Source organism: Microcoleus sp. N9_A1 (assembly GCF_036701795.1).
Classification (GTDB): Bacteria; Cyanobacteriota; Cyanobacteriia; order Cyanobacteriales; family Microcoleaceae; genus Microcoleus.
The window spans coordinates 1-47,364 of sequence record NZ_JAUBRI010000055.1; the positions used below are offsets into that span (position 1 = coordinate 1).

A 47,364-nucleotide genomic window follows, 5' to 3' on the forward strand; every position below is an offset into this window, starting at 1 on the left:
CGAGAGTAAAACTTTGGGTGTTACCTAAAGCTGCTTTGTCCGCAGAATCTCAGTGGCTTCAGCCCTGAGAGTGTCAACATAGAGCATCTTGAGCCATTCCTAAAATAGGGTTTTGGAGGATTAGGCAATAAATTGCGAGGTCTGTGTATTCAAAATTCTTGCTTTTACTCATACGATGAACACATCTGAATGAAACACTAAAAGGATAAGGCAATGACCAAAGATCAGACAAAAATCGCATTAGTAACAGGGGCGAGCCGAGGACTTGGCAAAAATACCGCTTTGACTCTTGCCAGAAAAGGAGTCGATGTCATCGTGACATATCACAACAGCGATGAGGATGCCAAAGATGTCGTATCTGCGATCGCCGATATCGGAGCTCAAGCGGTTGCACTGCAACTGGATACTTCAAACACGAAAACCTTTGACGGTTTTGTGGAACAAGTCAAGCAGTCACTTGAAGATAAATGGCAGACAGAGCATTTTGATTTCCTCGTAAATAATGCTGGTATTGGGGTTCATGCGTCTTTTGCTGATACCACCGAAGATGATTTCGATCGCTTGATGAATATTCATGTAAAAGGCGTTTTCTTCCTCACGCAGAAACTTCTGCCTTTGATCAATGATGGAGGACGGATAGTCAATATTTCGTCTGGGCTTGCCCGTTTTGCTCTACCTGGCTATGCAGCTTATGCAAGCATGAAAGGAGCGATCGAAGTTTTGACCCGATATATGGCTAAGGAATTAGGACACAGACAGATTGCTGTGAATGTGGTAGCCCCAGGCGCAATTGAAACGGATTTTAATGGCGGTGCGGTGCGTGACAATCCTGAGATTAACAGCTTTATCGCTTCGCAAACTGCCTTGGGTCGCGTCGGTCTGCCTAATGATATCGGCGGTGCGATCGCCTCTTTGCTATCCGAAGAAAACAGATGGGTGAATGCACAGAGAATCGAAGTCTCTGGCGGTCAGTTTGTTTAATTCCAACTAACCTCAACAGAAGGGACAGAAATAGGAGATTTCGAGTGAGAGCCATCCAATTTTAAGGTGAAATAGAAGAGGAAGATATGACTACACAGCTTTTGACTGACCATCTCGCATTGATTGGCAAGGATACCGAAGCTTGGATAAATTTATTTGCTGAAGATGCAGTTGTTGAATTTCCGTATGCTGCTGCTCTGAATGCGCCTGAACGAATTGAAGGCAAATCTGCCATCTACAACCACATGAAAAAGATGGTGGCACAGATGCAAGATTTAGTATTCACGAATGTTTGCGAATATCAAACGTCAAACCCTAATGTTCTATTTGCCGAGGTTCATGGGGAAGCCGAGATCGTGGCCACAGGCCGCCACTATCAACAAGATTATGTGATGCGATTAGAAACCAAGGATGGAAAGATCGTTCACTACCGTGAATACTGGAACCCTGTCCCCGTTATTGATGCAATGGGCGACACCCAAAATTTGCGCCAATTTTTCAGCCGGGGCTAATACATTTAAAAGAGGAGAGCTATGAAAATTGTCATTGCAGCCGCATCAGGCAATATTGGACGGCGCACCGCTGAGAAAGTGATACAAGCTGGAGCCGAAACCGTTCTGTTGGCAAGACATCCAGAGAAGTTAGCGGATCTAGTTGAGCGAGGTGCGACAGTGAAGCAAATTAGCAGTGACGATCCTCAAGGATCGATCGAAGCAACGCAAAATGCAGATGCTTTGTTTTGGCTGACTCCACCGAAACTCGACACGCCAAGCTTATCCAACTGGTACATCCAGACGGCAATGGCGGGAGCCACAGCAGTGCGCGAAAACGGCATCAAGCGAGTGGTCAATATTTCTAGCGTTGGTGCAGGTGCAAAACCAAATTTAGGTACTGTCTCATTCGTTGGTGAGGTTGAATCGATTTTCAACCAAACCACAGCAAATTTGCTGCATCTGCGTCCCGGCTATTTTATGGAGAATTTCCTGGATCAAGTCAAGTTGATTCAGCAAGACCATAGCGTAAGCTTCCCCTATGCTAGTGACCACGATATTCCTTGGATTAGTACGGATGATATCGGCGATGAGGCCGCGAAATATCTACTCGATGATTGTTGGGCAGGTAAGTGGACTCGTAATTTGATGGGGCCAGAAAATTTAACGCTCTTGGAAACAACTGTTATTCTTTCACAAGTGTTAGATCGCCCGATCGAATATGTTCAGGTGACTATTGAATCGATCCAACAGCAACTAGCTTCGTTTGGCGCAACACCTGATGTACAAACAGAGTTAGGGAATTTGTTTATTGCCCTGGGCGATCCTGACGGAGTTTATGCGACAGCCAGAACCCCTGAAGCAGTTACACCAACAACGTTTGAACAGTTTGTTAAGAACAAACTATGGGATGCCCTCGCGCCTTGATTGCGACGGGAACTCTCGAAGAGCTGTTTCAACAAAATAATCTCAAATTTTCAGTAACATCACAAGAATAGAAGATTTCAATGTCTAACTTAAATGGGAAAGTGATCATTATCACTGGAGCCAGTAGTGGAATCGGTGAAGCCAGTGCTAAGTTGCTTGCTAAAAAGGGCGCAAAAGTTGTTTTAGGCGCACGTCGCACCGATCGCCTAGAAGCGATCGCCAAGGACATTCGCGCGGAGGGTGGAATCGCCGAATACCAGGCTCTAGATGTGACGCAACGCAGTCAAATGGAGGATATCGTTCAATTTGCCCAAAGTAAGTTCGATCGCGTAGATGTCCTGATTAACAATGCTGGCATCATGCCCCTATCCGCACTCGAACAACTGAAAGTTGAGGAATGGGATCGCATGATTGATGTCAATATCAAAGGTGTTTTATACGGTATTGCCGCCGTACTTCCCGTCATGAAGGCACAAAAATCAGGTCAGATTATTAATCTTTCTTCCATTGGCGGACACGCGGTTTCTCCAACTGCTGCTGTTTACTGTGCGACTAAATTTGCCGTTAGAGCCATCTCAGAAGGCTTGAGACAAGAAGTTGGGGGCGACATTCGGGTGACGGTGATTTCTCCGGGAGTAACCGAGTCTGAGTTAGCCGAGAGCATCACTGATGAAACTGCAAGATCGGGAATGCAAGAATTCCGCAGAATAGCTATTCCTGCTGCTGCCATCGCGCGATCGATTGTATTTGCGATCGAACAACCTGACGATGTTGATGTTAGCGAAATTATCGTCAGACCAACAGCCAGCCCTTACTAAAGAAACAGCAAATTTCTCTATTGAAAATACGGTGTGATGAAGCTGGTAATCTGGTGACTACTGCCAAGGCCCAATTCGCTAGTTAGATTTCACCATCTCTCTCACCCAGTTGCGAAAATTCACCTCGGCTTCTACTTCATCTAGCTGCGCTGCTGCCAAAAATTCGTAAAGTTTGGACTTGGGAAGTATCGCAAAAGTGGGGCTGACCGATACTTCCAAATACTCATCGTTCTCCAGCTTATAAATTCGCCATTCTCTACCATTGTAACGCCAAAATTCCGGTACTCCCATACTGGCATAGAGAGCAGCCTTGTTAATATCGGTATGGGTAATATCTATTTCTACTACTAAATCGGGTGGCGGATCTGTGGCTAAATCTACTGTACGACCGGCTACGAGGGGTTGATTTTGGATGTAATAGGCATTATCTGGCTCTGCACCGCGCTCTAAGTCCGATCGATCGAGGGTTGTTGAACCCATTGTTTTAATCTTCAAACCTAGCTCTACAGCCAAAATAATAATCAGTCGTTCGATTAAGCGTGCTGAAAATTCGTGTTCTTCTAAAGGCATGGTAATTTCTAAAATCCCCCGGTCGAATATCAATGTAGCCGCTCGGTTATCGCCTAAAATCTGTAGCAGTTGTTGATAACCCTGCCAAGTAATATTTCTCAACACTACTCGCTTTTCGCCTATGAGTAACGGTGGTGCGATCGGCGCAACAGAAATCATATGTTTACTTCCAGCTATGATATTTCTAAGATAACATAAGGAACAGGCAAGATGCCTGTTCCACAATTAACAAATTATTGATTGTGGAACGGGCATCTTGCCCGTGCAAAGGAACAGGCAAGATGCCTGTTCCACAATTAACAAATTATTGATTGTGGAACGGGCATCTTGCCCGTTCTTAAAAATAGTCAACAAATTCTATTTGCTCTTATCTGTTCTCTGCCGCAAAATAAATTCAGCGAGGGCCAAATCAACCGGTGTTGTGACTTTCAAATTCGTCTCTTCTCCCTCCACAATTTGCACTGGTAAACCGCATTTTTCAAACAAAGCCGCATCGTCTGTCACTTCCCAACCTTTTTGTCGCCCTTGTTCGTGACACTGCTTTAACAATTTCACTTCAAATCCTTGGGGAGTCTGGGCTGCCCATAAATTGCTTCTGTCTGGTGTGTCTCGCACGATTCTAGACTCGTCTACGACCTTAATCGTATCCTTGACCGGGACGGCGACAATCAAGCCGGGACAGCTTAAGAGAGCTTGGGAAGATCGATCGAACAATTCAGCAGTTGCCAAACACCTCGCGCCGTCGTGAATCAAGACTCGATCGGCTGACGGAGGCAAAGCCTGCAAACCGTTGTAAACTGACTCTTGCCTGGTGGCGCCTCCTTTAATCAGTTCCACGGGCATAACCAAAGATAAATCGCTCAGAATTACTTTAAAAGCAGGAAAATCCTCTGGCTGACCCATGATGCCAATCCAGCTAATGTGCTGCGAAGCTTCAGCAGCAGCCAAAGTCCAACTCAGCAAAGGTTTTCCCAGCAAAGTCAGCAGCAGTTTGTTCCGCTGACTCCCCATCCGTCGCCCCGAACCCGCCGCAGCAATTAATAAGTGCATTAAGTAACCCTTCTTCACCCAACTAGGTATATATTAAGAGCGTCCTGTACTTTTGGGTCAGTTGTTTAGCTGTCAGCCAGTAGCTTTTAAAGTCTAGAAATACTATAAGCTGATAGCTGAAGACCGATCGCTGAGAGCTACCTCGATAGATAATAGCCGATCGTTTATGATGCGAATACTAGCACTTGTCCCAGGCGGGATTGGCGACCAAATTTTATTTTTCCCCACCCTCGATGACCTCAAGCAGTCTTATCCAGAGGCGCAAATTGATGTCATCGTGGAACCGAGGGCAAAGGGCGCTTACCGAGTCTGCAAATCCGTCAAAGAAGTCTTGACGTACAATTTCAAAGACCGCAACGCTATGGCAGATTTGGGCAATTTACTGGGCGTAATTCGCGATCGCGAATACGAAGCAGTTATTTCCCTCGGCCAGCGGTGGACTGTAGGGCTGCTGCTGTGGCTGACCGGCATTCCGCAGAGAGTTGGCTATTCGGGAATCAACGGCGCTCGATTTCTCACCGCTGCTGTACCGCTCAAAACTGAACAGTACGCCGCTTCAATGTACCACGATTTGCTGCAAGGATTTAACATTACAAATCCAACTCCTGCGATCGCAATTAATGTACCAAAACAGGACATTCAGTGGGCGGAAGCCGAACAACAGCGGTTGGGCGTAAAAGAAAGCGGTTACATTTTGATTCACGGCGGTTCGAGTCAATTAGCTGTGTCTAAAGGTATCGACAAAATTTACCCTACAGACAACTGGAAGCAAATAATTGAAGATTGTCAGCAGCGGCAGCCTAATTTGCCTGTTGTTGTTGTGAAAGGGCCCGAAGATGCAGACTTCGTGGCAAAGTTAGTCGAGTTATGTCCAAATGTAAAAGTTATCTCGCCGGATGATGTCGGCAAGTTGGCGGCCACTATTGCTGCTGCTAATTTGATGATATGTACTGACAGTGCGCCGATGCACTTAGCTGTGGCGGTTCAAACTTATACAATAGCTTTGTTCGGCCCGACTGAACCGGCGAAGTTGTTGCCAAAGAGCGATCGATTTTTGGGCATTAAATCTCCTACTGGCAAAATGGCAGACATCTCTCCTCAAGAGGTTTTGAAGAAGGTTTGGGGCGGCTAAGAACTAAGATATCTTAGCTGGTTCCCAGGCTGTGCCTGGGAACCCATATCTAGAGGCTAGGTTTTTCACAAAATCAAGTGGTTAATGCCGATGAGCTTAGGAAATTGCCATTGCAGTGCGCGAGGGGGGCTCGAACCTGTAACCGTAACCCCGAATTGTTTTAATAAACTGCGACGCATTAGCATCAACTTGAATCATTTTCTTGCGAATCTGACCGATATGTACGCTAACAACGTTCTCTTCTCCTGTGTCGTTGCAGTTCCACCCCCAGATTTTTTCGATTAGCTGTTGGCGACTCCAAGATTGACCGGAATGACTTGCCAAAAAATACAATATCTTAAATTCCAAGGCTGTTAACTTGATAATGCGATCGTTGAGTGTTGCTTCCCGGCGCCCTGAATCGATCGCAAATTGATCGAATACAATACGTGATGGAGTGACAGGCCTCATCCGTCTCAACACAACTTCTATACGAATTGCCAACTCTGCCAAACCAAAGGGTTTACAGATATAGTCATCAGCACCTGCAGACAGGACCTTAAGTTTATCAGCTTCGTCTGTGCGACTGCTTAGCATGATCACAAAAACATTAGTACGGCGCTGCATTTCCTGGCAGAGGTGATAACCTGTAGTATCTGGTAAATTCCAATCGAGAACGACTAGCAGTGGCTTTAATTTCTCAAACAATTCTAAAGCAGTCTCGCCATCTCCTGCCGAATCTACTTGATATTTCTGATTCAAAAAGCGATGAACTAGAGTGCGGATGGAAGCGTCATCATCCACAACGAGAATCTTGGGAGTAGTATCAGTAATCATCACAAAAAAGTTCCTTTCTGTGGTCAATGGAAGGGTGGCAATTTCCGAACAGCTTTAGTGAAGAGTAAAGCCCAAGTCGTTCCAACTAAACACACTTTTTTCGGGCAATTCTTCTTTCAGCTTAGTCTTGAGGTCAAAAGGCTTTCCCCAATCCCATATTTCGATCTCTAGGCGTTCGTTAAATACTGCGATCGCCAGCTCGATTTTCGGAGTTTCCACTGACAGATTTGTGGGGGCGTGGCGCACAGCATGGGCAAAACCCTCGATCGCAGCAAGCTTACAAAGCTGCAAAACTTCTTCGGGAATGTGTAGAGGCTCTAACTGCTCAACCCACCATAAAACTTGAGTAACAGCCTTGAGATCGCTACTTACTTGAAGTTTTATTTTGTGAATTGGCTGGTTATAACTTCGATCGGATTGGGGAGTTCGTTGCTCTTGAAGCCAGTTAAAGCTATGTAAAACGTCGATTGCACGCTTAAAAAAATCCGCTTGAGTGCTAGGTTCGGGTGGTACTATACCGGGCTGAAAATATTTGACAATTAACAGACAGTTTCGACCTGCAGACGTGCGGGTATAACTTAGCTCATCGGCAATTTTGCCAATAAGTTTTATACCTATTTTGCCTATTTCATCGATTTCGCTAAAATCTTCGTCACCGTGGGAGTTTCCGAATAATTTAAAATTCATTTGACTGACCTCTCTTGTTTATCAATAACTGCTTGTCTGTGTTCTGATCAAATCATGGCATCACTTTAATTAAGTGAAGTTGACCAGAGGTATAAAGTTAGGTCTATTAGAGGTCGGTATAATGAAAGTATACTCAAGGTATAATTAAACTACTGTCATGCAGAGTCCCTATCCTTCGCAAGGCTCAGGACTGCGAAGCATCCCAGCCGTCTAAGAGATCCTTGGCAAGGCTCAGGATGATTTAAGTGCATGACGCGTAAGTTGTAATAAAGTTATATTGGGGGTTAACCTAGATGGATTGGCAAGAATTCCTTACAGGCGAATCTGGGAGACATGAATTATCTATGGAACAAACAGAAACATTATTAGCACTCTTCTCTCGTGAAAGAGTACCCCTAAATCAGACAGAGCTTTCATTAACATTAAGCATATCAGAACCTACTGTAAAACAGCGGATGGGAGAGATTTATAGGAAGTTTTCAGCCAGTTTTCCAGAACTTGATAACCACCAAGGTGCAGGTAAGTCGAGGATTCTGCATACTAAATTAAAACAGAAGTATTATCAACCATCACAACCAGTAGTTGCCCCCTACCCTGAAGAATTTATATCGTTAATAGAAGAAAAAATTCGCAGGTTTTGCGGCCGCCAATTTGTTTTTGATACTTTTCAGCAATTTATCACCGACAATCCTCACGGTTATTTTACGATCGTCGGGGATGCGGGAATGGGGAAAAGTTCGATCGTTGCCAAATACGTCTGGGAACATAAATCTCCCTGCTATTTCAATATTCTCGTCGAACGGCGCAACAGACCAGAATTGTTTTTGAAAAGCATTCGCCGCCAATTAATTGACCGCTATCAATTGCCAAAATCAGAAGAGGCCGATTTACCAACTTTACTGGCACAGGTGGCGGGAAAACTCACGGCGGGCGATCGTTTGGTAATTGCAATTGATGCACTGGATGAAGTTGAACAAGAACCGGGAGAAAATCTTTTACATTTGCCCACAACTCTGCCAAATAACGTGTATTTTCTGCTGACGCGGCGACCATTTAACCTCGGTCAAAGGCGGTTGGTCGTATCTCCGGGAGTTCCGGTAAAAGAGTTAGATTTAAGAGATAGTGACTATGTTCATTTCAATCAGAATGATATCAAACACTATATTCAGTATGTTGTGACAAATCCCGATTCTGAGTATAAAGATAACTTGACACAATGGATTCAAACCCGCAGCATTACCGATACAAATTTTGTCGAGCAAGTGGCAAAAAAGAGCGAAAACAATTTTATGTATTTGCGCTATGTTTTGCCAGCAATTGCTAAGGGCAATTACAATGACTTGAGTTTAAAGCAATTGCCAGATGGGCTGCAAGAATATTATCAAAGCCATTGGGTGCGGATGGGGATGGAAGCTAAGCCAGGGCAATTGATGGAGATTGTCTTGTATATTTTGCTAGAGATTGGCACGCCGATTCCCTGCGAGATGATTGCTGGAATTGCCGAGAAGGGTGAATGCCATGTGGCACAGATTTTAGAAAATAAGTGGGTTGAGTATTTAAAAAAACAGGATGTAGAAGGAGAAATCTGCTACACCATCTATCATGCTAGTTTCCTTGACTTTCTGAAAACAAAACGGGAGATGGATTCAAAGCGGAGAATTTTTCTGGAAGTAAATAAACGGATTTCTGAGTATTTAGAAAATGGGATGGCGTGAGATGGGAGAATTTGCTGAAAAGTTAGCGGCCAAACCACTTTTCTATCAACGTGCTTATCTGGGGAGCTTACTGCCAAATTATGTCAAGTCAGGGAATTTAGAAAAGTATTATCAAAAACTGACTGATTTTAACTTTCTGATGGCAAAGATTCAGCATCCTGAGTTTGGGTTGCAGGCACTTATTGATGATTTCAATTTGGTTGACGATTCAGAAGCAGTCACTCACCAAGAATACAACCCAGGAACAGCGAAATCCCTGAACTTGATTCAAGCGGTACTGTGGATGTCAGCCGATATTTTGGATGGAGATAAGACGCAACTGGCAGGGCAATTGTTAGGGCGCTTACTGTACTTTGAAATGCCTCTGATTCAGACAATGCTGGAGGTAGCAAAGCAGTGGAAAGCAGCACCTTGGTTGCGTCCTTTGACACCCTGTTTAACTCCCCCTCGCAGGGGACTACTACGCACTATCGAAGGTCACAGCAACTCGGTCAATGCAGTTGTCGTAACTGCTGATGGCAAGCGGGCGATTTCTGGTTCTTTCGACAACACCATCAAAGTCTGGGATTTAACAACTGTAAATGAACTGTCTACCCTCGAAGGTCATAGCTACTTGGTAAACGCAGTAGCCGTCACGGAGGATGGGAAGCGGGTGATTTCTGGTTCATCGGATCACACTCTCAAAGTCTGGGATTTAACAACTCGAAAGGAACTGTTTACTCTCACTGGTCACAGCGACTCGGTAAAAGCAGTTGTCGTCACTGCTGATGGAAAGCGGGCGGTTTCCGGTTCGTGGGACAAGACCATAAAAGTCTGGGATTTAACCACTGGAAAGGAACTGTTTACTCTCAAAGGTCATAGCAATTTGGTAAATGCAGTAGCCCTCACCCCTGATGGCAAGCTGGCAATTTCTGGTTCATCAGACAACACTCTCAAAGTCTGGAATTTAACCACTGGAAAGGAACTGTTTACTCTCAAAGGTCATAGCAATTTGGTAAATGCAGTAGCCCTCACCGCTGATGGCAAGCTGGCAATTTCTGGTTCATCAGACAAAACCCTCAAAGTCTGGGATTTAACAACTCGAAAGGAAAAGTTTACTCTCAAAGGTCATAGCAATTTTGTAAATGCAGTAACCCTCAACGCTGAGGGCAAGCTGGCGATTTCTGGTTCATCAGACAACACTCTCAAAGTCTGGAATTTAACAACTCGAAAGGAAAAGTTTACTCTCAAAGGTCATAGCAATTTGGTAAATGCAGTAGCCCTCACCGCTGAGGGCAAGCTGGCGATTTCTGGTTCATCAGATAACACCCTCAAAGTCTGGGATTTAACAACTCAAAAGCAAGAGTTTACTTCTGAAGGTCACAACTACTCGGTAAATGCAGTTGCCGTCACTGCTGATGGCAAGCGGGCGATTTCTTGTTCTTTCGACAACACCCTCAAAGTCTGGGATTTAAAAACTGGAAAGGAACTGTTTACTCTCAAAGGTCACAGCCAGTGGGTAAATGCGGTAGCTATCACTGCAGATGGCAAGCGGGCGATTTCGGGTTCAGATGACAATACCCTCAAAGTCTGGGATTTAACAAATGAAAAGGAAGAGTTTACTCTCCAAGAGCACAGCCAGTGGGTAAATGCGGTAGCTATCACTGCAGATGGCAAGCGGGCGATTTCTTGTTTGTGGGACAACACCCTTAAAGTCTGGGATTTAACAACTAGAAAGGAAGAGTTTACTCTCAAAGGTCACAGCAACTCAGTAAATGCAGTTGCCGTCACCTCCGATGGCAAGCGGGCGATTTCTGGTTCAACAGATAACAGCCTCAAAGTCTGGGATTTAACAACTCGAAAAGAACTGTTTTCTCTCAAGGGTCACAGCTACTCGGTAAATGCAGTTGCTGTCACGGAGGATGGCAAATGGGCGATTTCTGGTTCAGATGACAACACCCTTAAAGTCTGGGATTTAACAACTAGAAAGGAACTGTTTTTTCTCTATGGTCACAGAAACTCGGTAAAAGCAGTCGCCGTCACCTCCGATGGCAAGCGGGCGATTTCTGGTTCAAGAGACAACACCCTCAAAGTCTGGGATTTGTGGAGTGGAAATGTCATTGCCAGTTTCACGGGTGAAAGTTCGATCGCCTGTTGCGCTATTGCACCCGATGGAGTCACAATTGTGGCAGGCGACAAATCCGGTCGCGTGTATTTCCTGCGGCTAGAAGGGATGGAGGCACTAACATGAATTCCTCACCTCTGGCAACTCCCATCTCTACCGCTGCTTACCCAAAAGAATTTCAGCAACTCCTGCGATCAAAAACCGAGAATTTTGCAGGCCGCAAGTTTGTTTTTTCGACCATTTCCGACTTTCTGAACTCCCACAGCCGCGGTTATTTCACAATAGTCGGCACTCCCGGCTGCGGCAAAAGTTCCATCCTCGCCCAATATGTCACCGCCCATCCTCGCAGTATCTATTACAACGCTGCAGTTGAGGGCAAAAATCGACCTGAAGATTTTCTCGCTTCTGTCTGCACTCAACTGATTGACAAATACCTTGCCGCCAATGGGGAAACATCGGAAATTGTCAAGCTAAGATCTCAACTTCAAAATCTCGAATCCCTTGATGGGAGTTGGTTTCTGTCTTTGTTGCTTCAGCAAATTAGCGATAAATTAAACGATCGCCAAAAGTTGATAATAGTCATTGATTCTGTAGACGCGATCGCCCGCACGAGTCAGCCTCCCAGCACAAATCTGTTTTATCTGCCGAGATATTTGGGCGATCGTACTTATTTTATCCTCGCCCGCCGCCCGTTTTTGAGAGAAAAATCGGGTTTATTAATTGAAGCGCCCTCTCAAACCCTCGATTTAAGAGATTATCCCGCCCAAAATCGGGAAGATGCCCTTAACTACATTCAGCAATACCTATCAACCGCACCGGCTTTAACTGCACCCGAATTCGGCCGACAACTCGCAACTCTGGGCGAAAACAATTTCATGTATCTGAGTCAGATGTTACCTGCCATTACCGAGAATTTACACCCCGATGCTAATCTGGGAGAGTCCTCACTTTTTTCGGAACTTCCTCCCGGTTTAGCAGCGTATTATCAAAACCACTGGCTGCGGATGAGAGGTGATACTTTATCGGCAGTTGACTTGTCTGTGCTCAATGTTTTGGTAAAATCCACAACAGGTTTGTCTGTAAGTGCGATATCCCATATAATTGATCGGGATGAATACGATGTTGAAAAAGTGTTAGACAATTGGATTGAGTTCTTAAACAAACAAGAAGTTGGAGGAAAAATTTGCTATAGTTTGTATCATGATAGTTTCCGCGAATGGTTAGGCAAACAATCTATTTTAGAATGACGCTCGTACCTGGATTTTCGCTGTGCCAGCCTATAGTCTTCCTTGTCCAGTCTTACCGATCCCCCCTAACCCCCCTTAATAAGGGGGGGACAAGAGTAGTCAAAGTCCCAAGCGGAAAAAGAGGAGGACTGGAACACTCAAAGTCCCCCTTCTTAAGGGGGATTTAGGGGGATCTAGACTCGACTATAAACGATAGATACAAAGGTTTTTAGGCTTAAGTTAACCCCAACAAACACTGCCACATCCTCACCCTAAACCCTATTTTCAAGCAACAATACAACCATGAAACGAGCAGTATTTCTGGACAGAGATGGCGTTCTCAACATCGAAGCGGGCTACATTCACCAAGTAGAAGATTTGCATTTAATCCCAGGAATAGCTAAAGCTGTACGCCTTTTAAATGACCACAAAATATTTTGCTGTCTGGTTTCCAATCAATCCGGCCCCGCCAGAGGTTATTATCCAGTCAGCCACGTTGAAGCTTTGCACAAACGCCTTTGTCAACTATTAAAAAATGAAGCTGGAGCGAGGTTAGATGCTCTTTATTACTGTCCTTATTTAAGCGAAGCGGAAGGGGGAACTAACCCCGAATTTACGCGCTATACAACTTGGCGAAAACCGAATACAGGGATGTTGGTAGCCGCCGCTTGGGAACACAATTTGGATTTACCGAACAGTTTTATGGTGGGAGACAAAGCGACTGATGTGGATATGGCTCACAATGCCGGTTGTACTGGTATTTTAGTGCAGACTGGTTACGGCGAAAGCGTGTTGAGCGGCGAGTATCAGCACCATACTAAACCGGATTTTATTGCAGCCAATTTAGCAGTGGCGGTTGAGTGGATTTTGCAACATTTTGATGATTAGATAAGTCTTATCTATGATTTTTTGAGGAAAGAGCTACATAGGGAAGCACGACTGTAAAGTTAGTACCAACGCCGATTTTGCTTTCACAGCCGATCGCACCTCCTTGCAAATCCACAGCTTTTTTAACAATCGTCAATCCCAAACCGTTACCTTTAATCTTCTCAGTATTCTTGCATCGGTAGAACATTTCAAATATTTTCCCGACTTCGGTTTCTGGGATGCCAATACCTTCGTCTTGGATGCGGATAATTAGTAAGGGATAGTTAATATTTGTACATTGAGTATTGGGAAATAAACACTCGCGAGAAAAACAAAAGATAGGTTCTTTGTCTCCATCTCCTGCTTGACTGTATTGCAATTCCAAGCTGACTTGACCGCCGCTTGGGGAATATTTGATGGCGTTGACAATTAAGTTAGAAATAATACAGTGCAGCAATTGTTGATCTAAAATCGCGCTGGTAACGTCAGACGGGATGAATTTTAGTTTGTGCTTGGCTTCATTTCCTAACTGCAGTTGATCCAGCAAATCTTGACAAAATTCGACTAAATTTATCGGTAATGGATGGGATTTGAGTTTACCTGATTCTGCTCGGCCCATGAACAGCATATCGTCGATTAGCTGGTTCATTTTTTTTGTAGCTGAATTCACCAGCCGCAGGGTTCTGACTTGGGCTTCATCATTGCTACGATCGCGATCGAGCTGTAGGAGTTCTGCAGAGATTAAAATTGCGTTGAGCGGATTCCGCAATTCGTGAGCAGCCATTGAAATATACTGGTTTTGGCGGTACGACTTTTCTTCCACCCACTCTCTCGTTGCTTCCGAAGCTTTAAGAGATTCTCGCATCTTAGCTTCGATTTCGTGTCTGTGCAGGGCAATCTCGATCGCCACCCGCAAATCATGTTGTTGAAATGGTTTGATAATATAACCAAATGGGTTTGTAAGTTTCGCTCTTTGCAGCGTTTTCTCGTCGGCATAAGCTGTTAAAAATACTGTTGGTACATCTACCTTGGTTCTGATTTGTTCGGCTGTTGTTATACCATCCATGTTACCTTTAAGCACGATATCCATCAGCACTAAGTCTGGCCGTTCTTCTGCAACTTTTTCCAGTGCTTCTTCCCCTGAAACAACCGTGGCTGTTACTATATAACCCAGTTTTTTCAACCTGCCTGCTATGTCTTCGGCGACAATCACTTCGTCTTCGACCACCAAAATCTTTATAGCGTTCATATTATTTTTTAAATGCGCCGTCGATAAGACAACTCAGTGAAACTAATATCGTAACAAGTTCCGCACTTACTGTCAATCACAAGAGTTCCATCTAATTGGTTGGTCAACATCCGCACTAATCGCAATCCTAAAGTTTCGGTATGTTCTATGTTAAAACCTGCAGGGAATCCCCTGCCGTTGTCTTGAATACTTAAGTGAAATTGCTGAGAAGTTGTGTCACGATGAAAATTAATATTAATTTCACCTGCCAAACTTTCGGTAAAGGCGTATTTCAACGAGTTAGAAACCAGTTCGTTAATAATCAAACCGCAAGGAATTGCTGTTTCTATATTTAAAGAAATTGGGTCAACGTTGACATTGAATTGGATGGAAGTATTGCCGTAACCAAAAGATTGATACAAATTAGCAACCAAATTTTCAACGTAGGGCGGGAGATCGATCCGATCGAGATTGTCGGATTGATAAAGTTGCTCGTGAATCAAAGCCATTGAATGGATGCGGGTCTGACTTTCTTCAAATAAAGCTAGCGTCGGTTCGTCTTCAATATATTGAGCTTGTAGTTGCAGCAGGCTGGAAACTACCTGCATATTATTTTTGACTCGGTGGTGAATTTCTTTCAGCAATACTTCTTTTTCGTGGAGTGCTGCTTGGATGCGGGCAGAAGTCAATTTGCGATCGCTAATATCTTCACAAATACCAGCGATGCGGTAAATATTGCCCGATTCGTCGTAAATAGGAAAAGCTCGATCGCACACCCAGCGCATTGTGCCGTCTGGCCGAAAAATCCGATATTCGATATTGGTGGACTCACCCTGCAACACTCGCCCCATTGAGTCTTCCAACAAATGTTTATCTTCTGGATGCACCCACTCCATCATTTTTAAGGGCTCGGCATATAATTCTTCGTTGCTGCGCCCCCAGATTTGTTCGTAAGCTGGACTCAGATACAATAAATCGGTGAATTCAGCAGACATTAGCCAGAAGGAATTTTGGATATTTTCTGCTAGCTGGCGAAAGCGTTCTTCACTTTCACGGAATGCTTTTTCTACCTGTTTGCTTTCGCTAATATCTTCGGCAATGCCAACAACGCGGTAAACTTGACCAGCTTGATTGGTAATCGGAAAAGCCCGATCGCGAATCCAGCGAATTTCGCCATCCGGTCTAACAATTCGATATTCCGTCTCATCTTCAGCTACAATTTTTTTAGCGAATTTAGCAACAACGCGAGAGCGATCTTCTGGATGGAGAGAATCCGCTAAAAAGTGTCCGCCAGCATACAATTCAGCACAGCTTCTGCCCCAAATTTTTTCGTAACCCGGACTAATATAAATAATTTCCTGCGGTTGAATGCCTACCATCCAAAACACGCTTTCAATGTTTTCGGCTAGCTGTCGGAATCTTTCTTCACTTTCTTTCAGTGCTGCTTCAGCTTGTTTGCGTTGTCTAGCTGCAACCACCGCATCGCTAATATCACGCTGTACGCCAAAATACCCCACGATTCTTTCGAGAGAATCGTAAATGCAAATATAGTCGCCTTCTACCCAAATTCTCTCCCCGTCAAACTTGCGATTGTCATTTTCGATGTGAACTCTGCCAGCATCAAAAAATTGCCTGAATATCTCTCTGCTCTTTGGCAAGTTGTGGGACAAAAAAAAGTTAATTGTTTTGCCAATCAACTCTTCCCGAGTAGTTTCGTATTGAGCTATCAAAGCATGATTTGCCTTCGTTACCCGCCCGTGAGTAAATACGTAATCCAAAACTTTTTCTTTGTCAACTGTATCGTCCCAGTGTACGGGTTCGTCCAGCATCATAAAGAAAAAGCCATCTAAAGATTGAGAGAAAAACAATTCTAGCTGTTCCTGGCTTTGCCGCAGAGCTTCTTCGACGCGCCAGCGAGAGAGAATTTCTTCCTGCAATAGATTGTTGGCTGTTTTCAAGTCTTCAGTGCGCTTTTTATATTTAATTTCTAGCTGATTTTTGATTTTTTCCAGCGCTATTTCTGCCTGTTTCTTTTCGGTAATATCTTGAGTAACGACCATGCCTGCGAAAATTTCTTCCCGGTCGTTTTTGACGGGAGCAATTGTTGTTGAATAAACGTGATCGCCGTATTTATATTCAAAATTATTCTCTTTTCCTGCCAAAGCCGCGCGATATGTAGTCTCAAAAAGTGGCAAATCTTCAGGTGGCGATACTTCCCACAATGTTTTGCCTTCCAACAGTTCTTTGGACAAACCAACTACTGCCAAACCTTGACCGTCAACCAGAGTATAGCGCAAATCGCGATCGAACAAAAACACCGAGCCATTCGGATAATGTTTGATCAGAGTTCGGTACATTTCCTGGCTTTTTTCCAGAGATGCTATTAACTCAGTGCGCTCGTCGGCGAGATTCAATTCAGTTACACAGTCAGCAGAGTTGGAATTTTCCAATGCTTTAAGTTGTGCTGCTAATTTCTGGCACAATTTTCTCTGCTGTTGCAAATCTGCTTCGAGTTGCTGAATTTTTCCGCTTTGCTGTGTTACTAATGCTTCGCAGGTTTCGAGAGGTCGATTCCCTACGGGATAGTTACGCTGTGCGTTGTCTGTGGGATCAATACACATAAAGGCTTTTTGTTTGGCTGTTGGTTGTTGGTTGTTGACTGTTGGCTGTTGACTGTTGGTTGTTGGTAATTCGGAATTAGAACCAACAAATAAGAAATAAGAAATAAGAAATAAGCTGTCGCGCCTTTAAATTGTATATTCAGGGCGAGCGGGAAACCCCACTCATTGTTTGATTTTTTTTAATATACAATTTAAAGGCGGCAACTGCCAACAGTCAACAGTCAACAGTCAACAGTCAACAGTCAGTAGGGGCGGTGCCCCCGTGCCCGCCCTCTTAACAATCAACAGTCAACAGTCAACAGTCAACAGTCAACAATTATTTAGGAACTCCCGCCGTCAAGACTTCATGGCTTTCCAACGTCACCAAGACATCATCTTCAATTCTCACACCAATACCGCGCCATTTTTCAGGAATCTCCGGCTGTCCTTCTACGGGTTTAATATAAGGAGAAATATAAATCCCCGGTTCTACCGTCAGCACTTGTCCCGCCTGCAAAACTTGCGAATTTTCGCCGTACTGATAAACGCCGACATCGTGTACGTCCAATCCCAGCCAATGTCCGGTGCGGTGCATATAAAACGGCTTGTATTTCTCCTCTTTAATTATCTCTTCAATGTCGCCGACCAAAAGTTTTAAATCCATTAAACCTTCCACCAAAACGCGCACTGCTGTTTCGTGAATTTTACTGTAAGGATTTCCCGGATATACTTGACTGATTGCCTGCAATTGTGCTTGCAAAACTAAGTCGTAAATAGTCTGTTGTTCGGCGGTGAATTTGCCGCTAATAGGAAAGGTGCGAGTAATGTCGGCGTTGTAGTAGTCGCAAGCACAACCGGCATCTATTAGCAGCAAATCGTTTTCCTGCATTTGGCGGTTGTTTTCGATGTAGTGGAGGACGCAGGCATTGTTACCGGAGGCGACAATGGAAGGATAAGCGGAAGTGGCACCATTCATGCCAAAAATATGTTCGATTTCTGCTTGAATTTCGTATTCGTACCTGCCGGGTTTGGCGAATTCTTGGGCGCGGTTGTGGGCGATAACTGAGATATTAGCGGCTTTGCGCATTAAGGCTAATTCTGTTTCGCTTTTTACCAGCCGCATCGGGTGTAAAATGATGTTGGAATCTTCGATTGCTGTTGGGCCTGTACCGCGTTTCGGGTAGGTTGCCATCAATCTTTGCCAGTGATTGAGGATTGTTTGGTCGAAATTCCGATCGCGCCCGAAGTGATAATATATGCGATCGGCCTTTTCTAAAAATTTTGGCAATTTTTCGGCCAGTTCGGCGATGGGAAACGCTTCATCAGCGCCGTACAGCTCCTTAGCGCCTTCTACTCCGGCGCGATAACCGTGCCAAGTTTCTTTTTCCAAGTCTTTTGGCTGCACGAAGAGGACAAATTTGTGTTCTTCGTGATGCGGTGCGAGCACTGCTACCGCCCCCGCTTCCTTGAAACCTGTTAAGTAGAAAAAATCGCTATCTTGTCGGTAGGCGTATTCAACATCGTTGTGCATGACGGCTGCGGGGGCGCTGCGAAATATCGCGGTTCCGCTGCCAATTTTTGCCATTAAATGTTCGCGTCTTTGTCGGTATTCGCTGGGGTTAGTCATCCGATTTTAGATTTTAGATTTTAGATTTTAGATTGAGTTTAATATTAACATTCGGCGGTTTCAACCGCTTTTACACTGAAAAAACCAGCAAGTCAAGGGTTGAGGATGCGGATATCGGCGATCTGTTTTTTTGTTGGTCTACTGATTGTTGTATTTATGCTATTGTTCGGCGATCGCCAATTGACAACTATAGTCTACCAGCCGAGACAAATATGAGTTTGTGCGATCGACCAAAGTCCATCTCGGATCGAAATTCGACCAATTTTCGCCATCTTCGCTAATTCTGACTGTTCTAAACTCTCGCGAATTGCAGTTAACTTCCATTTGCACCAGCATTTTCTCGTTACTAAACTGCTGAGTGCCTAAAATAATTCTGACGGGATAAGAAGGAGCACCGGGAATATCCGATTTGCTTAATTCTACGCTGCTGGGGTCGATGCAAATATCTACAAAACATCTTAATTTTTCGGCGCGGGCGCTCAAAGTATTGACGAAAATTCATGTTGAAATTACTATCAAACAAATCGATGAATTCTTAATCATATAGTTGCTTTTGAGTCGGCGGTTGAAACCGCTGCTACACAGACAAAACCCGCCTGCGCGGGTTGAATTTCTTCAGTCCGTGGAGGCGGAATTTGTTTGTGTAGTCGCGAATTCTATTCGCCCTGAATATTCGCCTTTAACTTTTTAAAGCTGAGGAACGTACTGTTCTTTTTCAGGAACAAAAGTATATTCAGAGACGATCAGGCGCAACTCTTCGCCGTCGATGGTTTCTTTTTCGATCAGCAAATCGACTAAACGATCGACCACAGTGCGATTTTCGCGAATAATTCGGCGGGCGTCGTCGTAGCAACGATCGACAATTTCCCGGACTTGTCCGTCAATCCGAGAAGCAATTTCTTCGGAATATTCCGATCGCGCCGTGTAGTCGCGGCCGAGGAAAATTTCGCTTTGCTGAGCTTCTAGGGCGATCGGGCCCAAGGTAGACATCCCGTAGCGAGTAACCATTTGGCGGGCCATACCGCTGACTTGCTGCAAGTCGTTGCCGGCACCGGTGGTAACTTCAGCATCACCGAAAACTACTTCTTCGGCTGCGCGGCCGCCCAAAGCACCGCTAATCCGGGCTAAGATTTGTGATCGAGAAATCAAACCTTGGTCTTCGCTAGGCATGAACCAAGTCAAGCCGCGAGCTTGTCCGCGAGGGACTAAGGTAACTTTTTGCACGGGATCGTGGGCTTGAATCAAAGTACCGACAACCGCGTGGCCGATTTCGTGGTAAGCAATCAAGCGCTTGCTCTTGCTGTCCACCAGCGGCGTGCCTTCCATACCTGCTACCACGCGATCGACTGCATCGTCAACTTCGAGCATCGTAATCGCTTCTTTGCGGCGTCTCGCTGTTAAAATAGCAGCTTCGTTGAGCAAGTTAGCCAAATCCGCGCCGGTAAAACCCGGAGTGCGGCGGGCGATCGCATCCAAAGAAATCTCCGCAGACAGCTTCTTGTTACGCGCGTGAACTTCTAGAATTTCCAAGCGACCTTTGATATCCGGTACATCGACGCTAACTTGGCGGTCAAAACGTCCCGGACGCAGCAGCGCTGAGTCGAGCACGTCGGGGCGGTTGGTGGCAGCAATGATGATGATCCCAGTATTGCCCTCAAAACCGTCCATTTCGGTCAGCAATTGGTTCAGGGTTTGTTCCCGTTCGTCGTTACCGCCACCGATACCAGCGCCGCGCTGGCGACCGACTGCATCGATTTCATCGATGAAGATGATACAAGGAGCATTTTCTTTCGCTTTTTTGAACAAGTCGCGGACGCGGGATGCGCCGACACCGACGAACATTTCCACAAATTCTGAACCGGAGATGCTGAAGAAAGGCACGCCGGCTTCCCCTGCGATCGCTTTTGCCAGCATGGTTTTACCTGTTCCTGGAGGGCCAACCAGCAGCACGCCTTTGGGAATCTTTGCCCCGACTGCGGTGAAGCGTTCGGGTTTTTTGAGGAAAGTCACGACTTCGGCGAGTTCTTCTTTGGCTTCTTCAACGCCTGCTACGTCGTCGAACAGTACGCCTGTTTTAGCTTCCATTTGAAAGCGTGCTTTGGATTTACCAAAGTTCATGGCTTGGCCCGGGCCTCCCGGTACGTTGCCACCGCCGCGGCGGAAGAGGAAAAACAGCCCTCCTACTAACAAGAGGGGAAATACTAGATTGCCTAAAAGTCCCCAGACTGCGCCGTCGTTCCGCAGGGGATGAGTGTCGAAGCTGATTTTGGAGTCTCTGAGCCTAGAAACCAGTTCCGGGGAATTTGAGGGCAAGTCTACCCGCCACCGCTGCTCGTGATTGTCCAGTTCGGGATCGACGGCTAGGACGATCGCTGTGCGGCCTCCATCATACAAATCAACGCTGGTGACTCGACCTGCGTTTAAGTAATCTAAGAATCGACCGTAGCTTAAGCGGGTGCTGGCGGTGTTCTTGCTCATTTCTGCTGGGGATGGTGCCAAGGCTCCCTGCCACAAGAAAAAGCCGATGACTAAGGCAGGTAAAGTCCAAAGTAGTATAGTTCGCCAAGAAATTTTCATAAATGCGGATGCCTTGAATTGGGGACAGATCGGGTAAGATCGCGGTGTCGGAGAAGTGCGACAAAAGTTTACACTCAGAATCTTAACTAAATTTAACTTAACAATGCACTCTCAGGCAACAGAGCTTTGAGCACGATGGCTCCAGAAAAAGTTAGGTTAGTTACGGTAAGGGCGATCGTCCCGAATATAATGTTTGGTGCTGATTTCGATACCGATCTAGGTAAAGTTAGAAGAATCGCCGCAAAACCCACTGTCTTTAAGCGCGGCAGTGTTAAGGGATAAGGCGTCAGGAACCTTAGCCCTGACGGCATGAGGCTTGAAAGAGAAATCTAGCAAGCGGTTCTGACCAGCCAAGCGTCTTAACTGACTACGTTTTTTGAGTCACGACACCGGGCGGATGCTTAGCTAGTCCCCTGCCCTGTCATTTGCAGTTAAACAGTTTCAAGGTCACTGAAACAGTGCTGCAAGTCTAAAAAGCTCAGAAAACATTGACCGACAAGCTAACTTTACCCCGCAAGGGAGGCTGCGCCCCGGCGCGAGCAAAATGCTATGCGTACAGGATTGGGAGACTTGAAACGGTAACTGTCCCGTTGAAAGTGCAACACAAAAGCACACCGAACCAACCAATCCCAAGGCAGTAGTAAATCCAAAACAATAATAAAGCCGTCCTAGAAGGACGGGGTTTCTACCCATTTTTCAGATGACAACTAGACAGCTTGTTCCTAATTCGGCTATGCTGACCCAGCAGACTAAAGTCGCTTCTCACAAATCGATTATTAGTGCTGATTTGGGTCGGACGGCAACTAAAGCCTGCGTGAGTCGCAACCCGAGTAGCGTTGTTTTCATCCCTGCCAACGTGGCTACTATGCCCGTGGAAAAGGTGCGGGGTGGCAGCTTTGAGTCGAAAGCAACAGACCCTCTGTTGGATATGTGGCTGGAGTACCAAGGCAAAGGATACGCGATCGGTCAATTGGCTGCCGATTTTGGCGCTAACCTCGGTGGCGCCGACCAGTCGAAAGTAGTAGATGCTTTGGTTAAGGTATTTTCCTGTGCTGGATATTTCCAGATGAAGGGCGAAATAGCAGTTGTGCTGGGTTTGCCTTTTTATTCGCAGGATCAGTTTGAGAAGGAAAAGGAAGAGATTATCAGCCAACTGCGCTCTCCCCACGTTGTGGTGTACCGGGGCGAGCGTGTGGATATTAATATCAGTCACGTTTGGGTGATGCCCGAAGGGTTCGGCAGCCTGATTTGGTGCGAGGCTCAAGACAACAAGGAGTTTTCGCCGGAGTTGCCGGAACTGTCGGTGGCTGTTGTCGATATCGGACACCAAACTACCGATTTGTTAATGGTCGATCGTTTCCGGTTCGCCCGCGCGGCTTCTAAGAGCGATTCCTTCGCAATGAACAAGTTCTACGAACAAGTTGCCTCAAAAATTCCGGGAGCAGACCCTCAATCTCTGTCTTTACTGGAAGCGGTGAATAAACCAGAAGGCCAGCGTTTTTACCGTCCGAGAGGAGCGACTAAGCCGACTAATTTAGATCCGATTATTAAGGATTTGCGAGAGGCTTTCGCTAACGAACTGTCCGAACGTTTGGTGCAGTGGCTGCCGGAACGTGTGACGGATGTGGTTCTGACTGGCGGGGGCGGCGAGTTTTTCTGGGAGGTGTTGCAACCTTTGCTTAAAGACGCCAATCTTAAGGCTCACTTGGCTCAGCCTTCCCGGAAAGCTAATGCTTTGGGACAGTTTATTTATGCTGAGGCTCAGCTAGCCACGATTAAGTAACGCATTAAGGCTTGAACCCTATGGCACTGTGGGCAAAAAATAAGGCGAATTTCTCGGTGGCGTTTACGGAAGATGCTGCGGATCAAACTTTGCTGGCCGCTATTGAAAAAGAGTTGGCTTTCACGAAGTATCAGACTTTCAGCAATCTCTGCAAACAAGCTTTGTGGCAGTTTTTGTCGGTATCTGAGTCTGCTAGCTCTACACAGAGCTTTCAACGGTTGGAACAGCGTATTGCTGAACTTGTGGTAAAATTTTCTGAGTTTGAGCACAATGTTTCGGCAGAGGAATTAAGCCGTTTGGAGGGACTGGAACATCACCTGAGTCAACTCAGCGCGCAGTTGGATCAATTGCAGGGGAGTGTTAACAGTAAGTTTGCTCAAGTTTCTTTTGCCCAAGTTTCAAAAGTAGTAGAGCCTGGCCCCATTGAGTCTGAATCTGTGGCGGATGATAATGTAGTGTCTGATGCTGAAGTTGCTCCTCCTCGGAATTCCGATCCTTTGTTGGAGCGTTTAAGTTCTTTGTTACCCCAAGATTTCTAAAATGAGGTAGACCCAGGCTAAAAAGCCTTGAGATGTAATGTTAGTGGCCCGCTGTTGGCAGCCGGTACTGAATACAGAAACAAAGCGATCGCTCTTTTGAAAAAAAGGGCGATCGCTTTTTTATATCCATTCCGGTTGCATCGGAATAGTCAAATCCAGTCAACAGCGATGCCATGAGCGAAGCCGAAGGGTCAACAATTCCCGATGGATTGTGCAACCGGAATTGATATCATTCATCTGCGTTAATCTCTGTTGCATCTGCCCTCATCTGCGGTTAAAAAAAAGAATTTATTCATCCCAGATGACAATGGATTGACGCTGATTCACGCGCTTGTCGAGAAGAGAGATCTGAATCATTCGGGTGCTAACAGATTTGATATTATTTGTCAGTTGTCAGTTGACTGTTGACTGTGGTTTGTTTTCTGTGGTTACAAATTACAAATTACAAATTACAAATTACAAATTACTATTATTCGATTAATCCTAATTTTTGTAAGCGCGAACGAATGGCACTAGGCTGTCGCTGAAATCTCTGAGCTAATTCGTCAATTTGTTGACCGCTAGCATATTCTTTCTTCAAATTTTCTTCTTCATCCTGACTCCACTTGACATAAGCTCTGGGATATTTCTGGCGAATTTTCTCATTCTGGGTTTTAGGTCGATAACCATTTTTTTGCTCGGCATTCAAACCAGAACCAAACTGTGGGTTAATTTCCCCACCGCGACTAGCTAGCGCCTCTTGCACGCGGTTGGGAATGACAGCAATTTCTTCTGAGAGCTCAGCCAAAGCATTGTCTACTTTTTGCTGAAGTTCTGTTAGCTGCCGCTGCTGTAAATTGCCCCACTGTGGCAGTTCGTTGATAAACTGCTGCAAGTCCAGAATTATTGTTGTCAAAGTTTCGACTTGTTGCAACTCGGGCCGCTGTTTGAATTGGCGGCTGGTGAGTTCGATCTCGCTTTGAATCATTTTAATAGTTTTTTCTAAAATTATTAGTCGCTGGCGCAGGTTCTCAATGGCTGAAATTAGAGAGTGTACGTTTTCTCCCGGCCCAACAACATTGAGATTTTCATGAGATGTTTGAGAAAGAGCTTCGTCTAAAGCATTTACAGCAAGTTGCAATTGCTCGATCGCGCGATCGGTAGTAGCTGCTTGTTGATTTACCCGATCGAACGTAGCCGCCGTACTTGCTTTGACTTGCCTGTGCAGCTTCTGCCGGTTCACAAAATTCAACACCAACGAAATCACTACAGGCACTTGAGCATAAACGCTCTGCCCCCAAACCAAACTAACAGCCAATCCCACAGCAGAGGCAGCAATAAAAACCACTTCAGCAGTTTCTAACCAATTGCTCGACTTGGGATTTTGGATTTTGGTGGGTGAATTGGATGATGACATAGGCTAATACCATTTTAGATTTTAGATTGTAGATTGTAGATTTTAGATTTGGAATGACTGATGAAGCTCGGAGTTTGGATCACGGGCCTATAGCTGCATTCTTTTTTCAACTGGTGCCAGTATGCGGATAAAAATAAAGTAAGCGCGAGCGCAGATATCCGGTATGTAATCGCACGTATACCCCGAATTTAGCAGTGGTGAAAAACCGATTAAGTTTTTTATTCACAGCCATTTAATTAAATATATTAAATCTGCAAAATTAGTCGAGCTAAAGTGAAATAAATCAATACCCCAAGGACATCAACTGCGGTGGTAATAAAGGGAGCAGACATTAAAGCGGGGTCTAAACCCAAAGAACGAAACAGAAACGGCAGAGCTGAACCAGCAATAGAAGCTAAAATTGCGATCGCAAACAAACTCACCCCCACCGCGAGTGCCACTGCTAAACTCCCTTGCAGAACATAAGCCCAGCCAGTCGCTACCGTCCCCAATATAGCTCCTAGTAGCGCTCCCGCCATCCCCTCCCGCACAATTATTTTCATCGGCCCCATTGCTGTAATTTCGTCAGTGTTCAAACCGCGAATTACAACTGTTGAGGACTGAGCTCCGACATTACCTCCAGTGCCAGTCAGCAGCGGAATAAAGGCTGCTAGCGCAACTACTTGTTGCAAAATATCTTCTTGAGCTCTAATGATTGCGCCAGTGACAGTATTGGTTAAAAGCAGAATAAACAGCCATACGACCCTTTTGCGAGCAACGGTGATTAAATCGGTCTGAAAATAATTGTCACCACCAGACTGGACGCCACCCAAGGCATAAATATCTTTGTCGGCTTCTTGTTCTAAAATGTCGATCGCGTCGTCAACTGTAATGATCCCGACCAGACGCTGTTCGCGGTCTACAACGGGCACAGCTAAAAAATCGTAACGCTGGATCAGCCTAGCTACTTCTTCTTGATCCGTGCCAGTTTGAACAGAAACTACGTCGCGGGTCATAATTTCGCCGACAGTTTTGTCGAGGGGCGAAGTGACTAAATCCCGCAAAGATAAAATACCTGTCAAGCTGCGTCCGGCGTCGGTGACGTAAAGAGAATAAATTGTTTCGGTAGTTTTAGCCAAAGAGCGAATTCGGTCTAAAGCTTGGGCTACGGTAAAGCTTTCTTTCAGAGAAATGTATTCCGGGGTCATTATCCTGCCGGCGGTACTGGCTTCGTAACCCAAAAGTTGGGCCGTAGCTTCTCGTTCCGTCGGGCTCAATTCACCCAACAGGCGACGGACTAATATTGCCGGCAGTTCGTCAAAGAGTTTAGCGCGATCGTCCGGTGACATTTTGTCTACAATGTCAATGACTTCTTGGCGTTTGAACTTTTCGCAGAGGGACTGCTGAACGCTGGAGTCGAGATATTCGTAAACTGCGATCGCTTCGTCTTTGGAAAGCAAGCGGAAAGCTATTACTTGCATGGTTTCTGGCAGGCCTTCGATAGCTTCAGCTATGTCTGCTTCCTGCACCGGGTGCAAAATCGCTTTTGCTCCTTTAAAGTCTCCTTCTTCCAACAGGGCCCTTAACTGCGATCGAACTAATTCCCGCAGTTCTTTTCGCGCGTAGGTGGGTAACGAAGAGGATTGATAATTGCTTTCTGTCACTGATGACCCTCCTAAACCTGTGCTCCGCGCCTTTCTGAATCCAGTTTAGAGCCTATTGACGCCACTGGTTGCAGTTATAGGATTTATACCTGCGGGGCTAGCAACCGAATTTTTTGGCAGATGCGGCACCACCAAAACCAAGCTGTATTGTCGAAACCGAGTTTCTTGGTATTATGTTTTCGATCTAGCGCCAAAGAGCGTGAGTTCGGGAAAGTGCGATCGATTACCAATTACCGATTACCAATTACCTGACATACCTCATCGCCGTTGAGAATGGCTATACTGTCAACTGTCAACTGTCAACTGTCAACTGTCAACTGTCAATTTAAACCAACAATTGATATTTTTATTCCGCCAAACGGTAAAGCGGCCGCCACACCAAACGGTTAGTCAATACAACCAACAGCGACATCACAGAAGTAGCCGCTAACAGCAAAGGAAAATTACCCGATGCCGTTGCTTGAGAAATCGTCTCGCCCAAACCGCTTGTGGTAATTGTTTCACCTTTAAACTGCACGTATTCGCTGACAATACTGGCATTCCAAGCTCCGCCAACCGCCGTAATAGTTCCTGTGATTAAATAAGGAAAAATTCCGGGTAGGATTAAAGTTTTCCAGCGCTGAACTAGGGAAAGTTTGTAAACTTGCGCGGCTTCAAAGAACTCCGAAGGTATCGATTGAGCGCCCGCAATAACATTAAACAGCAAATACCACATTGTACCCAACATCATCAGCGCCACAGAACCAATTTCTAAGCCACCTCCCGTTTGAATTAAAGCTAGTAGCAATACAGGAAATAAAGCCGTTGCCGGTACAGAAGCGGCTATTTGTACTAATGGCTGCAAAATCTGAGCTAAACGTGGATTTCGACCGATCGCCACTCCAAGCGGTACTGTCCACAACAGCGATAAAAATAACGCGCAAATGACTCGCAAAGCTGTGAAAAAAGCACCTCCCATGACTTTTTGCCAGTCCGACAAACTCAGCAAACGCAGCAGGAGCACCGCTTCCCAAGTTCCCCAAAGTACAATGACGGCAAACCCGCTGACAAACAGCCAATTTATCCAATTTCCGATGCGGGTTAGTTGGCGAGGATTTGTTGGTAAATTAGCAGGTGCAAAAGCTCTGACCAAACCGCGATCGAAACTGTCGCCCATCGGCGAAATACGCGACTTCAACACCCGCAGCGTCGCCGATCGCCTTAAAAAATCCAACAAGTTTGACTGCGGTACATTGGCAGCTTCCACCGCTTGATATTTAAACTTTTCTACCCAAGCAATCAAAGGCTGCCAGATAAAAAAGTCGATCGCTATAATCACACCAATTAATACTGCTAAACCCCAGCCGATCGCCCCAAAATTGCCTTCACTGGCTGCCTTGCCCAAATAGGAACCGAGTCCAGGCAAATTAAAGTTTTTGTCCCCCAAGGTAAAAGATTCGATCGCAATCAAAAAAAACCAGCCGCCCGCCACTGACATGACGCTGTTCCACACCAGTCCGATCGCACCAGCGGACAATTCTAACGTCCAAAATTGCTGCCAAGCATTGAGCCGATAAACTTGAGCAGCTTCCTTTAGTTCTAGGGGAATGCCGGAAAGCGACTGATAGAAACTAAAAGTCATATTCCAACTCATCCCAGTAAATATTAAGATAACCGATGCTATTTCTACACCGATTCTTTGACCCGGAAATAAAGTAACTAGCGCTCAAACAACACCGGGCAAAACAGATAAAACTGGAATCGACTGCAAAATGTCTAACAAAGGAATTAAAATTTTTGCTGCCAGGGGAAAGCGGTAAGCAGAATAAGCATAAACTATGGTAAACAGCAGCGATAAAAAATAGGCTGCTGCCATGCGTAAAAGAGTCTGGGCGGTATATGCTGGCAAGACATTTAGCGTGGTCTCAATTATAAAATCCGGGTTGTAGTTACCCTTGAATTGAGAAGCTGTTTGGACAATTCCCAAAATTAGAGATAAGATTGCTAGAATCAGCAAGCCGTCTTGCCAAGTCCAAGCTGACCTTTCTAAGGTTTTATTGGCGGGTGTTAGAGGTCTTGTCATACGAAGTAGTTATTGGTAATTGGGAAAAAGGTAATTGGAAATTTGGAAGTTAGAATTTGGGGGATCGGAGGGGTAGGGCATCGGGTAATTGTTAATTGCTCATTGCTAGTAAATAACTAATAACTAATTACTGATGACTGCGGACTAATGACTACTGACCACTGACTACTGACCACTGACTACTGACTTCAGATTCTAAGAAGATTTCGCCGCCCGGTTCATCGTAACTGTATAACTCTGCATAGCGACCCCAGTCAATAGCAGTTTTCAATTGCCGCATTGCTTCTTGGGGGCTAAAGTGGGTTTCTAGAATATCCAAAATCAACTCTTCAGAAATGCGGTGATTGCGCTTGGCCTGAAGCATTCGAGAAATTTGCTGTACCAGGCGAATATTTTTGAGAATTTGGGTACGAACAATTTGTTTGCGCTGGTCAATTCCGCCGGCAATGAACTGAATACCAACTGGAGTTAAAAGGAGGTCGCCTTCTTGAATTACCAGAAATTCCATTAATTTTGCTGCTTCCACAATCGGCAAAATGTCGTCAACCTCTAACATTAATTCTTGACCGAGGCGGTAGAGGTCTTTCTCCTTGCGGTCTTCCAAGAGTTCCAACAGACCTGCGATCGCACCGGTTCGCACCTGCGGCAGAGATTGGTATTTAGCGCTTTGAGCCGGTTGAGGTTGAGACACATTAGTGGCACTTTGAGCAGGTGCTGTCACTGTTTCGCAGCTTAACTCTGGATTGGTGAGAATTTTGTAAACTTGGTCTACGAGAGCTTGGAATTGCGGTGTTTTGCGATCGCGGTAGTGCGGCAAAGTCACCGTCAATTCGGCGCGAATTCGCCCCGGGTTGCGGCCCAAGACTACAACGCGATCGGCTAAAATTACCGCTTCCTCAATCCCGTGAGTTACGATTAACACAGCTTGAGTCGGAATCTTTTTTTCCAGCCACAAATCTAATAACTCAAACCGCAAGTTTTCTGCTGTCAGCACGTCTAAAGCTGAAAACGGTTCATCCATGCAAAGCAATTCGGGTTCCACCGCGAAAGCTCTAGCAAATCCCACCCGCTGCCGCATTCCTCCAGAAAGTTCTTTCGGATAAGCATTCTCAAATCCGTCTAAACCGATAATGTTAATCATCTGCAAGGCTTTTTGCAGGCGCAGTTCGGGCAATTATCCTTTAGCTTTTAAGCCTAATTCTACATTTTCTAGTACCGTCAGCCAGGGATAAAGGGCAAAGTTTTGAAATACAATTGCCACTCCCGGATTTAAGCCGACTAAAGGACGATTGTGGTAGAGAACTTGACCGTCGGTGGGCGGGATAAGTCCGGCAATTATCCGCATTAATGTTGATTTTGCTGAACCGGAAGGGCCGAGTAAAGCTACTATTTCGCCCGCTCGGAGCTCTAAATTAATTGGCTCTAAAATAGAGATTTTTTGACCGTTGGGCTGCTGGTAAGACTTGCTAACTCGTTCTAAGGTAATGAGACCATCTGTTGTTGTTTTAACTACCACAATCCAACCTCCTATGTTTAGTTTAAATTTAGTTCTTAGTCAGTAGTCAGTAGTCAGTAATACGGCGTTAGTAGTCATTAGTTAAAAACTCTGGGAAACTGACAACTGATAACGGCTAATTGATACCTGTTTTGTAAAATAATGCAAGGGCAGGCAAGCCCAAACCATGATGCAGTCCGTGGGAGCCTCTCATATTTGTAAAAACACTTCTTCTGGCTCCTTCCTTCTGACTCTTTCCTCCTGCTCTTGGCTCCTGGCTCCTAACTCTAATTTCTAGCTTGGCTGCTTTCATTGAGATGCTCCCGTTGTCCGTCATTCTCAATCGAAAATCAAAAATGGTATGACTGCCGAGTATTCAGTCAATTTTCTGTGACAGACGATCGCTTTTTTACCCGCAACAAGACTGGAAGAGTAGAGAGTTGGATCGAAACTGAAAATACAACCAGCAAAATAATTGAGCGATGGTACCAAATTATCATCGCCCAACTGCCCAGAAATCAGTATTAGCCATAGCCTGTGTTAAAGATCCCATAGGCTGAACCTCTTTTGTCTGCAGGCACGAGTCAAGCTACGGCTGCTTTCAAAATTGATTCCTAAACTCCCCTACCTATACCCATAAAGTCATTCCTAGCAATCTCCCCTGCCCATTTCTGAACAATACCAAGGGGGCAAACAGTGAAGAAAAAATCACTGCAAACATCATGGTTAAGATGCCGATGCGATCGAACTTGCGGCCCAAAAATTAGGGCTGTGATCGCGCCAATCCCCATAACCCAAGCGTAAAATAGCGGAATCTGGCTGTCAAATGCGATCGCGCTTCTGTGGAAGTCAGTCGATTGGAGATTTGAGACTTCGGTGTGAGCGCTCAGTCGAAGGATTTGAGATTTTAGATTTACTCCACAGATGAATCTGCGAGCTGGAAAAAGAGTCTAAAATTTTTATCTCTCCACCACAGGAGTCGAGGGGCTTGTATTCGTTTTTAGGCGGCGTCAAAGGCAATGAAAGGAAAATCTCCATAGCCAGCCCCAATCAGCCCTAAAGCATCTAAAGAAACCCAAAACAGCCCCGGCCACCCTTCCCTTTGATTTCCAAAGCTCCTGCTTCAAAATCGCGGGGATTGAGATAAATTCGCTGAAGTACCAACAGCACTGTCAGCCCCAAAAAAGCTGGCACAGCCAAAATCGCAAAGCCGACTCGATCACCCAATTGCTTTGCCCGTGCGATCAGCTATCATCAATAGACCTCTTGCAAAAATAACTAGGATGGGCTCTCCGGCCCATCCCACAAAAAACATTTTTCCTTGTGGAACGGGCCGGAGAGCCCGTTCCAAAATTTGATTAAAAGGACTTTTGCAAGAGGTCTAATAACGACGCTGGCGATCGCTATTGGATACCGTGCCGTTGAGCGGCGTCTGACTCGATCAACCGCGAAATGTTAACTACGTAAATCCTTTCTTCTTCAGCGTCACGGGTTATACATATAAAGAAGTTTTGGGCAACAATTAGTTTGACAAATTATTACGTTGCTGTAGTCAAAAATTCATTAAAACTGTCAATATCACCGGCAGCATCTCAATGAAAGCAGCAAAGCTAGAAATTGGAGTTTTGAGGCAGGAGTCAGAAGGAAAGAGTCAGAAGGAAGGAGCCAGAAGAAGTGTTTTGACAAATATGAGATGCTCCCATATCACCTACCAGCAGTGATAGTGAATCCCATCGATCCAGCTATGCTTCCTGTTCAAACTGCCAATGTGTTGGGCTGAGATTTAGACTCTCAGATCAAATCAAGGAACAGGGAACAGGAAAACCATTTTATGTAGGAATGGGTCTCAAAAGCTGCATCTGAATAGTGTAGAATTATAACAAACCAGATGGGACATTACAAGGTGCGTATTGTGGGATAAAAATTCTCTGCGATCTTAATTTTATTACGGAATGTTTAAACTTGTATCTTTTCCTTAACCGTTTTATATTCTTTACCAAATCTTTATTTTTTTTTTTCTAGAGTCCTGTTATTCTTGCTTCAAGCGAGCTTACAGCACTTTGCAACAAGAGTGAAATACCCTTTAGTTAAAAAAAGAGGTCTTTATGACGCACTGCCCCTGCTGGTCGAATCAAATGCTGCGTTAATGAACAACATTCTTTACCGATGGAATTTAACAGCTCAACTTAGGGTATAAAGTTTAGAAACGGCCTTATCGCTAACGGGTTTTTAGGCTAAAAATTTAGTTTTTTTGCATAATTAAATTACCCAATTATCGCCCCAAAAATTGAAGAAAGCTCTATTCATCTATCGCTTAATTTATGGTGAACCCTCGACTCAACGTAATTATAAGTTTAGACCAAACACCACTTAAACGATTGCTACCTCTTTTGCTTGGTGTGGTGGCTTCTCTTGCTGTTTTATTTACGTGGCAACAGCTAACCATCAACGGAAAAATTCACATCGAGCAGTTAATTCAGCACGAAGCCAATGCGATCCAGTCACAACTGAGCCAAGAATTATCAACTCGGATGCTGACACTTCGGCAAATGGCGAATCGCTGGCAAGTCAATGGCGGTACACCAAAGGCTCTTTGGGAAGCCGATGCTGATGCTTATGTCAAGGATTTCTACGGTTATCAGGCGATCGAATTGGTCGATCCATCATTTAAAGTGCGATCGGTTGTGCCACTGGCTGGAAATGAGGCAGTGCAAAACCTAGATTTTAATCGGGAATTGCGTAGCAAAATCACTTTGCAGGTGTCTCGTGATTTACGTCAACCTATCTTAAGTGGCAATATTTCACTTGTTCAAGGTGGTCAAGGATTTATAGCAAGTGTTCCTTTATTTGTAGGGGAGCGGTTTGATGGGTTTATTGTCGGAGTTTTTTCATTTAAAACTCTATTTGAAAGTATTTTAAAAGTTTCCCCGAATTACAATTTGGCTATTTATTATGGCAGAAATTTGATCTACGGTCAAGAGGTTTTATCTCAACATTCAAAGCCCAAAATGGTTGTGGTCAGAGCCTATTATGCAGACTGGCGAATAGAAGTTTGTCCAACTTCAGCCTTAGTAGAAGAGGTAAAATCTCATTTACCAATAGTGGTGTTAATTGGTGGCTTGATTTTAGTTTGGCTGCTTATGTTGGTGGTGTATCTCGCACAAGTTAGTTATCGCAAAGTCCATCAATTCAAAAAAGCAAATCGCCAGTTACAATGGGAAATTAACCAGCGACAACAGGCAGAAATTACGATCGCCCGACTAGCTGCGATCGTTGAATCTTCGGAAGATGCCATTATCAGCAAAGATTTAGAGGGTGTAGTTACAAGTTGGAATGTAGGAGCAGAAACAATTTTTGGCTATACAGCGGTCGAAATAGTAGGGCAATCAGGGACAAAACTGATTCCTGCAGACTATCGAGATGAGGAAAACGAAGTTCTCACCAAAATCCAGCGAGGAGAACGCATCGAACACTACGATACAAAGAGGCTGAGCAAAGATGGAACATTAATCGATGTCTCAATGAGTGTCTCCCCCATTAAAGACGAAACAGGGAATATAATTGGAGCCTCAAAGATTGCCCGGAATATTGCTGACCGCAAACAAGCAGAAGCAGCCCTACGTCAAAGTGAAGAACGCTGGGAACTGTCTGTACGCGGGAATAATGACGGCATTTGGGATTGGAATGTTCAAACCAACGAGATATTCTTGTCTAGTCGCTCGAAGGAAATCCTGGGCTATGAAGACCACGAAATCCAAAACCTTGTAGACGAATGGGCTAATCTGGTACATCCCGATGATTTGGGATGGGTGATGCAAGCCGTTCAAGACCATTTTGCCAAGAAAACTCCTTTCTATCTCACAGAACATCGCGTTCGCTGCAAAGATGGTTCCTATAAATGGATTTTCGATCGCGGTCAGGCACTTTGGGATGATGCAGGTAATGTAATTCGGATGGCTGGCTCTCACACCGACATTACGGAGCGCAAGCAAGCTGAAGTTGCTTTACAGGTCAGCGAAGCCAGATATCGGCAATTAATCGATAACTTAAATGCGGGTTTTGTAATTCATGCGATAGATACAAGCATCCAATTATGTAATGAAACGGCCGGTGAATTACTAGGGCTTTCAATGGATCAAATGCTGGGAAAAACCGCCATATCGCCGGCCTGGCATTTTGTGCGGGAAGATGGCAGCGTTATGCCCCTAGAGGAATATCCGGTTAATCAGGTTTTATCCACTGGAAGTTCCCTCAAAAATTATGTTTTAGGAATTAATAAAGAAATTGATAATTGTACTTGGGTGTTAGTTAATGCCTACCCTGAGTTAGATACAAATGGTCAATTAAACCAAGTTGTAGTTACGTTTATTGATATTAGCAAGCGCAAAAAAGTAGAGCAGGAAATCCAAAAAACTCGCAATTTCTTACAAGCACTGCTGGATAATTTACCGGTTGCGGTTTTTGTTAAGGACGCACAGCCTGAAAGGTTTGGCGTATTTCAGTTTTGGAATAAAACCAGCGAACTGTTATTTGGCATCTGGGCCGAACAAGCGATCGGCAAAAGTGGCTATGATTTTTTCCCAACCGAACAGGCTATCTTTTTTGACCAAAAGGATAGAGAAGCCTTTGAGAAAGGTAAGACTGAGGATATTCTCGAAGAAATCATTGACAGTCATTGTCTGGGAAAACGTTGGCTGCATACTGTGAAGATTCCCATTTACGACGCGCAGCATCAGCCCCATTACCTACTTTGTTTTTCCCAAGATATCACCGATCGCAAACACGCAGAAGCAGAGCGTAGAGAAATGAGTGAGGTGATGCAAAATGCGGTGTCTGGCATTTCCAAACTGGATGTACAAGGGCGTTACCTGTATGTGAATAAAGCTTATGCTGACATGACAGGCTATCAGCCAGAAGAAATGATGGGGATGTCCTGGGAAAAGACCGTATATCCTGATGAGTTGGAAAAAGTGCTGGCAGCTTATTGGCTGATGGTGGAAGAGGGCAGAGTTGAAGTTGAAACGAAAGGGGTTCGTCAAGATGGTTCAGTTTTTTACAAACAAATGGTGATGATTTCAACTTACGACGAACAGCATCAATTTTTGGGGCATTACTGCTTCATGAAAAATATTAGCGATCGCAAAAAAGCCGAACTTGCATTAGAACAAGAACTCCTGCGGAGTAAAACACTTTTCAACACTTCAATGGATGGTGTGGTGATCATGAATCGCCTCGGAAAAGTCGTCGAAGCCAGCCCCACTTTTGCGCGGATGCTGGGTTACAGCCTAGAAGAAACCCTGAATCTAAGTGTCTTTGATTGGGATGCTCAATTGACAAAAGAAGAAGTACAGCTTTTCATCATCAGAGACGAGATTATTCCTCTGTTTCAGACGCGACATCGCCGCAAAGATGGTTCCGTCTATGATGTGGAAATTAGCTGGACTCGGGTTGAATTAGAATGTGAAATGATGAACTTCTGTATCTGCCGGGATATCACCGAACGCAAACAAGCGGAAATTGATTTACAAATCTCTCAAGCGCGATTTGCTGGAATTTTAGACATTGCCAGCGATGCCATCATTTCTATCAATACCAATCAGCAAATTACTCTGTTTAACAAAGGAGCAGAACGAATTTTTGGTTACGCGGCTGAGGAAGTTTTAGGGAAACCCCTGGCGATGTTGATGCCCTCGCGCTTTGCAGAGGTTCACCATAATCACATCGGCGAGTATACTCACAATGCAGGCTATGCAAGGCAAATGGCAGAGCGAGGAGCCATTTTAGGACGGCGCAAAGATGGTACAGAGTTTCCGGCAGAGGCTTCGATTTCCAAGATCGAGATCAACGGTGAAATTATTTTTACTACCTTTCTGCGAGATATTACGGCTCGACAACAGGCAGAGGAAGCTCTGCGCTATCAGAAAGAGATGTTTCAGGCGATCGTTGATAATATCCCAGTGATGATTGCTTTGTTTAACGGGCAAGGTCAAATGGAATTGCTCAACCCGGAATTTGAAACAATTTTAGGTTGGTCCCTAGAAGATTGGCAGCAAAAAAATATCTTAGCTGAGTGTTATCCTGACCCAGTTGATCGTCAAAGTGTCGGGGACTTTATGTTATCAGCAACCGGCAAGTGGCAAGATATGAAAACACTGACTGCTACCGGACAGCAGTTAGAGACATCTTGGGCAAACGTGCGGCTTTCGAGCGGGCATTTTTTGGGCATTGGGCAAGATATTAGCGATCGCAAACGCAAAGAACTGGCACTGCTGCACGCAATGGAAGCCGCAGAAGCAGCAAACTTTGCAAAAAGTACCTTCCTAGCCAATATGAGCCATGAATTACGCACTCCCCTCAACGTGATTCTAGGATTTGCCCAGGTGATGACCCATGACCCCTGCCTAACTCCCAACCAAAAAGAAGACCTGCAAACAATTCGTCGCAGTGGCGATCACCTCTTAAGTTTGATTAACGATGTGTTGGATCTCTCGAAAATTGAATCGGGACACTGCACAGTTGAAGATAGCGGGTTTGACTTAATTGCGCTGCTGAATTCCCTCCGAAATATGTTGGCGGAACGAGCAAGTTCTAAAGGACTTGACCTTTGTTTCGAGATTGCGCCAGAAGTTCCCCAATTTATGCTTGCCGATGCTCAAAAACTGCGCCAGGTTTTGCTCAATCTGCTGAGTAATGCCATCAAATTTACCGATCGCGGAAGCATTACTTTGCACGTCAGCATTGAGGCTTCCGGTACAGTGGCATTGACCACAACTCTGCCGATTCTCCAGTTTGTAGTCACTGACACAGGTTTAGGGATTGCATCGGTTGAGATCCCTACCATCTTCGATGCGTTTGTGCAAGCCCAAGCTGGGAAGCGATCGACCGGCGGTACTGGGCTAGGTCTAACCATTAGCCGCAAATTGTTGGAACTCATGGGCGGAGAAATTTCTGTCAGCAGCACTCTGGGACAGGGGAGTACCTTCACCTTTACCCTTCCCGTCAGCCCAATCAGTGGAGTTAATATCACACCCGAAGAGAATAATCGCCTCGTGATTGGGCTGGCTCCCGGTCAACGGGATCATCGCATTTTGGTGGTTGACGATCAAGCAGACAATCGCTTGCTAATGGTCAGATTACTGACACAATTAGGATTAGAGGTAAAAGAAGCTACCAACGGAGAGGAAGCGGTGCAGATTTGGCAAGAATGGCAACCCGACCTAAGCTGGATGGACATTCGGATGCCCGTGTTAGATGGATACGAAGCTACCAAGCAAATTCGGGCAATCGAAGGCGAGCAGAACAGTATCATTATTGCACTTACGGCCCAGGCTTCCCAGAGCGATCGCGCCCTCGCCTTGGCTGCTGGCTGCAACGACTACATCAGCAAGCCCTTCCGGGAACAAACCCTATTTCTCAAGATGGCCGAATACCTGGGGTTAGAGTATGTATATCAGAAAGAAGAAACAGAGAACGGGGAACGGGGAACAAATTGTGTTCCTTCTTTCCTCTGTTCTGTTGCCTCTGGGGTTTCAGATTCCCTCGATCCAACGCTTCTGGCGACCTTACCAGAAGTATGGCTGGTTCAGTTGGAAGATGCTGCTTTATGTGGGGATGATGTTGCGATCGTTGAACTGGTAGCTCAACTTTCCTCAGAACTCGCTCAATTCGGTACTCATCTGACGGAACTCGCCAACCAGTATCAATTTGAGAAAATCATTAATCTAATTCAAGGTAATTTCCCAAGTGGAATTCCTCCATTGGATTTATAAGTTGTTGTTTAGTTAAACGTTTTATTAGGACTATGGAATTAGGAACAGCCAACAAAAATACAATCTATTTAGTGGCAACTGTTGAACAAAACCTCCTTAGTTTTTATTTAAGATTACTGCTCTAAAATCCCTCATAAAATGACCAAATTCTCCCAAATTACTCCTTTAAATTTAACAAGTTTAGAGGAATGCACCGAAGAATCCGTGTATGCTCCCGGTCAGATTCAGCCCCACGGAATCGTTTTATTGATGCAAGGAAACAGCCTCAATATTTTACAAGCTAGCGAAAATGTAGAACAGTTTTTTGGCATTTCTGCCGAAGAATTGCTAGGTCAGCCATTGCCAGATTTATTGGGTCACGATCAAGTACAAGAAATTGTCAGGTATCTAAATCAAGAACAACTCAACATTCATAATAGTTTTGATCTAAAAATACCTCTAAAAGACGGCAAAATTCAAACATTTAGAAGCACACTGCATCAGCTACCCGATGAGTTGATTCTGGAGCTCGAGCCCCAATTGACAATTGAAAATAATCATTCAATCGATTTTTATCAGCTTCTGCAAACAGTTATCCTCAACCTTCGCAGTGCGATCGATCTTTCGGATTTAGCTCAAACTATTGCTAGAGAAGTGAAAGCCCTGACCGGGTTCGATCGCGTGATGATTTATCGCTTTGAAGCCGATGACCATGGGGTGGTGATTGCTGAACAGAAAGAAAGCTATCTAGAAAGCTACCTGGGATTGCATTACCCGGCGATCGATATTCCCGTACCCGCCCGCAAATTGTTTTACCGCAATTGGATACGCCAAATTCCCAATATCAATTACACTCCGGCCCGCCTAATTCCCACCAACCATCCCCTAACCAATACACCCCAGGATCTAAGTGCTTGTGTGTTAAGGGGAGTATCTCCCTACCACATTGAATATTTGCAGAATATGGGAGTTGCTGGGACACTGACGATTTCGTTAATTGACGATCGGCGTCTCTGGGGATTAATTGCCTGTCACCATTACAGCCCGCGATTGGTAGATTACGAAACTCGCAAAACCTGTGAATTTTTAGGCCAATTTGCCTCGATCGAACTGGTACATCAGCAAGAGCGAGAATTGAACGTTTACCGATCGCAGGCGAAAACTATTCAGGATCAACTTCAGCAGGCATTCCGGCGAGATTCTAATTTTATCGAACAGGTATTGACCGAAAATGCTTCTCAACTGCTAGATTTAGTTCATGCTCAGGGAGCTGCAATTATGCTCGATGGTCGTCTGACCTTGGTGGGTCAAACACCATCTGAAGCTGAGGTTGACGAACTCCTGCAATGGTTGCTGGAACAGAACAAAGAACGAGTGTTTGCAACAGCTTCTTTGTCTCACTTGTATCCCCAAGCGAAGCAATTCAAAGAGCGAGCTAGCGGTGTTTTAGCAATCTCAATCTTGCTATGCTACGCCAAACAAAAGTCATACCACATCCTTTGGTTCCGACCAGAACAAATTCAAACCGTAAACTGGGCAGGAAATCCACAGGATGCTGTCTCGATCGACGAAATTGGAAAAATGCACCTGTGTCCCCGCAAATCCTTTGAAGTGTGGAAAGAGACAGTGCGGGAGATGTCTTATCCGTGGCAGATTGCAGAGTTAGAAGCTGCTGCCGAAATGAGACATATCCTCATGCTGGCGGTGTTAGAATTTTCGCAAGCTGCCCTAGAACACGCTGCTGAAAGGGCAGCAATAGCCAACCGTGCCAAAAGCCAGTTCCTTGCGAACATGAGCCACGAGCTCAGAACGCCACTCAACGCCATTCTGGGATTTACCCAGCTTATGAACCGCAGCCCCTATATTCCAGAAGAATTTCAAGAGCATTTAGGGATCATTACCCGTAGTGGAGAACACCTGCTGACATTGATCGACGATGTTTTGCAAATGTCTAGGATTGAAGCAGGGCAATTGGTGCTGAGTAAAAGCTGTTTTAATCTGCATCGACTGCTGGGTTCTATTAACGAGATGTTCACCATCAAAGCGCCTGAGAAAGGGTTACATCTGAGCAGCGAGTGGGATGCTACTGTCCCCCGTTATGTCTGTGGTGATCAAGCAAAACTTCGCCAAATCTTGATTAATCTGCTGGGAAATGCGATCAAATTTACAACAACAGGAAGCATAGCCCTGCGCGGACGAGCTTTTTCATCAGATGATATGCCATCCGGTACAATTGGCGATCGCGTCACTAATCCACCCGGTATTAAACCAACTATTACCTTGTGTGTCGAAGTTGAGGATACCGGAGCTGGCATTTCTTCCTCAGATTTAGAATCAATTTTTGACGCTTTCATGCAAACCAATCGCGGTCGTCACGATCGAGGAACAGGTTTAGGACTGTCTATCAGTCGTCAGTTTGCGCGTCTGATGGGAGGCGATATCACCGTGCGAAGCACCCTGGCTCAAGGCTCGACTTTTACGTGCAAAATTGTTTTGGAATTACCAGATTCCGTTGATTTAGAGGAACCTGAAATTAGCGATCGGATTATCGGACTGGAACCTGGGCAACCTATCTACCGAATTCTAGTAGTAGAAGACGTTCCAGAAAATAGGCAACTGCTGGTGACGCTGCTGGAGTCAGTTGGGTTTGATATATGTGCGGTGGAAAATGGGGTAGAGGCGATCGCTCGTTGGCAAACATGGCACCCTGATCTGATTTTGATGGACATTCAAATGCCTGTCATGGATGGTTATGAAGCGACGAGACAGATTCGATCACAACAGTCATTAGTCATTAGTCATGGGTCATCAGCAGACACGAGAGAGCAAATGTCACAGGACAACAGACCAATGACACGCATCATTGCCCTGACTGCCTATGCTTTTGAAGACGATCGCACCGCCAGCATGGAAGCCGGTTGCGATGACTACATTGCCAAGCCGTTTACTGAAGCCACACTTTTCGACAAAATAGCTCATCACTTGGGTGTCCGCTACTCCTACGCCGAAGAAGTTCCGCCAGAGTCATCAGCTTCGCCACCAAAGATATTTACTCCAGACTTGAAAACGATGCCCGCCAAGTGGATTGCAGAAGTTCATGAAGCAGCACTCGATCTTAGTGATAATAAGCTTTATGAACTGATCGCTCAAATTCCCAAGGATCAACAAGATTTCATCGCGGCGATGACATCTCTGGTCGATAACTTTCAGCTTGAAGCGATCGCAACTCTCACCCAGATTTAGGAATAAGACCATGACAGCTTTATTCAAACTTGCGGCCCAAACGAATATTCTCATCGTGGATGATACGCCAGACAATTTGCGCTTGTTAGCCAAAATTCTAGAGTCACAGGGCTATATTGTCCGTAAAGCCCTCAACGGCAGAATGGCACTCCAAGGTATTCATCGCGACCCACCGAATCTGATTTTACTTGACATCAATATGCCCCAGATGAATGGGTACGAAGTCTGCCAAAAGTTAAAAGCATCGGAAGCGAGTGATCAGATCCCGGTTATTTTTATCAGTGCGCTCGAACAACTGGAAAACAAGGTTCGAGCCTTTGAACTGGGTTGTGTAGACTATATTACCAAACCCTTTCAAGAGCAGGAAGTGCTGATGCGAGTAAAAAATCAATTACTCATCCAACAGCAACGCCAACAACTGCTCGAACAAAATCAACGTTTAGAACACGAAATCCAAGAACGTCTGAGAGCAGAAGCAGAAGTAAGGCAGCTATCCGTGACCGATGAATTAACTGGATTATATAACCGACGAGGCTTCTTTTTACTAGCCAATCAACAATTAAAAATTGCTCGACGCACGCAAACATCCTATTTTATTTTGTTCGCTGACTTAGATGGTTTGAAAAAGATTAACGATACTTTAGGACACGAAATGGGAGACAGAGTAATCGTTGACGCAGCTCAAATATTGAAGCAAACCTTTCGTGAGGCGGATATTGTGGCTCGACTGGGAGGAGATGAATTTGCTTTATTTATTCCTAACTTTTCGGGTGATTCATCTACTAATTTCCATTCTCGACTGGAAGAAAATATAGATCGCTTTAATCAACAGTCCGAGCGAGCTTATATATCAATAAGTCTTGGTGTGGAGTTTGGGGATTTAAACAATGAAGTTTTATTAGAACAATTGCTGGCCAAGGCTGACAAACTAATGTACGAGCATAAACGCACCAAACGCTGTTTAAATCCTCAACCGTTCTTTTGAGAACAAGGATATCGGAGCGCCATAAGCATTATTTATTAAACGTGAGAGCAACCGAGAAAGAGTAAACTGAAAACAAGATAAGGAAACAGCTTGAAGACTTTAGCGCCTCAGCCGGAAAACACGATGCAGTACACATCATCACACATAGACCTGACAAGGTAGCAGCCCAGTTAAAACCCCTCACTATATTAGGTTAAGGGTGTGAAAAAAAGATGTAGTCGGTATTGTCCAGAACCTCGATATCAAATTGACAGACTGATGCTGTATGGGTTGGGTGTTTGCCTACAATTGCATTCTTTTTTTAACTGGTATTATTTTCACAAATCGATGTTATCTATTTACCAATTCGTGCTAAAATGATGCCAAACTGAACGGCGATTACTCCGAGTATGGCACTGCCAGCCCAGTAAAAAGTGGCGATGCTGTAAGATCGATCGCGCCACAAGACATTTGACTCTAAGCCGTAAGTCGAAAAAGTAGTATAAGCGCCCAAAAATCCCGTCGCAACCATTAACCGGACTTCCGTCGGAACCGCCGGCACCCGTTCAAAAGCGAGGGTGATAAAAAATCCCATAGCCAAGCAACCCGTGATGTTAATAAAAAAAGTTCCGTAGGGAAAAGCCGTACCGAAACGATTGGCAAACCACAAGGTGATATAATATCGGCTCAAAGCGCCGGCAACGGCACCTAAACTAATTGCGATCGGGTGGCGGAGATTGGGGTATTGCTGCATACAGCTCTTGGACATTTGCTAGTTGAAATTGAGATGAGTTTTAGATTCAGCGGACTTATGTAAAGTATTGTAGGATTAAATTGGCGATCGGTCTATAGCAATCCTTACAGGAGTCGTAAACTTTTTACCCCACCCCAACCCTCCCCTTATCAAGGGGAGGGAGTAAGAAATTCACAAATGATTTAGGAGCGCTCTAGCTGTTCGCAATTAAAATTAAGAGAGAGTATTTATGCAAATTGTGCTGGCTACCTTAGACGATGGTTTAGTTAGAGCGTGGGAAAGCACTTGCGGCAGTATGGAAAATGTAAAGATACATCACGGTTCAATATTTGATGTGAAATGCGATGCTATTGTTAGTCCGGGGAATAGTTTTGGTTTCATGGACGACGGCTTAGATTTAGAAATTTCGGAATATTTTGGAGGGCAGGTTCTTGAACGCTTGCAAAAACTAATTCAGGCGCGACATCACGGCGAACTCTTAGTAGGAATGGCAGAAATTGTAGACACCCATCATGCTGAAATCCCCTATTTAATCGCTGCACCAATTATGCGCGTTCCCACAGTTTTAAGAGAAACAGTAAATGTTTATCTAGCAACCCGCGCAATTTTGACTCTCGTAAAATTTGGCTCAGTCCCAGATGGAACGCCAGTCAAACATATCATTGAAACTATCGCTATTCCGGGCATGGGTACGGGAATGGGCAAAGTGCCTCCACATATCTGCGCCAATCAAATGAAAGTTGCGCTCGAAGATATCCTCTTATCTCAATACGAATTTCCTCAATCTTTACTGCACGCTCAAAGATGTCACCACTTGTTATATACGGACGAGAGCGAAGATTTGCAGTTAGAAAATTGAAACTATTAAATTGGCCCGTTTTATTGTGTGGAGAAACCAAGTTTATTAGTGTGTGTTTTTTTAGGTATAGAGACTGATCACACATTTAAGTGCGCTAAACCGTACCTGTAAGTGGGCGGTATCCGACAGGCCGCTTCAATGCTAAAATGTTAGAATGAATTCTGGCGCTATAAATACAAAGTCCATTCCCACCGGATTTAAGAAAGGAGATAATTGATATGACAGATCCAAATGTGACTGAAACAACAATTGTAGAGGTAACTCCCGAAACGACGGCGATCGTCAAACAAGAGATGCCCGACGCGACTGATGAGGCGATCGCAGAAACTGCGGCTTTGTTTGAATCAATCAAAAAACGCGCCACGGCCGAATTTCAAGCCGCCGGCGAACTCACCCGCGAAGCTTATTTGAAAGCTGTGACGAAAGCCAGTGACGCGATCGACGAAAATAAGTCAACCGCCAAAGAAAGAATGACAGAAGCAGTCAGCCTGATTAAAAAAGAATCCGAGAAAAATTGGCTGGTAATTGATGCGATTAAAACGCGGGCACAAGCGCAGGTACAAGATGCCGGCGAAGTCAGCCGCGAAGCTTATTTGAAAGCAGTGCGACAAGCGCGAGAAGCGGTGGAACAAAATAAATTGGTTGAACGCGATCGCATCGAACAAGCTGTTGACCACATTCAGAAACAAACTGAAAAAAATTGGCACGTTGTGGTTGGGGAAATTGAGTCGCTAGGGACTCGCTTGAAAGAGACGGCGAAGTCTGCATGGAGCGCGCTAACGGCGTTTGTTGAGAAGTCTCGCAACAATGGCGGCGATTCCTAGCAAGATTGGACACAATCTGGCGATGTTTGCGCTACAGCCCGCCCGCCTGGTTTCAAAACCGGGCGGGCGGGCTAATAGCGATCGCCCTTTAATTTGCATTCAGCAAAAGGTTCAGCCATACTGCATAATAAAAAAGCTTTATTTTTAGTCCAAAACCCCGAACCATGAGAACTTACTACTGCGGCGACCTGCGAAGCAAACATATCGGAGAGACTGTCACCCTTTACGGCTGGGTGGATCGCCGCCGCGATCATGGCGGAGTGATTTTTCTCGATGTGCGCGATCGATCGGGTATTGTGCAAATTGTCAGCGATCCTGAACGCACCCCCGATTCCTATCACGGGGCTGAGGCTTTACGCGGCGAATACGTGGTGAAAATTACAGGGCGAGTCAGCCACCGCCCCGAAGATTCCCTCAACCCGAAATTGCCTACGGGTGAGGTGGAAATTTATGCTGACGAAATTGAGTTGTTAAATGCGGTACGCAAGCTGTTACCGTTTCAGATTTCCACTGCGGATAATGAAAATGTGCGGGAAGATTTGCGGCTGAAATATCGGTATTTGGACTTGCGGCGCGATCGTATGAGTCGCAACTTGCAACTTCGCCACCAAGTTGTCAAAGCTATGCGCCGCTACCTGGAAGATGTCGGCAATTTTATGGAAATTGAAACGCCGATTTTAACTCGATCGACTCCCGAAGGTGCCAGAGATTATTTAGTTCCCAGCCGCGTCAATCCCGGCGAATGGTATGCTTTGCCGCAGTCGCCGCAGTTGTTCAAACAATTGTTAATGGTTTCGGGATTCGACAGATACTATCAAATTGCCCGCTGTTTCCGCGATGAAGATTTGCGCGCCGACAGACAGCCGGAATTCACGCAATTAGACATGGAAATGAGTTTCATGTCTTTAGAAGAAATCCTGGAATTAAACGAAGGTTTAGTTTGCCAAATTTTCCAAAGTGTCAAAGGCGTAGAATTGCCGCGTCCTTTCCCGCGTTTGACTTACGCCGAAGCAATGGATCGCTACGGTAGTGACAAACCGGATACTCGTTTCGGTATGGAATTAATCGATGTTTCCGATTTGATGAAAGATTCGGGATTTAAGGTGTTTTCTGGGGCGATTGCTGCGGGCGGAATTGTGAAGATTTTGCCGATTCCGGGGGGGAATGAGGCTTTTTCTAATGAACGGATTAAAAAAGGCGATTTGTTTAAGGAAGCCACAGAAGCCGGTGCGAAGGGATTGGCTTTTATCCGGGTGCGGGAGAATGGCGAAATTGATACGATCGGCGCAATTAAGGATAATTTGACAGAGGCTCAAAAACAGGAATTGCTCGATCGCACTGGGGCGCAACCGGGTCATTTGTTGTTATTTGCAGCAGCCGATGAAATCACTGTCAATAAGACTTTGGATAGATTGCGTTTGTTCGTCGGTAACGAATTGGGACTGATTGACAAAGAGAAGATGAATCTGCTGTGGGTGACGGATTTCCCGATGTTTGAATGGAACGCTGACGAGAAGCGTTTAGAAGCTATCCATCACCCGTTTACTGCGCCGCATCCTGACGATATTCACGATTTGAAGACCGCGAGGGCTCAAGCTTACGACTTGGTGTTAAACGGCACGGAAGTGGGCGGCGGTTCTCTGCGGATTTATCAGCGGGATGTTCAGGAAAAGGTGTTTGAGGCGATCGGTTTATCGACTGAGGAAGCTTACAATAAGTTCGGCTTTTTGTTGGATGCGTTTGAGTACGGAACTCCGCCCCACGGCGGGATTGCTTACGGTTTGGATCGGTTGGTGATGCTGTTGGCGGGGGAGGATTCGATTCGCGATGTGATTGCGTTTCCGAAGACGCAGCAGGCGGGTTGTTTGCTGACGAATGCGCCTGCTGGGGTGGATGACAAGCAGTTGAAGGAGTTGCAAGTGCGATCGACTTACGTACCGAAAACATAGGTATGTAAAATACCTTCAATGAATAGTGGATGGGTGGCGAGAAACCGGGTTTTTTCCAGAATACTTCGCCACACCTCCCCGAAACTGCCAAAAACCCGGTTTCTTTGGTTTAGAAATCTTACAAAACATTTTAGCAGATAATATTGATGGGTAGAAAACGCGATATTAAACAGGTTGATGCGATCGCTAGGGAGTTTAAGATGGGAGGTGAATTAAGGATTGCTTTTGGTTTATTCATTGAGGAATAAAAGAAAAATGGTTGTGGTGGAACTTTAAACCGTAGAGGCGATTTTACCTAGGTCGAACTCCGCCAGAAAGCAAAAGAATTTTTAGAGGATATTTAAATGGCTATTCAAACATCTATTGCTAATCAGAAGCCAAATATCGAGCCAATTATTTCAGTCATTACTAAACCAATTATCGGAGAAATTTGTCATCAGGTTATATTTAGTTATGGGGATGAATTACGGCTACATTTCGGTGAGATGTCTGCCTATACTCACCCAAAATTAGCACATCTATGCAAAGGTAGTTGGCAATTTGGCACAAGGGCAACACCTTGGGTTTTCAAGCAAGGCGATCGAATCTTAACTTCTTCCTTGCCACTATTTCGGGCTTGCTGAATCAGTGGTTGAAGTAAACACGGTATGGATTTTCGGACGAATAAAGGCAGTAATGGTGCAAGAAAA

34 protein-coding genes and 1 pseudogene are annotated in these 47,364 nt (G+C 45.1%); 17 read left to right on the forward strand and 18 right to left on the reverse strand.

The window, feature by feature from the left end; translation table 11 throughout:
* Positions 1-213: 213 nt before the first annotated feature.
* From QUA58_RS22345 to QUA58_RS22360, 4 genes are all read left to right on the forward strand, one after another.
* Positions 214-981, forward strand: a complete 768-nt coding sequence (locus QUA58_RS22345; RefSeq protein WP_333396021.1) for an SDR family oxidoreductase — start codon at positions 214-216, stop codon at positions 979-981.
* 86 nt (positions 982-1,067) lie between these two features.
* Entirely contained in the window at positions 1,068-1,493 is a 426-nt protein-coding gene (locus QUA58_RS22350; RefSeq protein ID WP_333396024.1) for a nuclear transport factor 2 family protein, read from the forward strand.
* A gap of 21 nt (positions 1,494-1,514) precedes the next feature.
* Positions 1,515-2,399, forward strand: coding sequence for an NmrA family NAD(P)-binding protein (locus QUA58_RS22355; RefSeq protein WP_333396026.1), 885 nt, complete (start codon positions 1,515-1,517; stop codon positions 2,397-2,399).
* Positions 2,400-2,479: 80 nt separating this feature from the next.
* The gene (locus QUA58_RS22360; RefSeq protein WP_333254086.1) at positions 2,480-3,217 is read left to right on the forward strand and encodes an SDR family oxidoreductase; all 738 of its coding nucleotides are present in this window, start codon (positions 2,480-2,482) and stop codon (positions 3,215-3,217) included.
* 78 nt (positions 3,218-3,295) lie between these two features.
* On the opposite strand, the gene QUA58_RS22365 is transcribed toward QUA58_RS22360, so the two are convergent.
* The gene (locus QUA58_RS22365; protein WP_333396029.1) at positions 3,296-3,946 is read right to left on the reverse strand and encodes a Uma2 family endonuclease; all 651 of its coding nucleotides are present in this window, start codon (positions 3,944-3,946) and stop codon (positions 3,296-3,298) included.
* Positions 3,947-4,144: 198 nt separating this feature from the next.
* The gene (gene ispD / locus QUA58_RS22370; protein WP_333396032.1) at positions 4,145-4,837 is read right to left on the reverse strand and encodes a 2-C-methyl-D-erythritol 4-phosphate cytidylyltransferase; all 693 of its coding nucleotides are present in this window, start codon (positions 4,835-4,837) and stop codon (positions 4,145-4,147) included.
* A gap of 169 nt (positions 4,838-5,006) precedes the next feature.
* Here ispD and QUA58_RS22375 point away from each other — a divergent pair, with 169 nt between their 5' ends.
* Positions 5,007-5,969: a glycosyltransferase family 9 protein gene (locus tag QUA58_RS22375; protein WP_333396070.1), complete on the forward strand. Its 963-nt coding sequence runs from the start codon at positions 5,007-5,009 to the stop codon at positions 5,967-5,969.
* A gap of 96 nt (positions 5,970-6,065) precedes the next feature.
* Here QUA58_RS22375 and QUA58_RS22380 read toward each other — a convergent pair whose 3' ends face one another.
* Both QUA58_RS22380 and QUA58_RS22385 read right to left on the reverse strand, forming a co-directional pair.
* The gene (locus tag QUA58_RS22380) at positions 6,066-6,785 is read right to left on the reverse strand and encodes a response regulator transcription factor (RefSeq protein ID WP_333396035.1); all 720 of its coding nucleotides are present in this window, start codon (positions 6,783-6,785) and stop codon (positions 6,066-6,068) included.
* Positions 6,786-6,839: 54 nt separating this feature from the next.
* Positions 6,840-7,472, reverse strand: coding sequence for an ATP-binding protein (locus QUA58_RS22385; RefSeq protein WP_333396037.1), 633 nt, complete (start codon positions 7,470-7,472; stop codon positions 6,840-6,842).
* Between the two features lie 293 nt (positions 7,473-7,765).
* Between QUA58_RS22385 and QUA58_RS22390 the strand changes: the two genes are divergently transcribed.
* From QUA58_RS22390 to QUA58_RS22405, 4 genes are all read left to right on the forward strand, one after another.
* On the forward strand, positions 7,766-9,187 hold the full coding sequence (locus tag QUA58_RS22390; protein ID WP_333396039.1) for an AAA family ATPase: 1,422 nt from the start codon (positions 7,766-7,768) through the stop codon (positions 9,185-9,187).
* The gene (locus QUA58_RS22395; protein ID WP_333396041.1) at positions 9,174-11,417 is read left to right on the forward strand and encodes a WD40 repeat domain-containing protein; all 2,244 of its coding nucleotides are present in this window, start codon (positions 9,174-9,176) and stop codon (positions 11,415-11,417) included. The genes QUA58_RS22390 and QUA58_RS22395 overlap by 14 nt, the downstream gene beginning before the upstream one ends.
* Positions 11,414-12,538, forward strand: coding sequence for an ATP-binding protein (locus QUA58_RS22400; protein ID WP_333396043.1), 1,125 nt, complete (start codon positions 11,414-11,416; stop codon positions 12,536-12,538). Before QUA58_RS22395 ends, QUA58_RS22400 begins: the two co-directional genes overlap by 4 nt.
* 282 nt (positions 12,539-12,820) lie before the next feature.
* Positions 12,821-13,405 (forward strand): HAD family hydrolase, encoded by a 585-nt coding sequence (locus tag QUA58_RS22405; protein ID WP_333396045.1) that lies wholly within the window; start codon positions 12,821-12,823, stop codon positions 13,403-13,405.
* Between the two features lie 7 nt (positions 13,406-13,412).
* Here QUA58_RS22405 and QUA58_RS22410 read toward each other — a convergent pair whose 3' ends face one another.
* From QUA58_RS22410 to ftsH2, 5 genes are all read right to left on the reverse strand, one after another.
* On the reverse strand, positions 13,413-14,633 hold the full coding sequence (locus QUA58_RS22410) for a response regulator (RefSeq protein WP_333396048.1): 1,221 nt from the start codon (positions 14,631-14,633) through the stop codon (positions 13,413-13,415).
* An 8-nt stretch (positions 14,634-14,641) separates the two neighbouring features.
* The gene (locus QUA58_RS22415; RefSeq protein WP_333396050.1) at positions 14,642-17,233 is read right to left on the reverse strand and encodes a PAS domain S-box protein; all 2,592 of its coding nucleotides are present in this window, start codon (positions 17,231-17,233) and stop codon (positions 14,642-14,644) included.
* A gap of 316 nt (positions 17,234-17,549) precedes the next feature.
* Positions 17,550-18,839 carry an aminopeptidase P N-terminal domain-containing protein gene (locus QUA58_RS22420; protein WP_333396052.1) on the reverse strand — a complete coding sequence of 430 codons (1,290 nt, stop codon included), beginning with the start codon at positions 18,837-18,839 and terminating at the stop codon, positions 17,550-17,552.
* 159 nt (positions 18,840-18,998) lie between these two features.
* Complete coding sequence (locus tag QUA58_RS22425; RefSeq protein WP_333396054.1) at positions 18,999-19,322, reverse strand: hypothetical protein; 324 nt, start codon at positions 19,320-19,322, stop codon at positions 18,999-19,001.
* Positions 19,323-19,526: 204 nt separating this feature from the next.
* Positions 19,527-21,416, reverse strand: coding sequence for an ATP-dependent zinc metalloprotease FtsH2 (ftsH2, locus tag QUA58_RS22430; RefSeq protein WP_333254113.1), 1,890 nt, complete (start codon positions 21,414-21,416; stop codon positions 19,527-19,529).
* A 700-nt stretch (positions 21,417-22,116) separates the two neighbouring features.
* On the opposite strand from ftsH2, the gene QUA58_RS22435 reads away from it, so the two are divergent.
* Positions 22,117-23,199, forward strand: coding sequence for a ParM/StbA family protein (locus QUA58_RS22435; protein ID WP_333254117.1), 1,083 nt, complete (start codon positions 22,117-22,119; stop codon positions 23,197-23,199).
* A gap of 20 nt (positions 23,200-23,219) precedes the next feature.
* Positions 23,220-23,738, forward strand: coding sequence for a hypothetical protein (locus QUA58_RS22440; RefSeq protein WP_333254119.1), 519 nt, complete (start codon positions 23,220-23,222; stop codon positions 23,736-23,738).
* A gap of 469 nt (positions 23,739-24,207) precedes the next feature.
* On the opposite strand, the gene QUA58_RS22445 is transcribed toward QUA58_RS22440, so the two are convergent.
* The 7 genes and pseudogenes from QUA58_RS22445 to QUA58_RS22475 form a co-directional block, all read right to left on the reverse strand.
* Complete coding sequence (locus QUA58_RS22445; RefSeq protein WP_333254123.1) at positions 24,208-25,134, reverse strand: hypothetical protein; 927 nt, start codon at positions 25,132-25,134, stop codon at positions 24,208-24,210.
* Positions 25,135-25,379: 245 nt separating this feature from the next.
* Complete coding sequence (mgtE, locus tag QUA58_RS22450; protein WP_333254125.1) at positions 25,380-26,777, reverse strand: magnesium transporter; 1,398 nt, start codon at positions 26,775-26,777, stop codon at positions 25,380-25,382.
* Positions 26,778-27,123: 346 nt separating this feature from the next.
* Complete coding sequence (locus QUA58_RS22455; RefSeq protein ID WP_333396072.1) at positions 27,124-28,452, reverse strand: ABC transporter permease subunit; 1,329 nt, start codon at positions 28,450-28,452, stop codon at positions 27,124-27,126.
* Positions 28,453-28,482: 30 nt separating this feature from the next.
* Entirely contained in the window at positions 28,483-28,839 is a 357-nt protein-coding gene (locus tag QUA58_RS22460) for a hypothetical protein (protein ID WP_333254127.1), read from the reverse strand.
* A 151-nt stretch (positions 28,840-28,990) separates the two neighbouring features.
* A complete protein-coding gene (locus QUA58_RS22465) occupies positions 28,991-29,860 on the reverse strand; it encodes an AAA-associated domain-containing protein (RefSeq protein ID WP_333254164.1) in 870 nt (289 codons plus the stop codon).
* Positions 29,858-30,355 (reverse strand): annotated as a pseudogene (locus QUA58_RS22470) (ABC transporter ATP-binding protein); the annotation flags it as partial. The pseudogene QUA58_RS22470 and the gene QUA58_RS22465, both read right to left, overlap by 3 nt.
* A gap of 1,044 nt (positions 30,356-31,399) precedes the next feature.
* A complete protein-coding gene (locus QUA58_RS22475) occupies positions 31,400-31,561 on the reverse strand; it encodes a hypothetical protein (RefSeq protein ID WP_333254129.1) in 162 nt (53 codons plus the stop codon).
* A gap of 1,094 nt (positions 31,562-32,655) precedes the next feature.
* Here QUA58_RS22475 and QUA58_RS22480 point away from each other — a divergent pair.
* From QUA58_RS22480 to QUA58_RS22490, 3 genes are all read left to right on the forward strand, one after another.
* Positions 32,656-38,103: a PAS domain S-box protein gene (locus QUA58_RS22480; RefSeq protein WP_333396057.1), complete on the forward strand. Its 5,448-nt coding sequence runs from the start codon at positions 32,656-32,658 to the stop codon at positions 38,101-38,103.
* Positions 38,104-38,241: 138 nt separating this feature from the next.
* A complete protein-coding gene (locus tag QUA58_RS22485) occupies positions 38,242-41,325 on the forward strand; it encodes a response regulator (RefSeq protein WP_333396059.1) in 3,084 nt (1,027 codons plus the stop codon).
* Between the two features lie 10 nt (positions 41,326-41,335).
* Positions 41,336-42,310: a diguanylate cyclase gene (locus QUA58_RS22490; RefSeq protein ID WP_333254137.1), complete on the forward strand. Its 975-nt coding sequence runs from the start codon at positions 41,336-41,338 to the stop codon at positions 42,308-42,310.
* Between the two features lie 334 nt (positions 42,311-42,644).
* Here the strand turns inward: QUA58_RS22490 and crcB are convergent, their stop codons facing one another.
* A complete protein-coding gene (crcB, locus tag QUA58_RS22495) occupies positions 42,645-43,043 on the reverse strand; it encodes a fluoride efflux transporter CrcB (RefSeq protein ID WP_333254139.1) in 399 nt (132 codons plus the stop codon).
* Between the two features lie 229 nt (positions 43,044-43,272).
* Between crcB and QUA58_RS22500 the strand changes: the two genes are divergently transcribed.
* The 3 genes from QUA58_RS22500 to aspS all read left to right on the forward strand — a co-directional run bounded on the left by QUA58_RS22500 (position 43,273) and on the right by aspS (position 46,675).
* A complete protein-coding gene (locus QUA58_RS22500) occupies positions 43,273-43,902 on the forward strand; it encodes a macro domain-containing protein (RefSeq protein WP_333396061.1) in 630 nt (209 codons plus the stop codon).
* A 218-nt stretch (positions 43,903-44,120) separates the two neighbouring features.
* Positions 44,121-44,726 carry a hypothetical protein gene (locus QUA58_RS22505; RefSeq protein ID WP_333396064.1) on the forward strand — a complete coding sequence of 202 codons (606 nt, stop codon included), beginning with the start codon at positions 44,121-44,123 and terminating at the stop codon, positions 44,724-44,726.
* Between the two features lie 164 nt (positions 44,727-44,890).
* Positions 44,891-46,675: an aspartate--tRNA ligase gene (gene aspS / locus QUA58_RS22510; RefSeq protein WP_333396066.1), complete on the forward strand. Its 1,785-nt coding sequence runs from the start codon at positions 44,891-44,893 to the stop codon at positions 46,673-46,675.
* 499 nt (positions 46,676-47,174) lie between these two features.
* On the opposite strand, the gene QUA58_RS22515 is transcribed toward aspS, so the two are convergent.
* Positions 47,175-47,364 (reverse strand): hypothetical protein (locus QUA58_RS22515; RefSeq protein ID WP_333396068.1); only part of this gene is annotated, 190 nt, incomplete at its 5' end.

What these genes read in the sequence shown, in the direction of transcription:
- QUA58_RS22345 (WP_333396021.1), top strand. Translation starts at nt 214, where the DNA reads ATGACCAAAGATCAGACAAAAATCGCATTAGTAACAGGGGCGAGCCGA.
- QUA58_RS22350 (WP_333396024.1), top strand. Translation starts at nt 1,068, where the DNA reads ATGACTACACAGCTTTTGACTGACCATCTCGCATTGATTGGCAAGGAT.
- QUA58_RS22355 (WP_333396026.1), top strand. Translation starts at nt 1,515, where the DNA reads ATGAAAATTGTCATTGCAGCCGCATCAGGCAATATTGGACGGCGCACC.
- QUA58_RS22360 (WP_333254086.1), top strand. Translation starts at nt 2,480, where the DNA reads ATGTCTAACTTAAATGGGAAAGTGATCATTATCACTGGAGCCAGTAGT.
- QUA58_RS22365 (WP_333396029.1), bottom strand. Translation starts at nt 3,946, where the DNA reads ATGATTTCTGTTGCGCCGATCGCACCACCGTTACTCATAGGCGAAAAG.
- ispD (WP_333396032.1), bottom strand. Translation starts at nt 4,837, where the DNA reads ATGCACTTATTAATTGCTGCGGCGGGTTCGGGGCGACGGATGGGGAGT.
- QUA58_RS22375 (WP_333396070.1), top strand. Translation starts at nt 5,007, where the DNA reads ATGCGAATACTAGCACTTGTCCCAGGCGGGATTGGCGACCAAATTTTA.
- QUA58_RS22380 (WP_333396035.1), bottom strand. Translation starts at nt 6,785, where the DNA reads ATGATTACTGATACTACTCCCAAGATTCTCGTTGTGGATGATGACGCT.
- QUA58_RS22385 (WP_333396037.1), bottom strand. Translation starts at nt 7,472, where the DNA reads ATGAATTTTAAATTATTCGGAAACTCCCACGGTGACGAAGATTTTAGC.
- QUA58_RS22390 (WP_333396039.1), top strand. Translation starts at nt 7,766, where the DNA reads ATGGATTGGCAAGAATTCCTTACAGGCGAATCTGGGAGACATGAATTA.
- QUA58_RS22395 (WP_333396041.1), top strand. Translation starts at nt 9,174, where the DNA reads ATGGGATGGCGTGAGATGGGAGAATTTGCTGAAAAGTTAGCGGCCAAA.
- QUA58_RS22400 (WP_333396043.1), top strand. Translation starts at nt 11,414, where the DNA reads ATGAATTCCTCACCTCTGGCAACTCCCATCTCTACCGCTGCTTACCCA.
- QUA58_RS22405 (WP_333396045.1), top strand. Translation starts at nt 12,821, where the DNA reads ATGAAACGAGCAGTATTTCTGGACAGAGATGGCGTTCTCAACATCGAA.
- QUA58_RS22410 (WP_333396048.1), bottom strand. Translation starts at nt 14,633, where the DNA reads ATGAACGCTATAAAGATTTTGGTGGTCGAAGACGAAGTGATTGTCGCC.
- QUA58_RS22415 (WP_333396050.1), bottom strand. Translation starts at nt 17,233, where the DNA reads ATGTGTATTGATCCCACAGACAACGCACAGCGTAACTATCCCGTAGGG.
- QUA58_RS22420 (WP_333396052.1), bottom strand. Translation starts at nt 18,839, where the DNA reads ATGACTAACCCCAGCGAATACCGACAAAGACGCGAACATTTAATGGCA.
- ftsH2 (WP_333254113.1), bottom strand. Translation starts at nt 21,416, where the DNA reads ATGAAAATTTCTTGGCGAACTATACTACTTTGGACTTTACCTGCCTTA.
- QUA58_RS22435 (WP_333254117.1), top strand. Translation starts at nt 22,117, where the DNA reads ATGACAACTAGACAGCTTGTTCCTAATTCGGCTATGCTGACCCAGCAG.
- QUA58_RS22440 (WP_333254119.1), top strand. Translation starts at nt 23,220, where the DNA reads ATGGCACTGTGGGCAAAAAATAAGGCGAATTTCTCGGTGGCGTTTACG.
- QUA58_RS22445 (WP_333254123.1), bottom strand. Translation starts at nt 25,134, where the DNA reads ATGTCATCATCCAATTCACCCACCAAAATCCAAAATCCCAAGTCGAGC.
- QUA58_RS22460 (WP_333254127.1), bottom strand. Translation starts at nt 28,839, where the DNA reads ATGACAAGACCTCTAACACCCGCCAATAAAACCTTAGAAAGGTCAGCT.
- QUA58_RS22465 (WP_333254164.1), bottom strand. Translation starts at nt 29,860, where the DNA reads ATGGATGAACCGTTTTCAGCTTTAGACGTGCTGACAGCAGAAAACTTG.
- QUA58_RS22480 (WP_333396057.1), top strand. Translation starts at nt 32,656, where the DNA reads ATGGTGAACCCTCGACTCAACGTAATTATAAGTTTAGACCAAACACCA.
- QUA58_RS22485 (WP_333396059.1), top strand. Translation starts at nt 38,242, where the DNA reads ATGACCAAATTCTCCCAAATTACTCCTTTAAATTTAACAAGTTTAGAG.
- QUA58_RS22490 (WP_333254137.1), top strand. Translation starts at nt 41,336, where the DNA reads ATGACAGCTTTATTCAAACTTGCGGCCCAAACGAATATTCTCATCGTG.
- crcB (WP_333254139.1), bottom strand. Translation starts at nt 43,043, where the DNA reads ATGCAGCAATACCCCAATCTCCGCCACCCGATCGCAATTAGTTTAGGT.
- QUA58_RS22500 (WP_333396061.1), top strand. Translation starts at nt 43,273, where the DNA reads ATGCAAATTGTGCTGGCTACCTTAGACGATGGTTTAGTTAGAGCGTGG.
- QUA58_RS22505 (WP_333396064.1), top strand. Translation starts at nt 44,121, where the DNA reads ATGACAGATCCAAATGTGACTGAAACAACAATTGTAGAGGTAACTCCC.
- aspS (WP_333396066.1), top strand. Translation starts at nt 44,891, where the DNA reads ATGAGAACTTACTACTGCGGCGACCTGCGAAGCAAACATATCGGAGAG.